This is a genomic window from Burkholderia sp. AU32262 (assembly GCF_020419985.1).
Taxonomy (GTDB): Bacteria; Pseudomonadota; Gammaproteobacteria; order Burkholderiales; family Burkholderiaceae; genus Burkholderia; species Burkholderia semiarida.
Genome location: NZ_JAIZRS010000002.1, coordinates 339,075 through 395,549, shown reverse-complemented (window position 1 = coordinate 395,549; position 56,475 = coordinate 339,075). Strand labels below are relative to the sequence as shown.

At 67.9% G+C, this 56,475-nt stretch carries 52 protein-coding genes and 2 pseudogenes (2 of these 54 running past the window's edge); 31 read left to right on the top strand and 23 right to left on the bottom strand.

Annotated features, from left to right (window positions below; translation table 11 throughout):
• Window positions 1-453, top strand: the 3' portion of a protein-coding gene (locus LGN10_RS03430; RefSeq protein WP_124864022.1) for a response regulator transcription factor. The gene continues 273 nt to the left of window position 1, outside the view; the window shows 453 of its 726 coding nt (coding positions 274-726); the start codon falls outside the window, past its left edge; the stop codon is at window positions 451-453.
• A gap of 90 nt (window positions 454-543) precedes the next feature.
• Here LGN10_RS03430 and LGN10_RS03425 read toward each other — a convergent pair whose 3' ends face one another.
• The 5 genes from LGN10_RS03425 to LGN10_RS03405 form a co-directional block, all read right to left on the bottom strand.
• On the bottom strand, window positions 544-1,239 hold the full coding sequence (locus LGN10_RS03425) for a response regulator transcription factor (RefSeq protein WP_099316988.1): 696 nt from the start codon (window positions 1,237-1,239) through the stop codon (window positions 544-546).
• Between the two features lie 217 nt (window positions 1,240-1,456).
• Entirely contained in the window at window positions 1,457-4,462 is a 3,006-nt protein-coding gene (locus tag LGN10_RS03420; RefSeq protein ID WP_226221774.1) for an ESPR-type extended signal peptide-containing protein, read from the bottom strand.
• Window positions 4,463-4,845: 383 nt separating this feature from the next.
• Window positions 4,846-7,980, bottom strand: a complete 3,135-nt coding sequence (locus LGN10_RS03415; RefSeq protein ID WP_226221772.1) for a YadA family autotransporter adhesin — start codon at window positions 7,978-7,980, stop codon at window positions 4,846-4,848.
• A gap of 192 nt (window positions 7,981-8,172) precedes the next feature.
• The gene (locus LGN10_RS03410; protein ID WP_226221771.1) at window positions 8,173-11,169 is read right to left on the bottom strand and encodes a sensor histidine kinase; all 2,997 of its coding nucleotides are present in this window, start codon (window positions 11,167-11,169) and stop codon (window positions 8,173-8,175) included.
• Window positions 11,170-11,236: 67 nt separating this feature from the next.
• Complete coding sequence (locus tag LGN10_RS03405) at window positions 11,237-12,049, bottom strand: response regulator transcription factor (RefSeq protein WP_226221769.1); 813 nt, start codon at window positions 12,047-12,049, stop codon at window positions 11,237-11,239.
• Window positions 12,050-12,494: 445 nt separating this feature from the next.
• On the opposite strand from LGN10_RS03405, the gene LGN10_RS03400 reads away from it, so the two are divergent.
• From LGN10_RS03400 to LGN10_RS03355, 10 genes are all read left to right on the top strand, one after another.
• Entirely contained in the window at window positions 12,495-13,937 is a 1,443-nt protein-coding gene (locus LGN10_RS03400) for a sensor histidine kinase (protein ID WP_124864028.1), read from the top strand.
• Window positions 13,934-14,593: a response regulator transcription factor gene (locus LGN10_RS03395; RefSeq protein ID WP_226221768.1), complete on the top strand. Its 660-nt coding sequence runs from the start codon at window positions 13,934-13,936 to the stop codon at window positions 14,591-14,593. The genes LGN10_RS03400 and LGN10_RS03395 overlap by 4 nt, the downstream gene beginning before the upstream one ends.
• Window positions 14,594-14,700: 107 nt before the next feature.
• Window positions 14,701-15,417, top strand: coding sequence for an outer membrane protein (locus LGN10_RS03390; protein ID WP_226221766.1), 717 nt, complete (start codon window positions 14,701-14,703; stop codon window positions 15,415-15,417).
• 181 nt (window positions 15,418-15,598) lie between these two features.
• Entirely contained in the window at window positions 15,599-16,606 is a 1,008-nt protein-coding gene (locus LGN10_RS03385; RefSeq protein WP_226221764.1) for a serine protease, read from the top strand.
• A gap of 114 nt (window positions 16,607-16,720) precedes the next feature.
• Complete coding sequence (locus LGN10_RS03380; protein WP_226221762.1) at window positions 16,721-17,068, top strand: ArsR/SmtB family transcription factor; 348 nt, start codon at window positions 16,721-16,723, stop codon at window positions 17,066-17,068.
• 22 nt (window positions 17,069-17,090) lie between these two features.
• A complete protein-coding gene (locus LGN10_RS03375) occupies window positions 17,091-17,585 on the top strand; it encodes an arsenate reductase ArsC (RefSeq protein ID WP_226221757.1) in 495 nt (164 codons plus the stop codon).
• Between the two features lie 63 nt (window positions 17,586-17,648).
• The gene (arsB, locus tag LGN10_RS03370; protein WP_059638845.1) at window positions 17,649-18,746 is read left to right on the top strand and encodes an ACR3 family arsenite efflux transporter; all 1,098 of its coding nucleotides are present in this window, start codon (window positions 17,649-17,651) and stop codon (window positions 18,744-18,746) included.
• Window positions 18,743-19,465, top strand: coding sequence for an arsenical resistance protein ArsH (arsH, locus tag LGN10_RS03365; protein WP_104013172.1), 723 nt, complete (start codon window positions 18,743-18,745; stop codon window positions 19,463-19,465). Before arsB ends, arsH begins: the two co-directional genes overlap by 4 nt.
• 220 nt (window positions 19,466-19,685) lie before the next feature.
• On the top strand, window positions 19,686-20,138 hold the full coding sequence (arsN2, locus tag LGN10_RS03360) for an arsenic resistance N-acetyltransferase ArsN2 (protein WP_226221755.1): 453 nt from the start codon (window positions 19,686-19,688) through the stop codon (window positions 20,136-20,138).
• A 148-nt stretch (window positions 20,139-20,286) separates the two neighbouring features.
• A complete protein-coding gene (locus LGN10_RS03355) occupies window positions 20,287-20,949 on the top strand; it encodes a MarC family protein (protein WP_059576287.1) in 663 nt (220 codons plus the stop codon).
• Between the two features lie 54 nt (window positions 20,950-21,003).
• Here the strand turns inward: LGN10_RS03355 and LGN10_RS03350 are convergent, their stop codons facing one another.
• The 5 genes from LGN10_RS03350 to LGN10_RS03330 all read right to left on the bottom strand — a co-directional run bounded on the left by LGN10_RS03350 (window position 21,004) and on the right by LGN10_RS03330 (window position 26,347).
• Window positions 21,004-21,855: an ion transporter gene (locus LGN10_RS03350; RefSeq protein ID WP_226221749.1), complete on the bottom strand. Its 852-nt coding sequence runs from the start codon at window positions 21,853-21,855 to the stop codon at window positions 21,004-21,006.
• A 65-nt stretch (window positions 21,856-21,920) separates the two neighbouring features.
• A complete protein-coding gene (locus LGN10_RS03345; protein WP_226221784.1) occupies window positions 21,921-22,730 on the bottom strand; it encodes a TlpA family protein disulfide reductase in 810 nt (269 codons plus the stop codon).
• A gap of 526 nt (window positions 22,731-23,256) precedes the next feature.
• Window positions 23,257-24,168 (bottom strand): LysR family transcriptional regulator, encoded by a 912-nt coding sequence (locus LGN10_RS03340; protein WP_226221747.1) that lies wholly within the window; start codon window positions 24,166-24,168, stop codon window positions 23,257-23,259.
• Window positions 24,169-24,243: 75 nt separating this feature from the next.
• Entirely contained in the window at window positions 24,244-24,948 is a 705-nt protein-coding gene (locus LGN10_RS03335) for a cysteine hydrolase family protein (protein ID WP_081059096.1), read from the bottom strand.
• Between the two features lie 388 nt (window positions 24,949-25,336).
• Window positions 25,337-26,347, bottom strand: coding sequence for a hypothetical protein (locus LGN10_RS03330; protein WP_226221745.1), 1,011 nt, complete (start codon window positions 26,345-26,347; stop codon window positions 25,337-25,339).
• A 178-nt stretch (window positions 26,348-26,525) separates the two neighbouring features.
• Here LGN10_RS03330 and LGN10_RS03325 point away from each other — a divergent pair, with 178 nt between their 5' ends.
• Entirely contained in the window at window positions 26,526-26,777 is a 252-nt protein-coding gene (locus LGN10_RS03325; protein ID WP_059638851.1) for a type II toxin-antitoxin system Phd/YefM family antitoxin, read from the top strand.
• Entirely contained in the window at window positions 26,777-27,196 is a 420-nt protein-coding gene (locus tag LGN10_RS03320) for a type II toxin-antitoxin system VapC family toxin (RefSeq protein WP_226221743.1), read from the top strand. Before LGN10_RS03325 ends, LGN10_RS03320 begins: the two co-directional genes overlap by 1 nt.
• Before the next feature lie 119 nt (window positions 27,197-27,315).
• On the opposite strand, the gene LGN10_RS03315 is transcribed toward LGN10_RS03320, so the two are convergent.
• Window positions 27,316-28,353, bottom strand: coding sequence for an aldo/keto reductase (locus tag LGN10_RS03315; protein ID WP_059576272.1), 1,038 nt, complete (start codon window positions 28,351-28,353; stop codon window positions 27,316-27,318).
• Window positions 28,354-28,480: 127 nt separating this feature from the next.
• Between LGN10_RS03315 and LGN10_RS03310 the strand changes: the two genes are divergently transcribed.
• From LGN10_RS03310 to LGN10_RS03290, 5 genes are all read left to right on the top strand, one after another.
• Window positions 28,481-29,362, top strand: a complete 882-nt coding sequence (locus LGN10_RS03310; RefSeq protein ID WP_226221741.1) for a LysR family transcriptional regulator — start codon at window positions 28,481-28,483, stop codon at window positions 29,360-29,362.
• Window positions 29,363-29,545: 183 nt separating this feature from the next.
• Window positions 29,546-29,845 (top strand): ArsR/SmtB family transcription factor, encoded by a 300-nt coding sequence (locus LGN10_RS03305; protein WP_059576266.1) that lies wholly within the window; start codon window positions 29,546-29,548, stop codon window positions 29,843-29,845.
• Window positions 29,846-29,865: 20 nt separating this feature from the next.
• Window positions 29,866-31,218, top strand: coding sequence for a pyridoxal phosphate-dependent decarboxylase family protein (locus tag LGN10_RS03300; RefSeq protein ID WP_226221739.1), 1,353 nt, complete (start codon window positions 29,866-29,868; stop codon window positions 31,216-31,218).
• 183 nt (window positions 31,219-31,401) lie between these two features.
• On the top strand, window positions 31,402-31,869 hold the full coding sequence (locus LGN10_RS03295) for a cupin domain-containing protein (RefSeq protein WP_059576260.1): 468 nt from the start codon (window positions 31,402-31,404) through the stop codon (window positions 31,867-31,869).
• A gap of 112 nt (window positions 31,870-31,981) precedes the next feature.
• Window positions 31,982-32,803 carry an SDR family NAD(P)-dependent oxidoreductase gene (locus LGN10_RS03290; protein WP_226221737.1) on the top strand — a complete coding sequence of 274 codons (822 nt, stop codon included), beginning with the start codon at window positions 31,982-31,984 and terminating at the stop codon, window positions 32,801-32,803.
• Between the two features lie 76 nt (window positions 32,804-32,879).
• Here the strand turns inward: LGN10_RS03290 and surE are convergent, their stop codons facing one another.
• On the bottom strand, window positions 32,880-33,659 hold the full coding sequence (gene surE, locus LGN10_RS03285) for a 5'/3'-nucleotidase SurE (RefSeq protein WP_099317003.1): 780 nt from the start codon (window positions 33,657-33,659) through the stop codon (window positions 32,880-32,882).
• Between the two features lie 526 nt (window positions 33,660-34,185).
• Between surE and LGN10_RS03280 the strand changes: the two genes are divergently transcribed.
• Both LGN10_RS03280 and LGN10_RS03275 read left to right on the top strand, forming a co-directional pair.
• A complete protein-coding gene (locus LGN10_RS03280; protein ID WP_059576254.1) occupies window positions 34,186-34,854 on the top strand; it encodes a response regulator in 669 nt (222 codons plus the stop codon).
• A gap of 173 nt (window positions 34,855-35,027) precedes the next feature.
• Window positions 35,028-38,045, top strand: a complete 3,018-nt coding sequence (locus LGN10_RS03275; protein WP_226221734.1) for a hybrid sensor histidine kinase/response regulator — start codon at window positions 35,028-35,030, stop codon at window positions 38,043-38,045.
• Between the two features lie 266 nt (window positions 38,046-38,311).
• Here LGN10_RS03275 and LGN10_RS03270 read toward each other — a convergent pair whose 3' ends face one another.
• Complete coding sequence (locus tag LGN10_RS03270; RefSeq protein ID WP_059237885.1) at window positions 38,312-38,620, bottom strand: AzlD family protein; 309 nt, start codon at window positions 38,618-38,620, stop codon at window positions 38,312-38,314.
• Window positions 38,613-39,347, bottom strand: a complete 735-nt coding sequence (locus LGN10_RS03265; RefSeq protein ID WP_226221732.1) for an AzlC family ABC transporter permease — start codon at window positions 39,345-39,347, stop codon at window positions 38,613-38,615. The genes LGN10_RS03270 and LGN10_RS03265 overlap by 8 nt, the downstream gene beginning before the upstream one ends.
• Before the next feature lie 125 nt (window positions 39,348-39,472).
• Between LGN10_RS03265 and LGN10_RS03260 the strand changes: the two genes are divergently transcribed.
• Window positions 39,473-39,931, top strand: a complete 459-nt coding sequence (locus tag LGN10_RS03260) for an Lrp/AsnC family transcriptional regulator (protein WP_006486309.1) — start codon at window positions 39,473-39,475, stop codon at window positions 39,929-39,931.
• Window positions 39,932-40,157: 226 nt separating this feature from the next.
• The gene (locus tag LGN10_RS03255; RefSeq protein WP_059576210.1) at window positions 40,158-40,727 is read left to right on the top strand and encodes a hypothetical protein; all 570 of its coding nucleotides are present in this window, start codon (window positions 40,158-40,160) and stop codon (window positions 40,725-40,727) included.
• A gap of 72 nt (window positions 40,728-40,799) precedes the next feature.
• On the opposite strand, the gene LGN10_RS03250 is transcribed toward LGN10_RS03255, so the two are convergent.
• The 6 genes and pseudogenes from LGN10_RS03250 to LGN10_RS03225 all read right to left on the bottom strand — a co-directional run bounded on the left by LGN10_RS03250 (window position 40,800) and on the right by LGN10_RS03225 (window position 44,012).
• On the bottom strand, window positions 40,800-41,087 hold the full coding sequence (locus LGN10_RS03250) for a helix-turn-helix domain-containing protein (protein ID WP_226221730.1): 288 nt from the start codon (window positions 41,085-41,087) through the stop codon (window positions 40,800-40,802).
• A gap of 60 nt (window positions 41,088-41,147) precedes the next feature.
• A pseudogene (locus LGN10_RS03245) lies at window positions 41,148-41,582 on the bottom strand (LysE family translocator); the annotation flags it as partial.
• A 134-nt stretch (window positions 41,583-41,716) separates the two neighbouring features.
• Window positions 41,717-42,586, bottom strand: a complete 870-nt coding sequence (locus LGN10_RS03240) for a PASTA domain-containing protein (protein WP_226221728.1) — start codon at window positions 42,584-42,586, stop codon at window positions 41,717-41,719.
• 106 nt (window positions 42,587-42,692) lie between these two features.
• Entirely contained in the window at window positions 42,693-43,025 is a 333-nt protein-coding gene (locus tag LGN10_RS03235) for a DUF2322 family protein (protein ID WP_124659207.1), read from the bottom strand.
• A 53-nt stretch (window positions 43,026-43,078) separates the two neighbouring features.
• Window positions 43,079-43,276: a hypothetical protein gene (locus LGN10_RS03230; RefSeq protein WP_406806545.1), complete on the bottom strand. Its 198-nt coding sequence runs from the start codon at window positions 43,274-43,276 to the stop codon at window positions 43,079-43,081.
• Between the two features lie 31 nt (window positions 43,277-43,307).
• The gene (locus LGN10_RS03225) at window positions 43,308-44,012 is read right to left on the bottom strand and encodes a flavin reductase family protein (RefSeq protein ID WP_124659206.1); all 705 of its coding nucleotides are present in this window, start codon (window positions 44,010-44,012) and stop codon (window positions 43,308-43,310) included.
• Window positions 44,013-44,241: 229 nt separating this feature from the next.
• On the opposite strand from LGN10_RS03225, the gene LGN10_RS03220 reads away from it, so the two are divergent.
• Window positions 44,242-44,568 carry a thioredoxin family protein gene (locus tag LGN10_RS03220; protein ID WP_059576186.1) on the top strand — a complete coding sequence of 109 codons (327 nt, stop codon included), beginning with the start codon at window positions 44,242-44,244 and terminating at the stop codon, window positions 44,566-44,568.
• Between the two features lie 10 nt (window positions 44,569-44,578).
• Window positions 44,579-44,998, top strand: a complete 420-nt coding sequence (locus LGN10_RS03215) for a secondary thiamine-phosphate synthase enzyme YjbQ (protein ID WP_059576183.1) — start codon at window positions 44,579-44,581, stop codon at window positions 44,996-44,998.
• 129 nt (window positions 44,999-45,127) lie between these two features.
• Here the strand turns inward: LGN10_RS03215 and atsR are convergent, their stop codons facing one another.
• Genes atsR through LGN10_RS03200 form a run of 3 tightly spaced genes read right to left on the bottom strand, consistent with a single transcriptional unit; the run spans window position 45,128 to window position 48,374 of the window.
• The gene (atsR, locus tag LGN10_RS03210) at window positions 45,128-46,948 is read right to left on the bottom strand and encodes a hybrid sensor histidine kinase/response regulator AtsR (RefSeq protein ID WP_124864058.1); all 1,821 of its coding nucleotides are present in this window, start codon (window positions 46,946-46,948) and stop codon (window positions 45,128-45,130) included.
• A gap of 1 nt (window position 46,949) precedes the next feature.
• Window positions 46,950-47,453 carry a molybdopterin-dependent oxidoreductase gene (locus tag LGN10_RS03205; protein WP_059576176.1) on the bottom strand — a complete coding sequence of 168 codons (504 nt, stop codon included), beginning with the start codon at window positions 47,451-47,453 and terminating at the stop codon, window positions 46,950-46,952.
• A 48-nt stretch (window positions 47,454-47,501) separates the two neighbouring features.
• Window positions 47,502-48,374, bottom strand: a complete 873-nt coding sequence (locus LGN10_RS03200; protein ID WP_226221726.1) for a response regulator — start codon at window positions 48,372-48,374, stop codon at window positions 47,502-47,504.
• 361 nt (window positions 48,375-48,735) lie between these two features.
• Between LGN10_RS03200 and LGN10_RS03195 the strand changes: the two genes are divergently transcribed.
• The 7 genes and pseudogenes from LGN10_RS03195 to LGN10_RS03165 all read left to right on the top strand — a co-directional run.
• Window positions 48,736-49,323, top strand: a complete 588-nt coding sequence (locus tag LGN10_RS03195; protein WP_059581221.1) for a tetratricopeptide repeat protein — start codon at window positions 48,736-48,738, stop codon at window positions 49,321-49,323.
• 121 nt (window positions 49,324-49,444) lie between these two features.
• A complete protein-coding gene (locus LGN10_RS03190; protein ID WP_059581218.1) occupies window positions 49,445-50,272 on the top strand; it encodes a hypothetical protein in 828 nt (275 codons plus the stop codon).
• Between the two features lie 138 nt (window positions 50,273-50,410).
• Window positions 50,411-51,436, top strand: coding sequence for a hypothetical protein (locus tag LGN10_RS03185; protein WP_226221724.1), 1,026 nt, complete (start codon window positions 50,411-50,413; stop codon window positions 51,434-51,436).
• 380 nt (window positions 51,437-51,816) lie between these two features.
• Window positions 51,817-54,891 carry an ATP-binding protein gene (locus LGN10_RS03180; RefSeq protein WP_226221783.1) on the top strand — a complete coding sequence of 1,025 codons (3,075 nt, stop codon included), beginning with the start codon at window positions 51,817-51,819 and terminating at the stop codon, window positions 54,889-54,891.
• Between the two features lie 120 nt (window positions 54,892-55,011).
• A complete protein-coding gene (locus tag LGN10_RS03175; RefSeq protein ID WP_081059181.1) occupies window positions 55,012-55,200 on the top strand; it encodes a hypothetical protein in 189 nt (62 codons plus the stop codon).
• Between the two features lie 350 nt (window positions 55,201-55,550).
• Window positions 55,551-56,210 carry a response regulator gene (locus LGN10_RS03170; protein WP_060316165.1) on the top strand — a complete coding sequence of 220 codons (660 nt, stop codon included), beginning with the start codon at window positions 55,551-55,553 and terminating at the stop codon, window positions 56,208-56,210.
• Window positions 56,211-56,320: 110 nt separating this feature from the next.
• A pseudogene (locus LGN10_RS03165) lies at window positions 56,321-56,475 on the top strand (transposase); its annotated part runs 64 nt beyond the window's last position; the annotation flags it as partial.

Here is a 56,475-nt window from a genome sequence, read left to right as displayed (position 1 = left end):
GACAACGCGGCGGTGGTCGGCGCGCTCGTGCGGCTCGGCATCGCGTGCATCGTCAGCAAATCGGACGCGATCGATCACCTGATTCCGGCCGTGCATGCGGCCGCCACGGGCGGCACCTATTATTCGCCGTCGGTCGAGAAAGTCGTGCGCACGCTGTCCGCGCATTCGAGCGCGCGGATCGTCGACCAGGCGCCGAGCCTGAGCAGCCGCGAGATCGAGGTCGTGCGGCTGTATGCGTCGGGGATGACCGTCAACGAGATCGCGGACAAGCTCAGCCGCAGCAAGAAGACGATCAGCACCCAGAAGGCGCGCGCGATGCAGAAGCTCGGCGTGGAAAAGGATATCGACCTGTTGCGCTACGCGATGGAGAACGGGATCGTCGCCGCGTCGGGCGGCGAGGGCAAGGCGGGGGAGCAGGCGGGAGAGGAGAAAGGGCGCGCCGAGCCCGACTGACCGGCGCGTCGCGCGCATCGGCGGAACCCGGTGCGCGATCATCCGCGCCATGGGCGTGGCCGGCCGTGCGCCGGAATGGTCGCCGTACCGTCAGCGCGGATGGTCGTCGAGGGCCGGCAGCGTCGTCGCGTAACCGTAATCGGACACGAGCCCGCATGAAATCGCGTAGCGGACCAGATCGACGTCGCGCTCGATCCCGAGTTTCTGCATCGCCGAACTCTTCTGCGTGCTGATCGTTTTCTTGCTGCGGCTCAACTGATCGGCGATCGCGTTGACCGACAGGCCCGACGCGAACAGGCGAATCACTTCCAGCTCACGCGCGGACAACGCCGGCGCCTTGCCGCCCGTGTTGCCGGCGGCGCGCAGGATCCGGTCCATCGAAGGCGACAGATAGCGGCCGTTCGTATAGGCCGCGTGAATCGCCATCGTCAGGTGGCTCGTCATATCGGATTTGCTGACCACGCACGCGATGCCGAGTTCGATCAGCGCGCGCAGCGCCACCGCGTTCTCCATCATCGTCATCACGACGATGCGCAGATTCGGGTGTCGCTTCAGGATCGCGGTGAACATCGCGAGGCCGTCGCCGAATTCGGTGCCCGGCATCGCGTAGTCGGAGACGAGCACGTCGCATGGATGGCTCGCGAGCGCTTCCATCAGTTCCGTCGAGTTGCCGGCGGTCGCGACCACCGCGAGCGTATTCGTCGCGGACAGTTCGTAACGTGCGCCGATGACGACCGCCGGATGGTCGTCGGCGATCACGATGCGGATGGGGAAATTTCCTGGCATGTCGGTGTACCTGCATGTTGCGGCGCGCAGTGGGCGCCGCGCGGTGGAGATCGGTGCGAACGGCTGCGCGTGCGGCGTGCAAGCCGGCCGCACGCGAAGCCGTTGCGCCGACGGCCGGTGGCGGCTCGTGCGGAACCGTCACCGGCCGTCGGCCGAACGAGCGGGGGATCGCTCCCCCGCTTCGGGTCGAGGCTCCGCGCGACGCGGAGCCGTCCGGTCAGAACTCGTAGCCGACCTGGGCGCGCACGCCTGCGTCGCCCGTCGACGTGACGGACACGGCGCCGTTCATCAGCCACTTGCCGTCGCGCGTCCGGTAGGTCGCGCCTGCCGCGATCGCCGAGCCGCTCTTGTAGTTCGCGGCGCCGGCCGCGACGACGGTCTTGCCCGGCTGCGACGGCGTCAGGTTCGGCATCGCCATCGCCGCCGCGACACCGGCGTACGCGTTCTTCGCGACGTCGTTGATCATCCGGTTCGTTTCGCCGAAACGCTGATCCAGCTGACGCACGTTCACGGCGTCGGTCGGTGCGGTGCCGTCCGCGACATTCGTGATCTGGCGTTCGTGACCGGCCGAGCCGACCGACACGCTGTTGTCGCGATCCGCCACCGAGCCCGCGCCGATCGCCACCGAACCGTTGCCGGTCGCTTTCGAACCCTGGCCGATGGCCGTGCTGTCCGAACCCGATGCGACCGAGCCTTGGCCGATGGCCGAGCTGTTCGAACCGCTGGCCGCCGAGCCCTGGCCGACCGCAGAGCCGTTGTTGCCCGACGCAACCGCGCCCTGGCCGACCGCCGTGCTGTTCTCGCCCGATGCAACCGAGCCGTCGCCGACCACGAGTGAGCCGTCGCCGCCCGTGCCGCGGCCGACGTTGCCGTCGCTGCCGCCACCACCGCCGCCGCCGCCCGAGCCGCCGCCGGATTCGAGGTTGCCGACGCGGCCGTCCAGTCGTGCGTATTCCTGCGCGAACCGCTCCTGAAGGTCGTGCAGCTGGCCGCCGTTCACGGCTTCCATGCTGCCGGCCGCGATCAGGCCCGGCGCAACGTTGAGCAGCTTCGTGCCGCCCGTGCCGCCGAAGGTCACGCTGCCGAGCGAGATGTCGTCATACGTGACGGCCGCGATTTCCTTGCCCGTGTAGTCGATGAGGCCGGTTGCCCTCAACTGCGCGATCGTTACCGCATCGTCGTCGTTCACGCCGTTCGCGACGCCCGACAGCTTGCGCGCGCCGGCCGTGCCGATGAAGCTCACCGCCGCGCCGTCGGTGTTCGCGCCGACCGTGATGTTCGCGCCAGGGCCCGCCTGCTGGACGAGGCCGACCGTGCCGTTGCCGATCTGGTCGGCCAGCGACGCGACCGCGCCTTCGTTGACGGTGACGCGACCATCGAGGTTCGTCACCGCGTCGCCGACCGAGTGAACCGTGGTCGTGCCGCCGCTGCCGTCACCGAGTGAGAAGCTCGGTGCGGAGATCGAGCCGTCGGCGTTCACGGTCGAGCCGGCGCCGATGGCCGATGCGACGCTGCTCGACACGCCGTGCAGTTGCGAGCCGTTCACCGCGTCCTTGCTCGTTGCCGTGACCGCGCCTGCTTCGACGCCGGTCAGCTTGCGCGCGCCGGCCGTGCCGGTGAAGTCGACCGCCGCGCCGTCGGTGCTCGCGCCGACCGTGATGTTCGCGCCCGCGCCGGTTTGCTGGACGAGGCCGACCGTGCCGTTCGACAGACCGTCGAGCCGGGTGTTGATCGTCGTGATGTCGCCCGTGTTGCGTGCGATGTTGCCGTTGGCGGTCGTGAGTGCGCCGTCGAGTGCGTCGAGTGCGCCACCGACCGTCGTTTGCGTGCCGCCGTTGGTCAGCGTGTACGTCGGGCCGGTCACGGCGCCCGTCGTCGGATCGATGGCGGCGCCGCCGCCGAGAGCGGCCACGACCGGCTGAAGCTGGCTGACGTTCACCGCGTCCGTCGTTTGCGTACCGGCTGCGACGTTCGTAATCTGGCGTTCAAGTCCCGACGAGCCGACGGACACGGAATTGTCGCGATCGGCAAGGGACCAAGTCCCGAGCGCAACCGAATTGTTCCCGCTTGCCAACGCACCGCGCCCCAGCGCGGAGGTGTTCGCTCCGGTAGCTCCGGCCCCTACGCCAACCGCTACCGCGTTGTTGCCGGTTGCGCGCGAGAGCGTACCGATGGCCACCGCATTCGTCGCACTGGCCGTCGTATTGCCGCCGAGCGCGACAGCCGACTGGCCGGCGGCGTTTGCGTTCGCGCCGATGGCGGTCGCACTGTCACCGGCGCTGGCGGCCACGTCGGCCGCATACGTTCCAGTGCGGATGTCCACATACTTGTCGGCCGCCGTGATCGCCGCGGTCATCTGCTCCACGTTGACCGCATCCGTATCCTCCGTGCCGGCCGCGACGTTCGTGATCTGGCGTCGCTGCGTGGCCGAGCCGACGGAGATGGTGTTGTCGCGATTCGCGACGGAATCCACGCCGAGCGCGACCGAGTTTGCCGCCTGCGCATTGGCCCGGAAGCCGATGCCGATTGCGGACTGGCCGCTTGCCTTCGTGCTCTGACCGATCGCAATTGCATTGTCGCCCGTTGCGGTTGCACTTCCGCCTAATACCGTGGCGTTGACAGCGCCAGCCGTAGCAAGGCGGCCGACGGCCGTGGCATTGGTGCCCGTGGTCTGGGCGCCGTTGCCGAGCGCGACCGAGCCCGTGTCGGTTGCCCTTGTCGACGTACCGATTGCCAAGGACTGCTCGCCGGACGCATTTGAGAGGGTGCCCACGGCAACTGCATATTCGCCAGAGGCGCTCGATGTCGAGCCGATCGCGATCGCCCTACCCGCCGTTGCGCTTGCGGCATAGCCGAGCGCCGTTGCGGATAATTGAGTAGCAGCTGAATTAACGCCGACGGCAACCGCGTTGTTCCCTGACGCATTTGCACCGGTGCCGGCTTCGTAAGACAGTGGACCTGCCATCGTACTCATCGAGCGCTTGCTCGACATACTTCCGATCTGGCACACGCCAGCCGCATCGAGCGAGCCGCCTTTCCCGTCCTCGGTCGTGCACGCATCGGCCGCGAACGCGCCGCCGATCGATGCGCTACCCAGCGCGAGCACTGCCACGGCCTGGCGCGCCGCGCGCGCCGAGCCCTTCGAGCGCGAGCGCGCCGTTTCCGCTACGGCCGTCCAGGTGCCCGTCGCCGTGTTCCAGATGTTGCGATACGTCTTGTTCATTGACCCACTCCTTTCAGTTCGTCAGGTTGATGAGTCCATGGTATGGATCGGCCTCGTCCGAATCTGTCGTCCAAAACCTATTCGCGAAGCGATGTTTGTAGGGCGTGTCCTACACGCGCGAACGCGCGAACGGGCCGCCGCGACGGGTGGCCGTGAAAGGAGCCGGGAGGGAACGAAAGACGGCCGCCGGACGACGGCCGATCAGGCTTGCGGCGCCTGCGCCGCGCGCCGCCGGAGCGTGTCGCGCGGCGGGTGCCGCGTGGGGAGGTCGCGGCGTCGCCGCCGGCGAAAAAAAGCGGGAGATCGCTCTCCCGCTTCGCGTCGATGCTCCGTATCGGGGGGCGTCGATCGATCAGCCCATGTCGCCGACGAGGGCGTGGGTTTTACCAGTAGAAGCCACCGCCGACGACACCGCCGAACTCGCCGCGGCTACTGGTGGTTGCCCCGGCCTTGATGGTCCACTTGCCGTCGCGGGTCATGTACGACACGCCGAGCGCCGAGCCGACCTCGCCACCGTAAGTGCTGCCCGCCATCGCGACAAACGTGCGGCCCGGCAGCGTCGATTGCGGCAAGCCCGCGACGGCCATTGCTGCGGCCACCCCGCCCATTGCATCCTTGCGGGCGCTGCTGACGGCGTTGTTCATCTGCTGCACGTTCACGGCGTCGGTCGGTGCGGTGCCTGCCGCGACATTCGTGATCTGGCGTTCATGGCCGGCCGAGCCGACCGACACGCTGTTGTCGCGATCCGCCACGGAGCCCGCGCCGATCGCCACCGAACCGTTGCCGGTCGCTTTCGAACCCTGGCCGAAGGCCGAGCCGTTGTCGCCCGACGCAACCGCGCCCTGGCCTACCGCCGCGCTGTTCTCGCCCGACGCGACCGTGCCGTCACCGACCACGAGCGAGCCGTCGCCGCCCGTGCCGCGGCCGACGTTGCCGTCGCTGCCGCCGCCGCCGCCGCCGCCACCCCCACCGCCGCCCGAACCGCCACCGGATTCGAGGTCGCCGACGCGCCCGTCGAGTCGTGCGTATTCCTGCGCGAACCGCTCCTGGAGGTCGTGCAACTGGCCGCCGTTCACGGCTTCCATGCTGCCGGCCGCGATCAGGCCCGGCGCGACGTTGAGCAGCTTCGTGCCGCCCGTCCCGCCGAAGGTCACGCTGCCAAGCGAGATGTCGTCATACGTGACGGCCGCGATCTCCTTGCCCGTGTAGTCGATGAGGCCGGTTGCCCTCAACTGCGCGATCGTCACCGCATCGTCGTCGTTCACGCCGTTCGCGACGCCCGACAGCTTGCGTGCGCCGGCCGTGCCGGCGAAGCTCACCGCCGCGCCGTCGGTGTTCGCGCCGACCGTGAGGTTCGCGCCCGGGCCGGCCTGCTGGACGAGGCCGACCGTGCCGTTGCCGAGCTGATCGGCCAGCGATGCGACCGCGCCTTCGGTCGTGGTCACGCGGCCGTCGAGGTTCGTCACCACGTCGCCGACCGAGTGAACCGTGGTCGTGCCGCCGCTGCCGTCACCGACCGTGAAGCTCGGCGCGGAGATCGAGCCGTCGGCGTTCACGGTCGAGCCGGCGCCGATGGCCGATGCGACGCTGCTCGACACGCCGTGCAGTTGCGAGCCGTTCACCGCTTCCGTGCTAGTGGCCGTGACCGCGCCTGCGTCGACGCCGGTCAGCTTGCGGGCGCCGGCCGTGCCGGTGAAGTCGACGGTCGCGCCGTCGGTGTTCGCGCCGACCGTGATGTTCGCGCCTGCGCCGGCTTGCTGGACGAGGCCGACCGTGCCGCTGCCGATCTGGCTGGCCAGCGTTGCGATGTCGCCTTCGTTGGTGGTGACGCGGCCATCGAGGTTCGTGACCGCACCGCCGACCGACGTGACCGTGGTCGTGCCGCCGCTGCCGTCGCCGACCGTGAAGCTTGGTGCGGAGATCGAGCCGTCGGCGTTCACGGTCGAGCCGGCGCCGATGGCCGATGCGACGCTGCTCGACACGCCGTGCAGTTGCGAGCCGTTCACGGCGTCCTTGCTGGTGGCCGCGACCGCGCCTGCGTCGACGCCGGTCAGCTTGCGCGCGCCAGCCGTGCCGGTGAAGTCGACGGCTGCGCCGTCGGTGCTCGCGCCGACCGTGATGTTCGCGCCCGCGCCGGCTTGCTGGACGAGGCCGACCGTGCCGTTCGACAGGCCGTCGAGCCGGGTGTTGATCGTCGTGATGTCGCCCGTGTTGCGTGCGATGTTGCCGTTGGCGGTCGTGAGTGCGCCGTCGAGTGCGCCGAGCGCGCCGCCGACCGTCGTTTGCGTGCCGCCGTTGGCGAGCGTATACGTCGGGCCCGTCACGGCGCCCGTGGTCGGGTTGATGGTGGCGCCGCCGCCGAGTGCGGTCACGACCGGCTGAAGCTGGCTCACGTTCACCGCGTCGGTCGCTTGCGTACCGGCTGCGACGTTGACGACCTGGCGCCGCAGCGTGGTCGAGCCGACGGAAACGGTGTTGTCGCGATCCGCGACGGAATCCATGCCGAGCGCGACCGAGCGGTCTCCCTGTGCATTGGCACGGAAACCGATGCCGACCGCCCCCAGGCCGCTCGCGGCACCGCTCTGGCCGAGCACGGTCGCGTTGTCGCCCGTTGCGCGGGCGTTGCTGCCGATCACGGTGGTATTGATGGCGCTGCCGGAGGCCGTATTGCCGATCGCCACGCTGTTGTTGTTCGTGGTCGCGGCCTGGCTGCCGATTGCAACCGAACCCGTACCGGTGGCCGTGGCGTTCGGGCCCGTCGCGACCGAACCCGCACCCGCCGCTGCACTGCTGTTCCCGATGGCCACGCCTGAACCGCCGCCCATTGCGCTCGCGTTGGCACCTACGACCGTGGCGCCGGAGCCCGAATGGCGCGTGCTTGTCCCGATCATGATCGAGCCGATGCCGCCGGCCGATGCGCTATTGCCGATCGCGATCGAACCCGTGGCGCCGGTTACGCCGGCGTCGGATACATTGGCGCCGGTGCCGATTGCAATGGCGTTCGTCGGCGGGGCGGTGAGCGTCGATACCGTTGCGCCGTCGCCCACGGCCAGGTTGCTGTTGCCCACGACGCGCGACGATGCGCCGAGCGCCATCGAATGAAGCCCGTCCGCCGAGGTGCCCGAACCGATCGCCACCGAACTGGAGCCGCTGGATGTCACCGACTGGCCCATCGCAACGGCGTTGGCGCCTGTAGCGATCGCCACGGGGCCCGTGCTATTGACCTTGATGTAGTCGTCGGTGAGCGTCGCCGTCGTGCCGATCGCATCCGTGCCGATCGTGCGCGAAGCCGTGACCTTGCACACGCCAGCCGCATCGAGTGCCCCGCCTTTCCCGTCCTCGGTCGTGCACGCATCGGCCGCGAACGCGCCGCCGATCGACGCGCTGCCCAGCGCGAGCGCCGCCACGGCCTGGCGCGCCGCGCGCGCCGAGCCCTTCGAGCGCGAGCGCGCGGTTTCGGCCACGGCCGTCCATGTGCCCGTCGCCGTGTTCCAGATGTTGCGATACGTCTTGTTCATTGACCCACTCCTTTTAGCTCGTCAGGTTGATGAGCCCATGGTATGAATCAGCCTCGTCCGAATCTGTCGTCCAAAACCTATTCGCGGAGCGATGTTTGTAGGGTGAGTCCTACACGCACGAACGGGCCGCCGCGACGGCGCGGCCGTGAAAGGACTCGGGAGGAGGAAAGACAGCCGCCGGAAGGCGGCCGGTCAGGCTTGCGGCGCTTGCGCCGCGCGCCGCCGGAGCGTGTCGCGCGCGAGGCGCTCGGTGCGGTCGACCAGCGGGTCGAGCGCGGCCGGATCGCCGGCCTGCACGGCATCCTGCATGTCGCGCACCGCGTCGGCCACCGCATGCTCGTGGATCGTCGCGAACGCGCCGCGCAGCGAATGCAGCTCCGCCCGCAGCGCGGGCACGTCGCCGCGCGCGAGTGCATCGCGAATCGCCGCGAGCGAATGCTCGAGCGTGTCGGCGAACAGTTCGTGCACGTCCGGCGGCAACGGGCCTTCGGCCAGATCGACCAGCGCGTTGCGCGCGGGCCGGCTTGCGGCCGCACCCTTCGCGAAGCGCCGCACGGTGCGGTCGATCATGTCGAGGAGCACCGGTTTCACCAGCACCGCGACGATCCCGGCTTCCGCGCAGCGCGCATGCTCGGCCGCGCTCGCATGCGCGGTGACCGCGACCACCGGCAGGCCCGGATACTGCGCGCGCAGCACGCGGGCCAGCGTATAGCCGTCCATGCCCGGCATGTTCAGGTCGGTCATCACGAGGTCGTAGCGCGTATCGGTACAGCACCGCAGCGCGGCCGCGCCTTCCTCGGCCGCGTCCGCCGCATAGCCGAGCGTGACGAGCTGCCCCTGCAGCAACTTGCGGTTCACCGGATGATCGTCGACCACCAGCACGCGCGCGGCGACGGCCGGCAACGCGGCATCGTCGGCGCGCGCCGCGTCCTGCGCGGCGATCTGCTCGCTCGTCGCCGCCCGCAGCGGCAGCGTGACGACGAACGTGCTGCCGTGGCCGGCTTCGCTCTTCACGTCGATCGCGCCGTGCATCATCTGCGCGAGCTGCTTCGTCAGCGCGAGCCCGAGGCCCGTGCCGCCGTAGCGCCGCGTGATCGACGTATCGGCCTGCGTGAACGGGCGGAACAGCGTCGCGCGCTGTTCGTCGGTCATCCCGATGCCCGTGTCGCTGACGCCGATCGCGATCGGCGACGCGGGATCGGCGTCGTCGCGCAGGTACACCTCCAGCGTGATCTCGCCGTGGTTCGTGAACTTGATCGCGTTGCCGACGAGGTTCGCGGCGATCTGCCGGATGCGCGTCGGATCGCCGAGATAGCGCGGCGCCAGCGCATCGTCGACGAACACGTCGAATTGCAGCCCCTTCGCGGCGGCCAGCGGCTCGAACATCGCGCCGGTCTGCCGGATGGTGTCGGCGAGATCGAACGGAATCGCCTCGATCGTCATCTGGCCGGCCTCGATCTTCGACAGGTCGAGGATGTCGTTGATCAGGTCGAGCAGCACCGACGACGCGCCCTCGACCGTATGCAGCCGCTCGCGCTGCGTGTCCGCCAGCGGCTCGCGCCCGATCAGTTCGAGATTGCCGAGGATCGCGTTCAGCGGCGTGCGGATCTCGTGGCTCATCGTCGCGAGGAACGCGGATTTCGCGTTGTTCGCCGCGTCGGCCGCCTGCCGCGCGTGGTCGAGCGCGCGTTCGACGTTCTTCTGCGACGTGATGTCGGAGAAGTTGCACAGCACGACGTCCGCGTCGCGATAGCGCGTGCGCACGAGGTTGACGAGCAGATCGACCGCGTTGCCGTCGGCGGTGGGCAGCGACACATGCAGGCCCGACTGCCACGCGCCGGTATCGGCCGAGCGGTCGAAGCGCTCGAGCAGCCGCGCCGGCAGCGACGGCCCGCCCGCGCGGCGCGCGTCGTAGTCGCGCATCGTGTCGTTCTGCAGCAGCACCGCGCCGTCCGCGAGCGACAGCAGCGCGATGCCGGACGGCGCGGCCTCGACGATCGTGCGGTTCAGGTTCTCGCTGTCGATCACGCGGCGGCGGCGCGCTTCGTCCGGCTTCAGCACGCGGCGGTCGAACCGCACCAGCAGCCACCAGACGAGCACGATCGCGGCGAGCATGATCGCCGCGTAGCCGCCCGCGCGCACGCCGATCGCCGCGAGCAGCGAGCGCAGCGAGAACGCCTGCACGAGCGTCCAGCCGGTGTCGGGGATCGGCTGGCTCAGCGCGAACAGGCCGTCGCCGTAAGCCGCGCGCGTGCCGTTGCCGTTCGCCGGGCGCGTGCGGGCCGCGAGACGCTGGAGTGCCGAGACCGTCGCCGCATCGTGCTCGGCGGCGCCCACGCGCAGCAGCGTGTCGCCGTGCGCATTCGCGATGATGGCCGCGTTGGTCGGGACGTCGGTCGTGAGCCGCGCGCGCAGCACGTCCACAGGCAGCGTCGAGACGAGCACTTCGAGCGGCACCCCTTTGTCGTACGCGGCGCCGACGATCCGGAACACGTCGCGGCGCTGCACGGGGTCGTAGGCCGGCGCATGCCAGACGAACCGGCGCGGCGCGGGCGTATCGAGATCGGCGGCCACCTGGGCCAGCAGCGCCGACGCGGGGGCGGGCGCCGGTTCGGCCGGGGCCGTGCCCGGTTCCGGGCTCGGGATCACCATCGCGAAGCGGCGGTCGGGGCTGTACGCGTACCCGGCCACGGGCCGGCCGGCGTCCTGCTTCGCGACGTACGCGCCGACCCGGTAGCTCATGTCGCTCGCCATCGCGAGATAGCGCGCATAGGACGCGGCCGGCCGCTCGGGCGACAGGTCGGCGAGCACGAGCATCGACGGGAATCGCGGGTTGTCGCGCAGTTCGAGCCGCCCGTTTCCGGCGGCCAGCGCGGCGACGGTGGCCGGATCGGCCGCGCGCGTGTGCCACACGCTTTCGTCGTGGGTGGTGAGCATGTCCATGCCCGTCGTGCGCAGCTTGAATTCGAACTGGACGAGAAAATGCCGCACGCCGAACCCCGTATAGCGCTCCTGGATCGCTTCCCTCGCCATCGTGTACAGCATCAGCCCGCTGGCGAGCAGGATCGCGACGGTCACGGCGGCGCCGCCGGCATACAGCAGCGCGCGCTGGCGGCGGCCGGCCGGCGTGGGATCGGCGGACGGGCCGGCGGCGAGGCGGGATCGATCGGGTGCGGCGCGGTGGTCCATCGGGGCGGGGCGGTCGGCCAAGGTGCCCCCATGATAATGGAGTCCGATCGGTACGCAACGCTGCCCGTCAGGGTTGCGCGGCGCGCGTGCCGTCGGCCCGGCGCGGGTCCGGCCCGGGCGGTTCGTCCGGCTCGCACGTGACGAGCCGGTACCCGAACCCGTACATCGTCATCATTCGCACGCCGTGCCGCCCGTCGAGTTCGAGCCGGTCGCGCAGATACGCGACGTGCGTGTCGAGCCGCCGGCTTTGCGACGCGACGAGCGAGCCCCACACGAGCTGGCTCACGTGCGCGCGATCGAGCGCACGGCCCATGTTCAGGAAGAACGCGGTCGCGATCTGGAAGTGCTTCTCGGTCAGCACGTGCTCGCGGCCGGCGACGGTCACGCTGCGCGCGGCCGTATCGAACTCGAACTGTCCGATCCGCCAGTGGCGATGATGGATCGCACGGTGATGGGACCAGCGCAGCCACGTCGCGATGCTGCCGATCAGCGCGTCGGGCGACGCGGCGTAAGGCAGATGCTCGTTCGCACCGGCCACGAAACACGCCGATTGCGCGAGATCCGCATCGCGCTGGCTGATCGACATGATCGCCACGGTGTCGGCGAAACGCGCGCGCAGCGCGCGGATCGCGTCCGTCGTGCGGCGGCAGGCCGTTTCGCATTGCACGATGAAGAGATCGAACGCGCGCGTGTCGCAGGCCGCGAGCAGATCGGTCAGATATTCGAAGCGCAACGGCCGGTAGCCGGCGCGGCGCAGGATGTCGTCGATGCGCAGCCGATCGTAGCCATGGCCCGCGCGGCGCAGCCGGTCGTCGAACATGCCGCGGCTCGGATGGTCGATCGTCAGGATCGCGATCGCGGTCGAAGGGGCGTCGGTCACGGTGCGAGCGGGCGAAGCCGGTGCGGCGCGGTGGTGGCGTGCGTTCGCGACCGGAGGGAAAGAAGCGGGATCATGGCCGGAAGGCTCCGGGCAGGGAGTGGTGTGATGCCGTCCAAAAAAAGTCCCGCCGGAGAGGGCGGGAAAAGTATCGACTATGGAGCCTGATCTCCTGGAGACGGAGAACAAGCAGGCCGATTGTGGTCGTTTCGGAGTCTGAAGAGAATCAGTCCAGTCCGAAACTGCACGGCGCTGCCACGGAAAGCGCATGTTTGGGACCGGTCTGACAGGAAACATAACGGCATTCGGACCACAGGCCATGCGGAGTTGCCGACAATGGAGCGCATCGCATGCGGCGTCGCGACGGCTCCTCCGCGTTCGCCGCATCGCGCGGGCCGTGTACCGCGCTGCGTGCCATCCGTCATCCGTTGCCGAATCCTCGTTGCCCATGAAACCTTCCGTCCGACTCGTCGCGCTGCTGGCGTGGCTCGCGCTCAGCCTGGCCGGCACCGCGTTCGTCGTGTCGCGCGCCGTCGCCGACGCGTACAACCGCTTCTTCCAGGATTCGAGCATTACGATCCGTCTGCTCGCGCAGAAGGCCGCGCAGCACGAGGCGATCCTCGCGACGCTCGGCGCGTCGTCGCTGGCCGCGCCGCCCGCGCACATGCTCGACAGCCTGCGCGAGCGGATGCCGCAGGTCGACGGGCTCGCGTACTGGCGGGCCGGCGCGGGCTGGCAAACCGACGGCGGACCGGCGCCGGCCGAGCCGCCGCGGCCGACGCCCGGCAAACCGTTCGCGATGGTGTTCGACGGCGCCGCCGCGTACTGGCTCGTGGCGAATTCCGGCTGGGCCGTGCGTGTCGATCCGCGCCAGATGATTCCGGCGGGCGACTGGTCGTCGGCGATTTCGTCGGCGGCGCTGGCGGTGCGCGATCGCCGTATCGACTTGCTGTCGCGTGCTTCCGGCAGCCCACTGCCCGGTTGGACGATGCATCTGGAGAAGCGCCTGCCCGCGCAGCCCCAGGCATTCGTGCTGCACACCACGCGCACGCTGACGGCCGCCGATCTGCCGTGGTTGCCGATCGCGTTGTGGAACGCGGTGGCCGCGCTGCTCGTCGCGGGTGCGCTCGTCGCGTGGCGGCTGCGCGAGGCGCGGCGCCGCGAGGATGCCCGCGCGCGGCTCGACCGCTTCGGCCGGCTCGATACCTTCGGCGAAATGGCCGCCGGCCTCGCGCACGAGCTGAACCAGCCGCTCGCGGCGATCGTCAGCCACGTGCGTGCGGCCGAACGCCTGCTCGATCAACCCGACGAGCGCGACAGCGTGCGGCGGGCGCTGCAGACGAGCGTCGCGCAGGCGAAGCGCGCGGCCGCGATCCTGGAGCGCATGCGCGAAGCGGTCGCCACCGCGCATGGCGGCGAGCGCCGCGCGCTCGATCCCGATGCGATCATGCACACGCTGCTGTTCCTGTACCGCGACGAATGCGCGCGCGAGCACGTCGCGCTCGGCTGGCACAACGCGGCGCCGCGCGAGCGGCCGTTCGCCGAGCCGATCGCGGTCGAGCAGATCCTGCACAACCTGATCCGGAACGCGCGCGATGCGCTGGCCGGTACCGGGGCCGGCACGTCGCGCGGCGAGATCCGCGTGAGCGGCGCGCGTGTCGGCCGGCATTACCGCTTCAGCGTCGTCGACAACGGCCCCGGCGTGCCGGAAGACGCGCTGCCGCGCCTGTTCGAACCGTTCTTCACGACGCGGGCGCGCGGGCTCGGCCTCGGGCTGCCGCTGTGCGACACGCTCGCGCAGCGCCAGGACGGCGCGCTGACGGTGCGCAACCTGCCGTCGGGCGGTGTCGAGGCCGTGCTGTCGTTGCCGCTGGCAGAGGAGGCCGCATGAATGGCTCGCCTTATTCGGCGCCCGCCGCAGCGGTCGTCGCGATCGTCGACGACGACGAAGCCGTGCGCGACGGGCTTGCATTGCTGCTGCGCACGGTGGGCGTGCCGACGCGCTGCTATCCGGACGCGCCGGCGTTTCTTGCCGATGCCGACGACCCGGCGCTCGGCTGCGTGCTGCTCGACATCCGGATGCCGGGGATGAGCGGCCTCGACGCGCTCGACGCACTGCGTGCGCGACGTGACCTGCCGGTGATCGTGATGACGGGCCACGGCAACGTCGATGCGTGCCGGCGCGCGTTCAAGCGCGGCGCGCTCGATTTCCTGCGCAAGCCGGCGGACGACGACGAGCTGATCGATACGGTTCAGCAGGCGCTGCGCCGGCAGGCGGCACAACGCGGGCAGGACGATGCGGGCCAGACGCGCGCGGCCCGTATCGCGACGCTGAGCGCGCGCGAACGGGAAGTGCTCGACGGCATCGTGCGCGGCTGGAGCAACAAGGAGATCGCGCGCGTGCTCGGGCTGTCGCCGCGCACCGTCGAGACCTATCGCGCGAACGTGTTCGACAAGCTGCGGGCCGCGTCGCTCGTCGAACTCGTGCGCGATTACGCGGCGCTCGCGGGCTCGGCGCTTCCATCGCATCGCATGGCGCCTCCGTAGCGCTACGGAGGCGCAACCCGTAGCCGAACGGGTTCAACGATCGCGGCGCGATTCCTACGATGGGGGCTTCTCCGACCAGTCATCCATCGTCAAGGATTCGATTCATCATGATCAAGCGCTTTGCCGTGCCGTCCACGCTGGCCCTGCTGTTCTCGGGCGCCGCTTTTGCCGATACCGTCGCCGCGCCGGAAACGAAGAAGACCGCCGAACTCGCCGACGCCGGCTACTACGCGACGGGCCGCGTCATCGGCGCGTTCGACAACGCGGTGAACATGGAGCTGACGAGCCCGCGCGTCACGAGCCGCGTCGGCGGCCCGGAGCCGGGCTCGAACGTCACCGGCTCGCTCGGCCTCGGCTACCAGTTCGGCAACGGCTGGCGCGCGGAAGGCGAATACGTGTTCAAGCGCACCAACAACTTCACCAGCTACTGGGCGCCGTTCGACGCGAACGCGAACGAATTCCACGTGTCGGCGCAGCGCCTGATGCTGAACGGCTACAAGGACTTCGATCTCGGCCGCGGCTTCTCCGTGTACGGCACGCTCGGCATCGGCGTCGCGATCGTGTCGGCCGACGGCTGGCAGACCAACGACACGCGCCGCTTCGCGTCGAAGACGCAGACCAATCTCGCGTATTCGGCCGGCGCGGGCGTGAGCTATGCGATCAACAAGCGCTTCTCGATCGACCTCGGGTATCGCTATGTCGACATGGGCAACGTCGAGACCGGCTTCAACACGTTCGCGAACCGCGTCAACGCGCGCGACGAACAACTGAAGTCGAAGCTGTCGTCGAACGAGGTGTTCATCGGCTTGCGCGGCCGGTTCTAAGCGCCGTCCGCCGGGCCGGCCGCGCATCGGTAGGACCAGGCCGACTACCGTCCGGATCGAAGGTAACGCAGTCCGATTTACCGAAACCGGCGCGACGGCGATACTCGGGGTCATTCGTTTAACTACGGGAGCACGGATTGCCGCGGCGGATGTCGCGCAATGCGTCGTCGACATCATGAGCATGCAGGACATCACCGGCCATTACGCGATTCCGCTCGCGCATCCGTTCTCGGATGTGCCGCCGCCGTACGGCCGGCGGCGCCGGCCGTTCGTGGCGAGCCGGCGGCCGAGACCGAACGTGTTCGACCTGAAGGGCACGCGCCGCGCGGCGATGCCCGCGGCCGGGCAAGCCGACATGGTTGTTCGCGCAACGAAGTCGCGCAAGGCCGAGAAGGCGGTGCGTGCGGAGGATTTCGGTTCGGATAACCGGGCATGGGTCCGGCCGCACCCGCTGCGCCGCCACTGGCGGCTCACGCTGATGGCGTGCGCGCTGTTCGGCGCGACGTGCGTTTTCGCGACGCATTTCGTCGATGAACGTCAGCATGCGGCGGAGCATGGCGCCGTCTATTCGGCGGCAATCCTGGCGGCGCCGACGGCGGCCGTTGCCGCGACGCAGGTGGCGCAGGCGACCGGCAGGGCGGCCGAAGTGGCGATCGTGCCGGCCGATCGTGCGACGGCCGCGGACGGCCAGGTTGCCCGTCCGGCGGCTGTTGCGGTGGAAGCGGCGGAAGCGGCATCCGCGGCATCGCGTGCGCTGCATGCCGGCCGCGCGCCGTCGGGCGATGCGCCGGTGGCCGTGGCGATGGCGATCGCATCGGATGCCGTCGTGGCGCAAGCTGCGGCGCCGGATGCCGAACCCGCATCACCGGTCACCGCGAAGCCGGCTGCTGCCGCCGCACGTTCGGCGGCGAAGCCTGCCGCCATGTCGCGCGGCAAAAAGGCGCCGGACGCGGCGTCGAACGGGCAGGCGGCCCCGCCATCTCGTGGTGCGGCAACGCATGCGCAACGGGCCGCACACGCAGGCGAGCCGGCGGGCACGCCCGCATCGAGTTCGGCCGAGGCCGTCGGCATGACCGCCGCCGAGTTCGCGCAATGGCTTGCCACGACGCGCGACGCGTCGCGGCCGGCAGCGGGCGACACCGATCTCACGGTCGCGTTGCCGAGTCACACGCGGTTGATCGGGCGCTGACGGCGCACGTCGCGCGCGGCGCACGTCGCGCGTCGTCTTGGGGGCAGACCATTCCGGCGACGCCATGGTTCGGCGTCGCTTTCCTGGTTTCCATATTTCGATTATTATCAAACAATGGAAACGAACCAGACCATTGCCGCCCTTGCGGCGCTCGCGCATGAATCCCGGCTTGCCGTCTTTCGCGCGCTCGTGCAGGCGGGGCCGCAAGGCATGCCGGCCGGCCGGATCGCGACGCTGCTCGACGTGCCGCCATCGTCGCTGTCCTTTCACCTGAAGGAACTCGCGCATGCGCAGCTCGTCACCAGCCGCCAGGAAGGCCGCTTCGTCTTCTACGGCGCGAACTTCGACACGATGAACGGGCTGCTGGGCTATCTCACGGAGAACTGTTGCGGCGGGAATCCATGTTCGCCGGTTTCCGTCTGTTCGCCGTCGGCAAAGAGCAACCGCAACCGGCAATCCTGACGCGCATTCGCGCGCCCCGCCCATGACCGCCAACATCCTGATCCTCTGCACCCACAACTCGGCACGCAGCGTGCTGGCCGAGGGCATGCTCAATCACTGGGCCGCGAAGCTCGGCAAGGATGTGCGTGCCTACAGCGCCGGCAGCGCGCCGAGCGGTCGCCTCAATCCGTTCGCACTGGAAGCGCTGACGAACGCCGGTGTCGACGTGGCCGGATACCGCAGCAAGAGCTGGGACGAGTTCGTTGGCGACGGCGTGCCGGAAATGCGCGTCGTCATCACCGTGTGCGACGGCGCGGCGGCGGAAACCTGTCCGTACTGGCCCGGCAGCCCGGTCAAAATCCATTGGGGCTACGCCGATCCGTCGAATGCGACGGGCGGTGACGAAGGCAAGCGCCGCGCGTTCGAACTCACGCGTCAGGCGATCGGCTATCGCATGCTGCAGTTGCTGGCGCTGCCGCTGGACCGCATGAGCCATGCCGAACTCCAGACGGCGTTGACCGCGATCTCGCAAACCTGATCATTTGCGCGGCGGTCTGCCGAAACGCGCGAGCGCCAACGACTTCGAGGCTGAACCTGTCCGATGAACACATCCAACGTCGCCCCGCCGGGCAAGGCTGTCGCAAAGCCTTCCATCAACTTCTTCGAACGCTACCTGACGATCTGGGTCGCGCTGTGCATCGTCGCCGGCATCGCGCTCGGCCAGGTGCTGCCCGACCTGTTCCAGCGGATCGGCCGGATGGCGTACGCGCAGGTCAATCTCCCGGTCGGGCTGCTGATCTGGGTGATGATCGTCCCGATGCTGGTCAAGGTCGACTTCGGCGCGCTGCACGAGGTGCGTCGGCATGTGAGAGGCATCGGCGTTACGCTCGTCGTGAACTGGCTCGTCAAGCCGTTCTCGATGGCGTTTCTCGGCTGGCTGTTCATCCGCCATCTGTTCGCGCCGATGCTGCCGGCCGACCAGCTCGACAGCTACATCGCGGGCCTGATCCTGCTGGCCGCGGCGCCGTGCACGGCGATGGTGTTCGTATGGAGCCGGCTGACGGGCGGCGACCCGCTGTTCACGCTGTCGCAAGTCGCGCTGAACGACAGCATCATGGTGATCGCGTTCGCGCCGCTGGTCGGCCTGCTGCTGGGGATGTCGGCCATCACGGTGCCGTGGGCGACGCTGCTCACGTCGGTCGTGCTCTACATCGTGATTCCGGTGATCTTCGCGCAGCTGTGGCGCAAGATGCTGCTCGCGAAGGGGCAGGCGGCGTTCGACGCCGCCATGGCGAAGGCCGGCCCGTGGTCGATCGCCGCGCTGCTGGCCACGCTCGTGCTGCTGTTCGCGTTTCAGGGCGAAGCGATCCTGCGGCAGCCGCTCGTGATCGCGCTGCTCGCGGTGCCGATCCTGCTTCAGGTGTTCTTCAATTCGGCGCTCGCGTACTGGCTCAATCGCGCGGTGGGCGAGAAGCACAGCGTGGCCTGCCCGTCGGCGCTGATCGGCGCATCCAACTTTTTCGAGCTGGCGGTCGCGGCCGCGATCAGCCTGTTCGGTTTTCATTCCGGCGCGGCGCTGGCTACCGTCGTCGGCGTGCTGATCGAGGTGCCGACGATGCTGCTGGTCGTGCGTATCGTCAACCGGTCGAAGGGCTGGTACGAGTGCCGGCCCCGAGATCACGAGAGAACCGCCCCATGACCGACTCCCTGAAAGACCTGCCGCAACTCGACGCCACGCTGTTTCACGTGCCGGACGTCGCGCACCTGCGGCCCGCGGCGCCGTCGACCCATTCGCCGAGGTTCCTGCTTCTGTACGGGTCGCTGCGCGAGCGTTCGTTCAGCCGCTTGCTGGTCGAGGAAGCTGCGCGCCTGCTCACCGCGATGGGCGCCGAGGTGCGCATGTTCAATCCGAGCGGATTGCCGCTGCCGGACGATGCGCCGGAGAGCCACCCGAAAGTGGTCGAGCTGCGCGAGCACGTGATGTGGTCCGAAGGCATGGTGTGGTGCTCGCCGGAACGGCACGGCGCGATGACCGGCATCATGAAAGCGCAGATCGACTGGATTCCGCTGTCGACGGGCGCCGTGCGGCCGACGCAGGGCAAGACGCTCGCGGTGATGCAGGTGAGCGGCGGCTCGCAGTCGTTCAACGCGGTGAACCAGATGCGCGTGCTCGGGCGCTGGATGCGCATGCTGACCATCCCGAACCAGTCGTCGGTGGCCAAGGCGTTCATGGAATTCGACGAAGCGGGGCGGATGAAGCCGTCCGCGTATTTCGATCGCGTGGTGGACGTGATGGAGGAACTGGTGAAGTTCACGCTGCTCACGCGCGACGTCGGCCCCTATCTGGTCGACCGGTACAGCGAGCGCAAGGAAAGCGCGGAGGAACTGTCGAAGCGCGTCAATCAAGCGCGTATCTAGGGTCTGTTGACATACGGAACGCGACGCCCCGAATACTCGACGTATCGCCAAGGCGCACAACGCGGCGAGCGGGCATTCGCATGTGCATTCCGCATGTAAATGTAAACAGATTGCCATTGAATGGACACCCGGGCGCATCGCGCGCATTCCGGCGCGGCGCGTCGGATTTGCGCGAGTGTGCTGGATTCGGGGAATGTCACGGCAAACCGGGAGTGGAACCATGGTGTTTCTTCGTCAAGCGACCGAATCCGATCTGACCGCGATCGACGCGCTGCTTCGTGCCAGCGGTTTGCCGACTGCGGGCGTTGCCGTACATCTGCCGCATTTCATCGTTGCCGACGCGGCATCCGGCATCGTGGGGTGTGGTGGAATCGAGCTCCACGGACGCCATGCGCTCATTCGTTCGATCGCTGTCGTCGAACACGCGCGTCGCGCCGGCGTCGGGCGGATGCTGGTGGCTCGCCTGCTCGCGGAATGCCGCGCGCGTGCCGTCCAGTCGGTCGCGCTGCTGACCACGACGGCGGAAGACTACTTCGTCACGCAAGGCTTCGTCCGTATCGCCCGCGAGGCGGTGCCCGCGCCGTTGCTGGCGTCCAGCCAGTTTCAGGGCGTCTGTCCGGGGTCGGCCGTCGCGATGCTGATGATCTGCGACGCAAAAATCGGACGTGGCTGATTTCCTTCCCGGTTCATATTCCCGACAATTCAGGTTCTGCGGCCCGGCACACCCCCGTGTGCCGGATCATGGAGATATCTCCTCTTCGCGGCTGGTCTTCCCGACTGGCCGCTTTTTTATTCCTGTTCGTTACCGGAGAGTACGATCGATGCAGCTCGACCGTCTGATCCCTGAAATCCTGTTCGGCTTCACCGGCCTGATCGGCATCATCAATCCGGTCGGTATGGCATTCGTGTTTCTCGAGCGCACGCAATCGCTGACCGAAGCCGAGCGCGCGATTCTGTCGAAACGGCTCGCGACGAACGTCTTCGCCACGCTGCTCGTGATTTTCTTCGCCGGCGCGCCGGTGCTGAATTTCTTCGGAATATCGATGGAGGCGCTGCGGATCGGTGGCGGCTTCGCGGTGGCCGTGGCCGGCTGGTCGATGCTCAACGCGCCGGACGTACCGGCCGGCGGCGACGCCGCCGCGCACGGCGACGACCTGCACAAGCTGATGTCGCGCGCGTTCTTTCCGCTGACCGTGCCGCTGACGATCGGCCCGGGCTCGATCGCGGCCGGCATCGCACTGCATGCGAACCGCGCGCATACGGCGAGCGACTATCTGTTGTCGGGGGTCGTATCGGCAGCGGTGGCGGCGCTCGTCGCGTTCGCGATCTGGCAGATCTACAGCCGCGCGACGACGCTCGCGCGCTATCTCGGCAGCGAAGGGACGAAGGTCGCGATGCGCGTCTCCGCATTCCTGCTGCTGTGCGTGGGCGTGCAGATCATGCTGACGGGAGTGGCCGCGTTCGTGCAGACGCTGGGCGGGTAGGCGCGATGAAGGGGCGTCGTCGTGGCCGGCTTTCGAGGCCGGCGGCAATGTCGGCTACGTGTCGTTTCGATGCGCATCCGCGCGCCCGCGCGGTGCCGCATCGGTTTCCCCATGCGACGGGAGCGTGGCGCCGCAATGCGGGCAACAGGATATGTCGCCCTTGCCGGCCCGCTTGTGCTCCAGCGCCGACGCGACCAGCTCCGCGCCCATGATCCCGGTCGGGAACGCGATGATCCCGTAGCCGAGCAGAATCGCGCACGACGTGATCAACCGGCCGAGCGGCGTGACGGGCGTCAGGTCGCCGTATCCGGTCGTGCTCATCGTCACGGCCGCCCAGTAGACGCCCACCGGAATGCTCGTGATCCCGTGCTCCGGCCCTTCCACGAGAAAGATCACGGTGCCGAGAATCACGACGAGCACGAACATCCCGCCGATGAACACGAAGATCTTGCGCCGCGCGCGCGTGAGCGCGCGGATCAACATCTGCCCTTCCTCGAGATAGATCGATAGCCCGAGGATGCGGAACACGCGCAGCAGCCGCAGCAGCCGCACGTCGATCAGCGCGTGCAGGCCCGGGAAGAAGAACGCGAGGTAGGTCGGCAGCACCGATACGAGATCGACGATGCCGAAGAAGCTGCGCGCATACGCGGCCGGCTTCTTCGCGGTGCAGAGGCGCAGCAGGTACTCGGCGGAAAACAGCAGCGTGAACGCCCATTCGGCCGCGTAGAGCGCGTGGCCGTATTGCTGGTGCAGCTCCTGCACGCTGTCGGCCATCACGACGAGCACGCTCGCGACGATCAGCGCGAGCACGGCGATGTCGAGCTTGCGCAGGAACGAAGGGCGGCGCGCGACGTGCGCGACCGCATCGCGCGCCATATCGAAGGCGGACTGGATCAGCGAAATCATGGGCCCGAGTGTACGGGCCGTGTATCGCCCGGCCTATCGGACAGGTCTGATTCCTGCGTTGCGGGCTACTGCCCGAAGCGTTGCGTAACGGTGTCCTTCAACCGCGCGGCGGTCAGCTCGCCCATGTGCGATTCCACGAGTTGGCCTTTCGCGTCGAAGAACAACGTGGTCGGCAGCCCGCGCGAGCCATACGCATGCATTGCGTGCAGCGAAGGGTCGAGCAGCACGTGATCGAAGCGCAGGTGCTGCTGTTCGAGGAACGCGCGCACCGCTTGCGCGCTTTCTCCCTGGTTGAGCATCAGCACCGTGATGCCCGGATGGTCGCGCTGCGCCTGTTCGAGGATCGGCATCTCGCGGCGGCACGGCGCGCACCACGTCGCCCACAGGTTCACGACGACCGGCTTGCCGACGAAGCCCGCCGGCAACACGGGCGTCGAATCGAGCGCCTGGAGCGGCATCGCGGCAAGCGGCGGCGCGCCGCGCTGCAACGTCGCGAGCGTGCCTTGCGCGATACCCCACGCACCGAGGCCCGCGACGATGCCGGCGAGCACCGGCCGACGCAGCGCGGGCAGACGGCGCAGGCGCCAGCCGGCGAACACCAGCGCGGCCGCGATACCGATGCGCGCGTCGAAGCCGCCGTCGCCGAGCGCGACGATCGCGCGCGGCGTCGCCGCATAGTCCGGCCACCATTGCGCCACATAACCGACCCGAGCGGCAATCAGCCCGAGCAGCAGCACGTCGAGGATCAGGCTCGACGCGCTCTTGTGATGCCCGTTCGGCGGACGGCGCTGGATGAAGCGCGCGACGAGCCACGCCAGCAGCGCGGCGACGGCTACCGCGACGACGCGGATCGAGAAGGGACCGATGCTCAGCATGAGGCAGGAAGAATGATGGACGTGATCGAGCGGGGCTGAAAGGCGGAGGGCCGCCGCGGCGATCGAGCCGTCGGCGGTCATGCGGCGTTTCGACCGGTTGCCGCGGATGGGGTTCCTTTCCCGAACGTAACGGCGTGTTGCGGATCGCGACAGGCGCCGGGCGCGGTAGCCCGGGATTGCACGCCGTTCACGCTGGCGTGCAGCGAATCAGACGGGTCCGATGGTCATCGGCATGTCGTTCATCAACAATATGCAGGCCGGTCTGGTGTGGTGTCCGCCGGTATCCCGCACAGGGATCTCTCCTTGACGGCCGCTCCGCTCGCGAGCGGCCGCTTTTTTTAGCGTCGTGCGTGCACGCGTGAATGCCTTGTGGCGGTCGGTGGGCGCGGCCGCACTCCGGTGTATATCGGCTGGTTTAACGGAATAGGAACGCTGCCAGATGCGAGCACAGGGCATTCACGCGTTCGCGACATGACGCCCGTCTCGGCTGCCCCGGCGCATCCGCGGGCGGCTGTCGATCGCTTGCTCACTGGCCGTCGCCGCCGACATGCGTGCCGTAAAGCGCGGCGACGAAGTCGACAAACGCACGCACCTTCGGCGGCACGTGCCGGGATTTCGGATACAGCGCGTAGTAGCGGCGCTTCGCCAGCGTATGGCCGGGCAGGATCGGGACGAGCCGCCCGTGCGCGATGTCGTTGCTTACCGTGTGGTGCGTGAAGGCGCCGATGCCGAGGCCGCCGAGCGCGGCCGCATGCAACGCGGTGATCGCATCGATGCGCAGCGGGCCGTCGAGCCGCACCGTGACCGGTGCGCCGCTCGGCGGTGTGACGCGCCAACTGATCCGGTCGTCGCCGCCGCTGTAGGCGAGCAGATCGTGTTTCGCCAGTTCAGCGGGTGTGCGCGGCAGGCCGCGGCGCGCGACATAGTCCGGCGCCGCGACGAGAATTTCGTCGGAGATCGCCAGGGTTTTCGCGACGAGATCGGAGTCCGGCAGTTCGCCGCTGATGCGCAGCGCGACGTCGAACCCTTCGCCGATCAGATTGACGAAGCGGTCGCTGCACGACACGTCGAGGCGAATGTCGGGGTAGGCGGTGCGGAACGCGGGCAGCCATGCCGGCATTTCCAGCGTGCCGACCGACAGCGGCATGCTGACGCGCAATACGCCCGACGGCTGGCCCGGCGTATCGGTCACGTCTTCCGCCGCCGCCGCGACGCGCTCGAGAATCTCGACGCACGCGTCGTAATAGCGCTCGCCGGCGGGTGTCAGCGAGAAATGGCGCGTGTTGCGGTTGACGAGCTGCACGCCCAGGCCGGCTTCGAGCAGTTTCAACTGGCGCGATACGGTCGAATGGGTCGTGTCGAGGCGATCGGCCGCGGCCGAGAATCCTTTTGCTTCGACGAGGCTCCGATAGACGCGCATCGCGAGCAGTTGATCCATGTCGGGCTCCGGTTCGCGGAAGAAACGGTGATCGGGCCGCCGCACCCGCTTCGACGGGTGCGGTGCGGCGAACGATCAGCGCAGCGGCAGGGCGAGGATGTCGGCCGTCGTCTTCACGTCGCCGAACGTATCCTCGATCTCGGCGAGCGCGGCGCGGTGCAGCGTGTCCTTGTCGATCGACTGGCCGTTCGCGCGTGCGATGGCGCGCGTCGCAGAGGCGTCCGATGCTACCACGACGCCGTATCCGAGCGGCGCGGCATCCCGGGCGGCGCCGGCGACGCATGCGTGCGTCATCAGGCCCGCGATCACCAGCGTCTTGATACCGTCCGCCTTCAGGCGCTTGTCGATATCGGTGCTCGCGAACACGCTGACCGTTTCCTTCCGCACGACGGTGTCCTGCGCGCGCGGCTTCATTTCCGGAATGAACTCGACGGTCTTGCCGCCGAGTGCGAACAACGCCGAGCCCGCTGGCGCGACGTGCTGGACCTGGTAGACGCGCATGCCGTTGCGGTCCGCGAAGTCGATCAGGCGCTTCGCGTTGGCCATCGCCTGTTGGACGTCGGCGATCGGCATCCTGCCGTTCAGGTATTCGTTCTGGAAATCGATGACGACGAGCGCGGTCGTCTTCGGGTCGAGATGGTCGATCGGTTGCGCGCCGGCCATCGCGCGAATCGTCGGCGTGGCGGGCAGGCTGGATGCGGCCTCGGCGGTCGGCAGCATGGTGGCGGCCGACGCGAGGACGGCGTAGCGGGCGAGGTTGCGGATCGAGAATGCAAACATGACGGGACTCCTGTGGAAATGTCGAGTGCCTCGAACTATAGGGACGTCGCCGCGAATACGCGCCACCGCCGGGAAAACATCACCTGTGCGGACGGCGAACGAATCGCGCGGGACCGCGGCCTGGCGATGCGTTGTGCGAATGACAGGCCCTTGGTCTGTCCGTCGGTGCGTCATGCAAGGATAAAAAACGGGCGCGCATCGATCACTCGGTCCCGGCTGATTCAGGCGGGAATTCCCGTGAGGCGGGTCTTATCGAACGCAGGAGACACGCGCAAGCGAAAGGCGGCGTAAGCGCCGGGCGTCGTTGCGGCCGCAAGCAGCGGCGGCTTTTTGATAGACAGGCAGGCTTGCGGGAAGCGGGAAGCGGGAAGTGCGAAGCGTGATGCCGTCAGCGTCGGGAGCCGTTGCCCGATTCCGCCTCACCGAGCCGATACGCGGTAAAGAACGCGTACCACGGCGACCCTTGCGCGACCGGTATGCCGAGCGCCGCCGTCCGCTGTTTCAGCGCACCGAACACATCGTTGACGAACGTATTCAGCGCTTTGTCGCCGAATGGAACCGGTTGCGTTCGTCCTGCGGCGAACGCGCCGTACGCGATCGCCAGCAGGCGCGCGCCGTCGTCGGTTCCCGCGATCGTCGCGTTGATCGTGTCGACGAAGCGTGGCCGGTCTTCATCGCGCGCGGCGGACAGGCACAGGAACACGATCGCCGATAGTTCACGCCGGTCTTCCACCGTCAGCAGCGCAGGCAGCCGGGCAACGATCCGCTCCGCGGGTTCCTCGCGCAGCGCATCGCCGAAGTCGAGTACGGCGGTCATCGGATTCGTGTCCGCTTTCAGGCGCTCGAGCGCCGGTTGCGACGCCGACGACACACCGTCTTGCGTCGCGGCCGGTGCGGACCGCAACGCGTCGGCCACCTGCCGCGCCCACTCCGGAAAGATCATCCGCACGTTGCCGAACTGCTCGCCGCCTTCGGCGGCCGGATTCCACCGATAGACGATCGTGCCGCCGCGAATGAACGGCGAATACAGGTGCTCGGGTGTTTGCGGCAGCGGCCGCCGGTTGATCGGCAGCCACGCGAGCGTGAGCCAGTCGTAGCGGCCCGTCGCGGGCACGGCGGGGCTCGCGCTCGCGACGACCTGCCACGTGCCGCGATTCGCATAGCGGCGGCGCGCGTCGGGTACCGGGACGGTGCGGCCTTTCGCGGTGTCGAAATACGTGTTGCCCGTGACGTTCGCGCCGCTGTCGGCGGCCGGCGTGATGGCCGAGATGACCCACGACGCGCCGTCCGCCGAGCGGTAGTCGGACGGCTTCAGCGTCGCCACGTCGTGCACCATGCGCGTTTCCGCCGCGACGGGGCCTGGCGGCGCATTGGCGGGTGCGGCGAAGAGACTCGGCATGGGCAGTCCTCGGATTCGGGTGCGCATCGTCGAGCGGGGGATGCGGTGCGGTTGTTTTCTCGTAACTGTAGGACGTTGCTACAGATATCGCGAGGAATCCCGGCGCACAGGGCGAGGAGTGACACGGATTCACATTTTGTAGTAACATACCTACATATATGGCTTCCAGGAGTCCATCGTGACCATCACCACCCTCTCGAGTCGCGAGCTCAACCAGGACGTGACCAAGGCAAAGAAGGCGACGAAGGATGGCCCCGTGTTCATCACCGACCGCGGCAGGCCGGCCCATGTGCTGCTGAGTTTCGAGGAATACCAGCGTCTCACCCGGCAGCGGCGCAACATTGCCGACTCGCTCGCTATGCCGGGTGTCGAGGACATTGAGTTCGACCCGCCGCGCGCAAACGTCAAAATCAAGGAGGTCGGCTTCTGATGATGTTCGTTCTTGATACCAATGTGGTTTCGGAACTCCGGAAAGTGCGGGCGGGCAAGGCGGACAGGAACGTGGCGGCCTGGTGTTCGACCGTCGATGCGTCGGTGCTGTTTGTCTCGGCCATCACGATCATGGAACTGGAGACGGGTGTCTTGCAGGCAGAGCGCGGAGACACGGAACAGGGGGCGCTTCTCAGGGCATGGCTTGACGGGCACGTGCTGCCCGAGTTCGCTGGGCGCGTGTTACCGGTCGATACCGCCGTCGCCCAACGATGCGCACGGCTCCATGTGCCGGACCGGCGATCCGAGCGGGACGCGCTCATTGCTGCGACGGCGATCGTGCATGGCATGACGGTCGTGACGCGCAACGTTGCCGGTTTTGTTGAAACCGGTGTCGCGATTCTGAATCCGTGGGATTGAGCGAATAGATCAACTTGCTCCCGAGGCGAAATCGAATTCTGCCGCTGGTCGCAGTCGTCTTCGCGGGCATCGAACATCGGCGCGACCGACGCGTCGCGCCGCCGCGTCAGCGTTGCCCTTTACCCGCGCATCGGCGGATCGAGCCGCGCGAACGCCGCCTGCCGGCGATACGGGAAATGCGGATACGGCGCTTCCACCGCGCTCGCCGCATCGAGCGTCGCCATCTGCGCATCGGTCAGCGCCCAGCCGACCGCGCCGAGGTTCTGCCGCAACTGCTCCTCGTCGCGCGCGCCGACGATCACCGACGACACGGTCGGCCGCTGCAGCAGCCAGTTCAGCGCGATCTGCGGCACCGTCTTGCCGGTTTCCTCCGCGATCGCGTCGAGCGCGTCGACCACGTCGTACAGGCGCGCGTCGTCGACCGGCGGCCCGTAGCTGGCCGTTTCATGCAGGCGGCTGCGTTCGGGCAGCGGCGCGTTGCGCCGGATCTTGCCTGTGAGCCGGCCCCAGCCGAGCGGGCTCCACACCAGCGCGCCGAGGCCCTGATCGGCGCCGAGCGGCATCAGGTCCCACTCGTAGTCGCGGCCGACGAGCGAGTAGTACACCTGGTTCGCGACGTAGCGCGACCAGCCGTGCCGGTCGGCCGCCGCGAGCGACTTCATGATCTGCCAGCCGGCGAAGTTCGACACGCCGATATAACGGAGCTTGCCCGCGCGCACGAGATCGTCGAGCGTCGACATCACTTCCTCGACCGGCGTGCTCGCATCGAACGCGTGCAGTTGCAGCAGGTCGATGTAGTCGGTGTCGAGGCGGCGCAGCGCGTCGTCGACGGCGCGCACCAGCCGTGCGCGCGACGTGCCCGCGTCGTTCGGGCCGTCGCCGGTCGGCAGGCCCGTCTTGGTCGAGATCAGCGCCTGGTCGCGGCGCCCCTTGAGCGCGGCGCCGAGCACGCGTTCGGACGCGCCGTCGGAATACACGTCGGCCGTGTCGAACAGGTTGACGCCGGCTTCGAGGCAGATGTCGACCAGGCGGCGCGCTTCGTCGACGCCGGTATTGCCCCATGCGCTGAACAGCGGGCCGGTGCCGCCGAAGGTGCCGGCGCCGAAGCTCAGGGCGGGGACCTTGAGGCCGGAGCGGCCGAGCGTACGGTATTCCATGTGCATTTCCTTTCGTCGTGTGAGCGCGGCGCGGCCGCGCGTCGATCGTCACGCGATCACTGTACCGTTTGCGGCTTTTCCAGATAATCCGGAAGATGGCGAAAATATCCTTCGGATGGAGCGAACAATGCTGCTCGACAACCTCGCGCTGTTCCTGCGCATCGTGGAGAAGGGCGGGCTGGCCGCGGCCGGCCGCGAGGTCGGCCTGTCGCCGGCCACGGTGTCCGAACGGCTGACGGGGCTCGAGCGCCACTACGGCGCCGCGCTGCTCACGCGCACGACGCGCGCGATCAGCCTGACCGACGAGGGGCGCACGCTGGTGGACGGCGCGCGACGCCTGCTGGCCGAGGCCGACGAACTGGAAAGCCGTGTGCGGCTGGGCATGCAGACGCTGTCGGGGCCCGTGCGGCTCAGCGCGCCGGCCGATCTCGGCCGCGAGCGGGTCGTGCCGGTCGTCGACGCGTTCCTGGCCGAGCATCCGGGCGTGACGGTCGACCTGCATCTCGGCGACGGATATGTCGATCTCGTCGGGCTCGGGCTCGATTTCGCGATCCGCCGCGGCACGCTGGCCGACAGCTCGTTGCGCAGCCGCTCGCTCGGCCGGGCGCGGCGCGCGGTGTGCGCGTCGCCCGCGTATCTCGCCGCGCATGGCACGCCACGGCATCCGGACGAACTCGCCGAGCACGACTGCATCGTGATGCGCTTCGGCCAGGATCTGTATGCCGAATGGCCGTTCAGCATCGACGGCACATTGAAGCGCGTGGTGGTGCGCGGCCGGCGCGTCGCCAACGACGGCGCGCTCGTACGTGCGTGGTGCGTCGCGGGGCACGGTATCGCGCTGAAGTCGCTGGTCGATATCGAGCGGGATCTCGCGTCGGGCGCGCTCGTCGAGGTGCTCGCCGCGTTCTCGCCGGGCGACGTGGATCTGCAGATCGTCTATCCGGGCGGCGTCGCGCAGCCGCAGCGCGTGCGGGCGTTGATCGACAGGCTCGCGCAGGCGCTGGCGTAGCGGCACGTTGCTTGCGCCGCGTACGAGCGGCGAGCGGTTGCGGCGGCGATATTGCTGCGATTGCATCGGTGCCCGATGTCGGCGCGTGGCGACCCACATCACGTGCCGAAAGCGCGCCCCGGATTCATTGCCCACATTTCGTCATTTAGCTAATATTCAAAACGACAAACGAAGCCGAACCCCATGGACGACGTCACCCGCCTCAGCGCCCTGGCCAACGAAAGCCGTCTGGCCGTGATGCGCTGGCTCAAGCAGCCGCGCAAGCATTTCCCGCCGCAGCCGCACGGCGATGTCGACGCGCTCGGCGTGTGCTGCACGTACATCACCGAGAAGCTGGGCATCGCGCCGGCCACGACCACGCGCCACATGCGCATCCTCGCGGATGCCGGGCTCGTGCAGGCGACCCGCGTCGGCAAGTTCACGTACTACAAGCGGATCGACGGCGCGCTGCGGCAGCTCGGCCGCGATCTCTCGCAACTCTGACTCCGACCGAGGCAACCGACATGGATGAACTTGCACTGCTGGCCGATGCCGACCGGCGCGCGCACGCGTATCTGGCCGCGACGAACGAACGGCGCGCGTTTCCCGATGCGGGGGCGCTCGCCGGCCTTGCGGCGTTCGACGAGCCGCTGCCCGATACGGGCCGCCCGGCCGACGACGTGCTGCGCCTGCTCGACGAGCGCGGCACGCCCGCGACGGTCGCATCGAATGGCCCGAACTACTTCGGCTTCGTGATCGGCGCGACGCTGCCGGCCGCGGCGGCGGCCGAGCGGCTGATGCTCGCGTGGGACCAGTGCGCGTCGTCGTATGCGAATTCGCCGGTGGCCGCGACGCTCGAGCGCCAGGCCGCGCGCTGGGTCGTCGAGGCGCTCGGGTTGCCCGAAGGCAGCGCGGTCGGTTTCGGCACGAGCGCGACGGCCTGCACGCTCGTCGCGCTGGTGGCCGCGCGGCGCGCGCTGCTCGCGCGCAAGGGCTGGGATATCGACGAAGATGGCCTGATCGGCGCCCCCGAGGTGAAAGTCGTGATCTCCGCGCTCGCGCACATCACGGTGAAGAAGGCGCTGCGCGTGCTCGGCTTCGGGATGAAGCGCATCGTCGTCGCGCCGGTCGATACGCACGGCCGGATCGACCCGGCGCAGTTGCCGCCGCTCGACGACATGACGATCTTCTGCGTGCAGGCCGGCGAAGTGAACACCGGCGAATTCGATCCGTTCGCGGCGCTGATTCCGCCCGCGAAGGCGGCCGGCGCGTGGGTCCACGTGGACGGCGCGTTCGGCCTGTGGGCGCGGGCCTCGTCGAAGCGCACATTGACGGACGGCGTCGACGGCGCGGACAGCTGGACGACCGATGGTCACAAGTGGCTCAACACGCCGTACGACGGCGCGATGGTGATCTGCCGCGACGCGGCCGCGCTCGCCACCGCGATGAACAGCGACGCCGTGTACCTGAGCGGCGCGCAGGATGCGCAGAAGAATCTGAACCTCGAATTCTCGCGGCGTGCGCGCGGCATTCCCGTGTGGGCCGCGCTGCGCTCGCTCGGCCGCGCGGGCGTCGCGACGATGGTCGAGCGGCATTGCGCGCAGGCGGCGCGCGTCGCGGACGGCTTGCGCGCGGCCGGCTACGACGTGATCAACCGCGTCGTGCTGAACCAGGTGCTCGTGCGCGCCGGCACCGACGAGGAAACGGCGGCGATTCTCGAAGCCGCGCAGGCGTCGGGCGACGTGTGGTTCGGCGCGACCGTATGGCAGGGGCGGCCGGCGTTCCGGATCAGCGTGTCGTCGTGGCGCACGGAGGATGCGCACATCGATCGGCTCGTCGCATTGCTGACGAGGTTGCGCGGCGTGCACGCGGGTTGAGCGTCACGCGTCGTCCGGCGTCCTAACGGTTGCGTACGCAACTTTCTGGCGTTCGATGAAGTGCCGCGCGGCATGCGGGGCGCGCGACACATCCGCAAGCGTGAAAATGTCGGACAATAGTCATCGCGCGGGCCGCTCCGGCACCGCGCGTTCAACCGAAGCATTCACGCTTGCGAGATCCCCATGTCGACTTCCTTTCCCCGGGAACTGCTGAAGGCCGCCGATATCGCGAAGATGGAACCGACGCGCGAGGTGCATTCGCTCAACCCCAATGCCGTTCGTCTGAAGCGGCAACTCGGCGACCTGACCGGGCTGACGCAATTCGGCGTTCATCTGCTCACACTGATGCCCGGTCACGAATCGGCCGAATATCACCGCCATCTGTACGAAGAGGAATTCGTGTACGTGCTGTCCGGCACCGGCACGGTGACGATCGGCGGGCACGCCAGCGAAATAGGGCCCGGCGATTTTCTGGGTTTTCCGCGCGGCGGCGACGCGCATACGGTGCAGAACACCGGCGAGGCGCCGCTGGAGCTGCTCGTTGGCGGGCAGCGGCTCGAACACGACGTGTGCGAATACCCGCGTATCGGCAAGCGGCTGTATATCGCCGGCCAGCTCGAGGAGTATGTCGAGCTGCCGAAGGCGCCGTGACGGCGGATTGAACGTCATCGCCGGAGCGGCCGTTCGGCCAATCAGGATGAATTCGCTTCTCGCGACCCTGTCGCGCTTATGATGCGGGAACGCCACTGAAAGGTTCCACGCCATGGACGCGCCGCTCCCGCCGATGTCTGCCCCGATTTCCGAAACGGCTCCTGAAACCGAAGCCGCCGGCGAGCCGCGCGCGTCGCGCGTGCACCGGCCGGTCGCGCTCGTGACCGGCTCGACGTCGGGGATCGGGGCGGCCGTCGCGCGGCGCCTCGCGGCCGACGGCTACGCGGTGATCCTGCATTCGCGCACCTCGGCCGACGCCGGGCGTGCGATGGCGCACGAACTCGGCGGCGCCTATGTGCAGGCCGATCTCGCCGACGACGCCGAGCGCGTGAGATTGATCCGCGACGCACTCGCCGTGCACGGGCGGCTCGACGTGCTCGTCAACAACGCGGGCGTTAGCCGCGTGATTGCGCACGACGACCTCGCGGCGGCCACGCCCGACGTGTGGCGCGAAATGCACGAGATCAACGTGATCGCGCCGTTCCGGCTCGTCGCCGAAGCGGAGGCCGCGCTGCGCGACGCGGCGTCGCACGGGCGTGCCGGATGCGTCGTGAACGTCAGTTCGCATGCGGGCGTGCGGCCGAAGGGCGCGTCGATTCCGTATGCGGCCGCGAAGGCCGCGCTCAATCACACGACGCGGCTGCTCGCGCGCACGCTTGCGCCGGCGATTCGCGTCAATGCGGTCGCGCCGGGGCTCGTCGATACGCCGCTGACCGCCGACTGGACGCAAGCGCAGCAGCTGTGGCGCGAGCATGCGCCGATGCGTCGCGCGGCGACGCCGGACGATATCGCGCAGACGGTCGCGATGCTCGTCGCGTCCGATTACGTGACGGGCGAGATCGTGATGCTCGATGGCGGGTTGAACCTGACGTGACGGGGTGACGCGGAGAACCGGCGGCGGTGCGCGCATCGTGTACGCAACCGCCGGGTTCGTTCGCAGGGGGGATCGATCAGCCGAGGTTCGACCGCAGCCGCGCGAGCGCCTGGTCGTGCGTGCGTTCGAACTTCAGCGGCGTGACCGCGATATACCCTTCGCCGAGCGCGACCGTTTCCGAATCCGCATCGTCATCGCGCGGCGCACGCGCGAGCTTCAGCCAGTGATAGTCGATCTCGCGCGGATCGCGTCCCGACACGATTTCGACGCCCTGCAGCGTGCCGGCGCCCTGGTTCGTCACCTTCAGGCCGCGCACGTCGTCGGCCGGCCGCGGCGGGAAATTCACGTTGAGGCACGCATCGCTGTCCCAGCCGGCGGCGGCGAGCCGGCGAATGACGTCCGGCGCGTGCGCGAGCGCGGTGCCCCACGGCACCGCGTTGCGATCGGTGAACGCCTGGCTCAGCGCGATGGCCGGCACGCCGACCAGCATGCTCGTCATCGCGGCGCCGACCGTGCCGGAAAACACCGTTTCGGTGCCGAGGTTCGCGCCGCGATTCACGCCCGACAGCACGACGTCCGGCCGCGCGCCCTTCATCAGGTGGCTCACCGCGATCGCGACGCAGTCGCCGGGCGTGCCGCGCACCGCGAAGCGGCGCTCGCCCTTGCGATGCACGCGCAGCGGTTCGTGCAGGCTCAGCGAATGCGACGTGCCGCTCTGGTCTTCGGCGGGCGCGACGATCCACACTTCGCGGGCGAGTTGCGTGGCGACCTGTTCGAGTATTTCAAGGCCGGGAGCGTCGAATCCGTCGTCGTTGGTGAGCAGGACACGGTCGAACGGCGGGCGGGTTTCTTGCATCGGGACGATCCTCGCGAAGGGTAATGAGAGGGGAAGTGCGGCGTGGCGCAAGCCACGAGGCTGATATGACTCCCGGCGTCGACCGGGATCGGTTTCTCGAGTCATGTTGCCAGAATTTCAGCGATTCGCCTTCAGGTAATGCCGTTATGCGGTGCCTCACCGACATCCCGGCAATTCGCAACTGCCCGGCGAGCCGAGCTGTCCAAAGCGGGCCACGTAGCGTGGCGACCATGCCTCGCGGGCGCGTGGCCGGCTCCGGTATCGTGTAAAAACGGCGAGTCGTCGATAACTTCGAAAAATCCGCACGACGGGGACGTGCGGCCATATCCTGTGCACTGCCGGCGCAGTGCGCGTACCGTCCGCTGCTCGGCCGCACGCCGATTTCCGGACGAACCGGAAATTATTCTAAAATCGAGCCGCTATTGCCCGGTATGCCGAGTACGGCCTGCAACACGATGGTGGGAGCATGCTTCCCATCGCGGCGGGGAAGCGGCGCATCACCGAAAGCCTCGGCGGAAACAGGAACATGGAAGAATTTTTTGTGCGCGTGATGGTAGCCGACGATCATCCCGCGTCCGCGCTGGGCATGTCGCAGGCGCTGCAAGGCAACAGCACGATCGGGCTCGTGGGCACCGTTTCGAATTCGACGGACCTGGTTGCAGCGCTCGACGTGCAGCAGAGCGACGTGCTCGTGCTCGACTATGTGATGCCGGGCGGCAAGTACGGCGACGGGCTCGTGCTGCTGTCGTTCCTGCAGCGGCGCTATCCGGCGCTGCGCATCGTGACGATCACGATGATCGACAATCCGAGCGTGCTGCGCGCGATCCACAAGCGGGGCGTGAGCTGCATTCTCAGCAAGTCCGATGCGATCTCGCACCTGATCGGCGCCGTGCATGCCGCGTACGTCGGTGCGAGCTACACGTCGCCATACATCAAGCAACTCCTGCACGACGCCAAACCCGAGCCCACCGCGCGCGCATTGACCACGCGCGAAATCGAGGTGGTGCGATTGTTCGGTGCGGGCTACACGGTGGGCGAGATCGCCACGCAGCTTCATCGGAGCAAGCAGACCGTCAGTTCCCAAAAGTCGAGCGCGATGAAGAAACTCGGTATCGTTCGCGACGCGGATCTGATCCGCTACAACGGCGAGCAGGATCTCGACGGCGCGCCCGACGACGAGGCGTCGCGGACGTGACGCGCCCGCGGGCCGGCTGTGCTCCGACTCCGCTGCGGGCCAGTGCCGCTGAAACGATGCATGTGCGTGTCGGCGGTGCGCGCCGCGCGACAACGCTGTTTTCGGGGCGCCGACGCGTGGAAGTCGGTGAACGATGCGGCATCCGCGGCCGCGTGTGACGAGATCGACAGGACATGCCTGCAAAACTGAAAAGACTTCTTTCGTCCGCCACGCCGACGGGGCGCAAGTCATTCGAACCGGCTCGCGTGAGGCGACAGCAGCAGTTCCTGCTGTATGCAAGCGGCGCCGCGATCTCGGTGTTCATTCTGGTGTGTGCGGCGCTCGTCGTGCTGCTCGATGTGAAGGAATCCCTCGAGCGCGCCCGCGTTGACTTCACCGAGCGCAAGGCGGAGTTCTTTGCCGAGCTGGAGGTGATGAAGGCGCTGCAGAATCGCTATGTCGACAACATGGAGCAGCGTTGGGCGCACGGCCCCGTCATTGCGCCGGGCTCGCCCGGGCTGTTCGACGGCAAGCGCGGGAAACAAACCCTGGTCGGCCGGATCGGGCCGGTGGCGGTCGCGGCCTTCGTCGATATCCCGTCAGCCGATCCGGCGAATACGCGCCTGCCCTATCTCGAAAACTTTCTCGGGCAGGTGGAGACGACCGGCGTGCTGCCGCCGAAACCGGCGATTTCGGTATTCGCGTCCTATCTGATCGATTCGAACGGCGATTATCTTGTCGCGATGGGGTATCCGGTGGTCAAGCGAGCGCTCTCGTGGCCGGCCGGTTTCGACGTGCGGGCACTCGTTCGGCAACTGCGGCCGCTGAACGACGGCGCGTCCGCCCCGGCGGCTTCCGCGGCGAACGCGATCACGCTTGACCGTCGATTCGACCCGGTGCTCGGGCGCGCCGTGTTGCGGCTGGTGCAACCGGTGCGCGGCGCGAACGGCAAGCCGGTCGCCTGGTTCATCACCAACAGCCGGCCGCAGATGGACGAGATCGTGCGTCCGTCGAGCATCGGCGCGGACTACGCGCTCGTCGACGTCGGCGGCAATCTGCTGGTCGGCCGTCAACCCGATGATGTGACAGCCGCCCTGGCGCTCGCCGACGCGCGCCGCACGCAAACGGTCGTTCGTCGTGTCGGCACGCACTTCGTCATCGGCAGCCAGATACGGGAATCGGATGCGGTGCTGATGGCGACGCTCTCGTGGCGCAGCGTTCTGTACGACATTGCCGCCGCCCTCGGCGTGACGCTCGGGGCCGCCGTGTTCGCCATTGGGCTGCTGTGGGGCGCCATCGTGTCTTTCGACCGGCGCGCGCTGCGTCCGGCGAATCGCCGTGCAATCCGCCTGATCGAAAGCGAGGCGCTCAACCGTACGCTGATCCGGACCGCGCCGGCCGGGCTCGTGCTGTTGTCCTTTGCCGATGGCGAAGCGATCATGCGCAACGAAGCGATGATCGCGTACGAGCGGGAGGTGGCGGGCGAGCCGCTCGGCACACTGCTGTGGCGCGCGTACCGGGACGGCGCCCCGGCCGGCAACGCGCGCAAGCGCGTGACGCGAGAGCTGGCCGTCGAGCGCGCGGGGGCCGGCATCGTCTATTTCGACGCGCACATCGCGCGCACCAAGTACCGCGGCATCGACGTGCTGCTGTGCACGCTGCTCGACATCACGGTGCGCAAGCAGGCGGAGGAAAAGCTGCGCGAGGCGCGCGAAGCCGCCGAACTCGCGAACAAGGCGAAGTCGACGTTCCTCGCGACGATGAGCCACGAGATCCGCACGCCGCTCAACGCGATCATCGGCAACCTGGAGTTGATGGCGCACGCGCAGATGGCGCCGCCGCTGCGGCGCCGGCTCGGCACGATCGTGTCGTCGTCCGATGCGCTGCTGCGCGTGATCAACGACGTGCTGGACCTGTCGAAGGCGGAATCGAATCAGATGACGCTGGAAGTCATGCCGTTCGACCCCCGCCGTCTGCTGCTCGACATCGCGGCGTTTTTCCGTCCGCTCGCCGATGCAAAGGGACTGGCGCTCGAGTGCGCCGTGTCGGCGGAGTTGGCTGATGGTTATGTCGGCGACCCGACCCGCCTGCGGCAACTCGTGTCGAACCTCGTCAGCAACGCGATCAAGTTCACCGAACGCGGCAGCGTGACGCTCTCGGCAGGGCCGGCGCGCATCGGCGCCGACAGGCGCGGCCTCGAAATACGCGTCGCGGACACCGGCATCGGCATACCGGCCGACCGCATGCCGGCTTTGTTCGACGTCTACATCCAGGCCGATGCATCGACCTATCGCCGCTTTGGCGGCACCGGCCTCGGGCTGCCGCTATGCCGCCATATCGCCACGCTGATGCACGGCGAACTGACCGTCGACAGCCGCGTCGACGAAGGCACGACGTTCACCGCGACACTGCCGCTGCCGGCCGCCCCGGCCGGATGGCGTGCGGATACGTTCGAGCAGGACGTGGCGGCCGACGCCAGGCCGGAACCGGATGACCAACCCCGCGCGCCGTTGCGAGTGCTGGTTGCCGAGGACCATCCCGCGAGCCGCGCGTTGCTGCGCGACCAGCTCGATGCGCTGGGGTACGACGCGATAATCGTCAGCAACGGCGTGGAGGCGATGCGGGCGTTCTTCGAGCATCCGTTCGATGTCGTGTTGACCGATCTGGGCATGCCGGAGCTCGACGGCTACGCGCTGACGAATTTCCTGCGGGAACAGGGGGCAACGGTGCCCGTGATCGCGATGACCGCGCATGCGACGGAGGAAGACTACCGACGCTGCGCACGGGTGGGTGCCGCGGAAGTCGTACTCAAGCCGCTGTCGATGTCGGCGCTCGATGCCGCGCTGAGGCGGCATGCGGCTTCCGGCTCGCCCGCCGTGGAGCATGGTGATCACGGCAAGCAGCCGGCGATGACCGACGAGATCCGGCTGAAACTGTGCGAGGCGACGCTGCGCTCGCTCGCGGCAATCGACGCGGCGCTGGCGAGCGGCGATATCGGCACGCTGAAGACCGAATTGCACTCGCTGCGAGGCGGTTTCGCGCTAGCCGGCGACACGCGGACACGGGACGCATGCGCCCGCGCGGAACGTATCGCGATGGATGAAGGCGTGGAAGGGCTCGAGCCGGCGTGGCCGGCCTGCCGCGCGACGATCGCGGCCGCGCTGGAGCGGTTGTCCGGCGCCGAAACGCGAGCGCCGCGCGCGTCGATCTGACCGATAACGGCGCATGGCCGGCGTAGAGGTCGACACTATATTCGCCGGGCAGCGCGACGTTGCGACCACGCCGAGCAATACGTCGACGACGCTATCGTTGACGCCGCAGTCGCGGGGCGCAAGCCACAAGACTGATATGACTCCCGGCGCGGGGATCGTCGTGTCGCGCCGGTAGCGCCGGCCGGCGCACACGTGAAAACGGGCGCATCGTGCGCCCGTTCGTCGTGTCGTGGAATGTGCCGGCCGGCGCGGCCGGCCGGCCCCGCTCAGCCAAGCAGATAGCGCAGCAGGCCGGCCGACACGACGCCGACGATGACGGTCGGCAGGATCGACAGGCGCGTCGCCGCGAGCAGCGTGATCGCGAGCGCGAGCAGGTCGGCGGGGCGCGTCGACACGAAGGCCGGCGCTATCACCGAAATCAGCACGCAGCCGGGCACGTTCTCCATCACCGAAGCCATCCGCGGGCTCAGCGTGCGGTTGCGCAGCAGCACATAGCCGAGAATGCGCGACAGGTAAGTGGTCGACGCCATCAGCACGATCGTCGCGACCGTGCTGAAATCCGGAAGCTCAGGCATTGCGCGGCTCCCAGAGCAGCGCGGCGATCAGCCCCGCGCAGGCGCCGGCCGCGACATACCACGCACCGGGCAGCGCGAGATGGGTGGCTGCCGCGACGACGAGGCTCACGAACCACGGGCGGCTCGCGCGCACGCCTTTCCACATCCCGCGCAGCAGCACCAGAAACACAGCCGTGAACGCCATGTCGAAGCCGTACTGTTCGACGTTGCCGATGGTCGGGCCGACCGCCGCGCCGAGCGTCGTCATCGAGATCCACGTCAGATAGAGCCCCATGCAGATGCCCGCGTAATAGGGCACGCTGATGTGGGTGGCCGAGCGCTCGCGCGCGTCGGCGAGCGACATCGCCCAGCTCTCGTCGCACATGAAGAACAGCGCGACGAACGCGCGGCGGCGCGGCAGGCGCCGGATGTAAGGCTCGAACGCGGCGCCCATCAGGATGTGGCGCGAATTCACGAGAAACGACATCGCGACGATCAGCGCGATATGCGGCGGCGACGTCCACAGATGGATCGCCGCGAATTCGGAGCCGCCGCCGAAGTTCAGGCCCGTCATCATCGGCACCTCGAACAGGCTCAGCCCTTTCTGCGCGGCCTGCGCGCCCAGCACCAGCGCGAACGGCACGAAACCCAGCATGACGGGCAGCGCGGCGCGCAAACCGCGACCCATCTCGGCGACATGGGCGGGCCTGTCGCGAAGCCCGGACGACGTTGAAACGCTACTGCTCATTACTCCTCCTTCGGGGGAGGGATTGTCTGCTTTTTTGACTCGAATCGGGTTGCGTTGTGGCCAGATTTTTCCCAGAATTTGGCATTGAACGCGCAATGCGAGAATTTTTTGGAATTGGATGCCAAATGAAGCTTGACGCTATCGACCGCCGGATCCTGAGCGCGCTGCAGCGCGACGGCCGCATGCAGAACGTGGAACTCGCGCACGAGGTCGGGCTGTCGCCGTCGCCATGCCTGCGGCGCGTGCGGCTCCTCGAGGAAGCCGGCGTGATCGAGAAATACGTGGCCGTGCTGAATCCCGCGAAGGTCGGCAAGGGGCTGACGATCTTCACGCGCGTATGGCTGAAGGGCCAGGACGCGGAATCGGTGAACCGTTTCGCCGAGGCCGTCCAGCAAATGCCGGAAGTCGTCGAATGTCACCTGATGGCCGGCGACTGCGATTTCCTGCTGCGCGTCGTCGCGGCCGACATCGACGATTACCGGCGCTTCCAGATGGAATACCTGACGCGCATTCCCGGCGTGCTGAGCGTGAAGACCGACATTCCGATGCAGAAGGTCAAGCTCACGTCGGCGCTGCCGACCTAGCAAGGAGTGGGCGCGTGGCGGCGCATCGATGCGCGGTCATCGCGCGGTGACAATCGCTCGATAAACTGATGGGCTGGGTCGCGTCGCACAGGATGAGCCGTGCGATCGCGCACTGTTCGATGTGCAAGCAACTAACGGTCAATGCCGATGCAGTCGGCCCAGCGGCGCGGCGTGGCGCGCCGGGTCGTGCGTCGGTGCGGATGCGTTTTTTCCTGTCGAGTCCTGCATGCAGCCATTCAATACGCCGTGGAATTCACTGGAAATCGTCAAGCTCGTGCTCGGCGTGCTGACGCCGTTGTCGGTCGCGTGCCTCGGCTGGCTCGTCGCGCGCCGGCTGAAGCGGCTCGAACTCGTGCAGTGGACCAACCAGCGGCTGATCGAGAAGCGGCTGGCGCTGTACGACACGGTCGCGCCGCAGCTCAATGCGCTGCTGTGCTTCTACACGTGGATCGGCTACTGGAAGGACATCTCGCCGGACGACGTGATCCGCGCGAAGCGCGACCTCGACCGCACGTTCCACATCTATCGCTACCTGTTCGACGACGACGTGTACGACGCATATCACACGTTCATCCACGCGCTGTTCGAGATGCATACGGGGCCGGGCCGCGACGCGCGGATCCGCTCGCTGATCCAGGCGCCCGACGGCGACCGCAGCGTGCACGGTTCGTATGAGTGGAAGCCGGCGTGGTCGGAGCGTTTCGCGACCGCGAACGTCGTGCCGAAGGACGACGTGCTGAAGCATTACACGCAGTTGATGGAGCGGCTGCGCGTGGCGCTGGGCGCGACGCGCTGACGGGGTCGGCGCTCGCGCGCCATGCCGGTATTGAAATCCGTCATGTAGCCGGCCGTTTCGAGCGTGCGTGATTCAGGCGAACGAGATCACGAGCCTCTTGCCGCAAGCCGCCGCATACTTGCGCAGCGTATCGACGGACGGGGAATGCTGCCCCGTTGCGAGCGCACGCTCGAGTCGCGTAATGGCGGGCGCCTTCGTGCCCATCCGTTCCGCCACGTCGGCTTGCGACAAGCCAGCCTCTCGCCGTGCAGCCAGCATCGCGTCGAGCAGCGCGAATTCCTCGCGATTCAATCGTTCGTATTCCGTGCGCACCGCGGGGTCGGCCAATGCCCGCTCACGTAGTTCCTTATACGTTGCCATCTGGAACCTCCTTCAATCGACGACGCGCGATTTCCAGTTCCTTCAGAGGTGCCCTTGGCGCGAGCCATGTTCGGGCCGCACGAACTGCGGGAACAGCGCGACCACGAACAGCGCCATCTTCGGGTTCAGCAGGTTCGTCGTCAGCCCTTGGCGGAAGATCGTCGCGGTCGAGTGGCGACGTTGCGACGCGACGGGCGACAGCGCGGTCGCATCCGAACGGAAGGTTTTCCACGCGAGATACAGCAGATACGCGGCGCCAGCGAAGCGCACGACGTCATACGCGAGCGGCACTGCAACGAAGAGTTGCGACAAGCCGAGCGCCGCGGCGAGCGCATGGCAGTAGGTGCCGGCCTGAATGCCCGCGAGCGTCGCGAAGCCGGCGCGCCGGCCCTGGCTCACGCTGCGGGACGCGATCAGCAACATGTCCGGGCCGGGCGTGGCGGTGAGCGCGAGACACGCGCCGGAGAACAGCGCGAGCGTGGAGAGATCGATCATGGCGGCCCCTTTTGCCGGTGCGGCGTTGAAGGGAAGTCAGTTTAGGAGGGTGCCCGAGGCCGGTCAATCGAGCGAACGGACGATGGCCCGATGGCCAGACGGCACGCATCGCGCGTGCGCGGCCTGCACGCCACTCACTGTTTGCGGCAGGCAACCTGATAGTCGATCACGGTGTTCTCGGAAGGCTTGTCCGGCGCGCCACCCACCGTGGTTACGCCGAGCACGCCGGCCGCGTTCCGGTAGCGCAGCGCGCAATACCCGACGCCGGTACCCGAGCACGCTTCGGCTTCGACGATGCCGTGCTTCGCGAGCGTTGCCGCGCCATCCGCCGCATCCGGCTTTTCGCGCGGACGCAGCGGCTGCCAGCCATGCGCGATCAGCATCTTGCGTGCCGCGTCGAGCGGCTTGCCATACACGTTCGGCACGACCGCGCGGCCGTTGCAGTGCGTACTTTCGGCGGCGACGCGGGTCAGCCGCAGGCCGCCGCTTTCCGCGTGCAACTCGCCGACGGGCGCGCCGGGGCCGTCGCCGCCCCAGACGAGCAGCGCGCCGTTTTCCAGATGATCGACCGGGCCGAGCTGCCAGCCGGCCTTGCGCGCGGTGTAGCCGAGCGCGACGAGCGTCGTGCCGTCGAAGACGCCGATATTGCCGTTGCGCGCGAAGCAGATCGCGCTCGTGCCGGCGTTGAATCCGCTTGCGAAGGTCACGACCGTATAGCGCCCGAGCGGTGCCTCGGACGTCACGATCCAGTCACGCTGCGCGACTTCGCGGCCGGCGGCCGTGGTCGTTTTCGCGCGATATTGCGTGCAGAACGGATCGAGCGCACCGCTTTCAGGCGAGTGCGGCAGCGTGCCGAGCGGCACGAGCGACGCGCCGGCGATATCGGAGCCCGTGCGCAGCGGCTCGGCCGATGCCGCGCCGCCGAACGTGGCGCCGGCTAATACCGCGATCGAAACGATCGAAGCAAGACGGCGGGTGAGCGATGAGGCAACGGAAAGGAACACGCGGGCTGTCTCCGGGGAAAGTGTGACGGGCGCGGCAATCGCGTTTTTCCGCCCGTCCATCACGGTTGCGCGCACCGCCAGGCGGCACGCGCGTGTCGTCATCGACTCAGCCCTTCGCGACCACGTCGATGCGCAGCGCATCGCCGCCCGCGATGATCGCCAGCAGGCGATCGACGTTCGGATGCGCGCCCGGACGATTGCGCGCGTCGGCCGTATGCTCGGCGAACACCGCGAGGCCGTGCTCGGCCGCTTTCGCGTCGAGCGTGCCGAACGCCTGCTTCAGATAGTGGTACACCGCGAGCGAGCCCTGCTTGCCGGGCTGATTCTCGATGGTCGCGACCACGTCGCCGTTCGCGCCGACGAGATCGATGCGCGCGATGCCGTCGATGGCCGGCAGTTGCGCGAGGTTGTCCTTGAATACTGCGGTCGGTTGAATCACTGAAAACACTCCGTCGGTTCGGTCATGGGCCCAGATGCGTGGCCGGCCGTATCTTATCCGATCGGCGCCGGCGCGCCGGCTCGCGCGCCGGTGCCGGCCGTGCGCCACGCGAGCGCCGCGCCCGCGAGCTGTAGCGTGCCGCCCGTCAGCATCGCGACTCGCAGCCCGGTCGCACCACCGCCGCACGCGTCGTACAGCGCGCCCGGCATCGCCCGGCCGAATACCGCGCCGGTCATCCGCGTCACGTTCATCAGCGATGCCGCTGTGCCGGCGCGTGCGGCGTCATGACCGCACGGTATCGGTCAGTACGCCCGCCTCGCGCGCTCGCTCGATATCGGGGCTGCGATACGCATGCTCGGGAATCTCGGCGAGCCGCGACGCATGCACCTGCCGGGGCGCGAGCCCGTAGAAGTTCTGGAAGCTCATGATCAGCGGCGACCACTTGTCCGGATCGATGCGGTCCGGATGACCGTCCATCAGCAGCTCGGGATGCACGTGCACACGCTGGATGCGCACCTCGAACACACGAATGCGGCCGCGCAGGTCGGGCATGTCGTCGCCGATCCCGTGCGTGGCCGCGACGACCGCTTCCAGATGCACCGGGCATTCGAGCGCGCGTGGCGGCGCGACGGTCTGCGACGCGGTCTCGGTGAGCCCGGCCGTGCCGAACTTGTCGGGTTCGAATACGTAGCCCTTCGCGCGCTTGCCGTCGGGCACCGGATACGTGCCCGTCGTGCGCGCGATCCGGTCCACGGCGTCCGCCTGCGCCGACGACGGCAAGTTCAGCACGCATTCGCCGGTGCGCAGCAGGTTGCGCGTGGTCTGCGAACTGGCGGCGATGCCGAGCACGCCGCGCCAGCCGAGCCAGAACGCGGACGAGATCGGCGCGAGATTGGCCGTGCCGTTTTCGTTGAGTGTGCTGACCAGCACGACGGGCGTGCCGAAGTAGAGGATGTTCGGTTCGGTGACGCAATGGGGCGCGTTCATGGTCGAGTCCTTCGATGATGGTCAGTCCGCATGCTGATCCTGTCGCGGCGGCGCGGCGCTCCGATTCTTGTCGTGTCATTCCGAAAGGCGCGCAAAGGGGCACGGGTACCGCGCCGGGCCGAGCCGGCAGCGGCCGGGCTTTTCCGCTACAGTAGGAAATCGAAGGCCGCGCGCGCCTGCCTCACGCCGGCGCGCGCGGTCACGTTTCGCCAACGTACACGAGGGCCCGATGGACACCGAGCAACGCTACACCGCCAACGCGCCGACCCGCGCGGAAGTCGACGCACTGGGCGGCGCAACCGTCATCGAATTCGGCGCGAACTGGTGCGGGATCTGCGCAGGCGCGCAGCCCGCGATCACGGCGTCGTTCGCCGCGCATCCTGCCGTGCGGCACCTGAAGATCGAGGACGGCCCCGGCCGTCCGCTCGGCCGTTCGTTCGGCGTGAAGCTGTGGCCGACGCTGGTATTCCTGCGCGACGGGGTCGAAGTCGCGCGCGTCGTGCGCCCCACCGACGCGAAGCAGATCGAGGCCGACGGCTTCGCCGCGCTGGCCTGAGGTCACGGCGATGCAACAGGCCATCACGCACATCGGCGTCGATACGCGCGGCAGCGGCCTCGTCGAAGTCACGCCGCAGGTACGCGCGTTCGTCGATCAGCAGGCGATCCGCACCGGCCTGCTCACCGTGTTCTGCCGCCATACGTCGGCGTCGCTGCTGATCCAGGAGAACGCGGATCCGTCGGTGCGGCGCGATATCGAACGCTATTTCGCGACGCTCGCGCCCGAGGACGACACGCGTTACGAGCACGATACCGAAGGCGCCGACGACATGCCCGCGCATCTGCGCACGGCGCTCACGCAGGTGCAGTTGTCGATTCCGGTCGAGCATGGGCGCATGGTGCTCGGCACGTGGCAGGGGATCTATGTGTTCGAGCATCGCCGCGCGGCGCACCGGCGCGACATCGTGCTGCATCTGATCGGCGAGTAGCGAGTAGGCGAGCAGGCGAGTAGGCGAGTAGGCGAGTAGGCGAGTAGGCGAGCAGGCGAGCAGGCGAGCAGGCGAGCAGGCGAGTGGCCGGGCAAGCGCGAAGCGCGCGATGCCGCGCCGGCGTGCGGCTCAGGCGAGCAGCTTCTCGACGAGCGCGCCGAGTTCGCGCAGGTGGACGGGCTTCGGCAGGAACGCGTCGAACACCCGCTTGTTCTCGCGCAACGCGGCCGATTCATACGCGCTGACGCCGAGGATCGCCGGATGCCGGCCGTCGCCGTCGGGTTGCGCCACCGCGCGAATGCGCCGCGCCACGTCGAATCCGCTCAGGTCCGGCAGTTCGAGATCGAGCACGACGAGGTCGTAGCGCCCCGTACCGAAGCGCGCGACGCCCTCCTGCCCGGTGCCGCACAGGTCGGCCTCGATGCCGAGCGCGGACAGCATCGCGCCGAGCGTTTCGCGCGCGTTGTCGTTGTCGTCGACCACCAGCGCGCGCCGGTCGCGTGGCGGAAGCGCGGGCGGTAGCGCGGGCGCGTCCCCTGCTGCGTTGCCGGCCGATTCGACGCCGGGTGCTTCGACCGGCAGCGTGACGACGAACTCGCTGCCTTCGCCGACCACGCTGCGCACGTCCACATGCCCGCGCAGCGTCGTCACGATTTCGCGCACGACCGCGAGCCCCATGCCGATCCCGTCCACGTGCAGCCCGACCGCGTCGTTCGCGCGATAGAACGGCTCGAAGATCTTCGGCAGATGCTGCTTCGCGATGCCGGCGCCGGTGTCGCGCACGGCGATCCGCACCTGCTCGCCGGCCGGCGCGTCCGCGAGCGTGATCGCCACCGTGATCGAGCCGCCGACCGTGTACTTGACCGAGTTCTCGATCAGGTTCGACAGCACCTGCCGCAGCAGCTTGCGATCGGAGCGGATCGCGAGGCCGGGCGGCTCGACGAGCTGCGTGACCGCGATCCGCTTGGCCGCGATCTTCCCGCGCAGCGGTTCGAGCACTTCGGCGAGCAGCGGCGCGATGCCGACGGTATCCAGTTCGGCGACGCGTTTCGTCGAGCGCAGCTTGATGTAGTCGGTGAGGTCCTTGACGAGCGCTTCCAGCGACAGTGCGGAATTCTGCAGCCGCCGGATCGTCTTCAGGTTCGCGTCGGACTGCGGGCGTGCCAGCAGGATCTCGATCGATCCGCAGATCGCCTGCAGCGGCGTGCGCAGTTCGTGGCTGACCATCCCGAGGAACGCGTTCTTCGCCTCGATCATCTCGAACGCGCGGTCGGACGCCTTGCGTTCCGCATCGAGCGCCGCGTTTTGTCGCGCCAGCAGGTCGTCGCGCGTACGCATCGTATAGAACAGCAGCAGGAACAGCGCGCACAGGATCACGCCGAGCACGATGCCGAGGATCAGGATCGCGCGCTGCTTTTCCTTCAATTGATGGAACGTGAAGTCGCGCTGCGCCATTTCGATCGCGCGGAAGTAGTTCGCGAGGCCGTTGACCTTCGGCCAGTACGCATTGACTTCGTCGATCACCTGATGCGCCTGCTTCGGCGCGTCGCGCAGCAGCGGCACCTCGCGCTTCAGGCGCGTCATGAATTCGCCGAGCGCGTCGATCTCGTTGCGCGCGCGCGGGATGCGCAGCCAGTATCGTGACACTTCCGACGGCCGCTGCAGGAACCCGAACGACACCGACAGGCTGTCGAGCTGCATCTGCACGTGATCGAAATCGTCGTCCTCGCGCGTCGCGTAGAGAATCAGCTGCCGGTCGAAGCGCGTATAGACGTTGCGGTATTGCGCGGCGGTCCAGAACACGCCTTCGCGCGGCCCCTCGAGCACGCCCTCGTTGACCGAGGTGGCGAGGAGATCCCACAGCAGGAACGCCCATGCGGTGAACCCCGCGATCCACAGCGAGCCGAGGATCAGGATGATCTTTCTGTTTCTCCAGCGCCGCCGCGTCATGTCACTTCACGGTCAGGCCGATGATCTGCCACGCGAATTTGGCTTCGCCGAGCGGCGTCTTCAACTCGTCGGGATACTGATCGCGCGGATACATGATCCACAGCGGGCCGTAGTTGTCGTTGCCGAGCACCTTGCCGTTCATCGTCCGCGCGAGGATCACGCCGTACTTGTCGGCATCGGAAACGGGAATCGTGAACGTGTATTCGTCGATGCAGTGGAATTCGATCTGCGTACCCTGCGCGCCGACCGTCTTCAGCACGTCGGACAGGCGCGGGCCGGTGAAGGTCGCCTTCGGCGTCCAGCTCGTCGACGTGACGATCGTATGCTGCGGCAGCGCCATCAGCGCCGGCTCGGAAAAGACGTAGGCCGTTTTCCCCTGCTGATTGCTCTTGCTGATCTTGCCGTCGACGGTGAACGTGAACGACGACGCGGCCCACGCCGCGGCGGCCATTCCGAGCAGGCAGGCCGCGAGCACGGTCTTGATCCAGATGGTTGAAACGCGCATGTCTTTCCCTCGGTCTGGTGGTTCGTGTGGTGGTGTGTCGCTCCGGCTTCAGTTCGCGGCGGCCGTGCCCGGCAGCGTGAGCTTCAGTTCGCGCGCGACTTCCGCGAACAGGATCGGCAGGCGCACCGGCTTTTCCTCGCAGCGCGCGTTGTAGTGCGACACGATGTGCGCGATCTCGTCCTCGCTCGCTTCGCCGGTCGAGATCTTGCCGGTCAGCAGGAAGATCGGCGCGCCGCTGTTCTCGCTCGAGCGGATGCCGCGCACGAGCTCGGCGGCCGTCTGGTCGCCGAGCATCCAGTCGAGGATGTAGCCGTCGAAATCCTCGACTTCCAGCGCCTTGCGGAAGCTCGCGCCGTCGAAGTACGGGATCGCGTTCACGCCTTTCTCGATGAAATATTCACAGACCGTTTCGGCGACGTCGTGCGAATCGTCGACCACGGCGATCCGCGCGGCATACGCGTTCGGCTGCGCCGAGCGCAGCTCGATCACGTCGACCGGATACGTGCGCCCCTCGCGCGCGTGCGCACGCTCGGTGACGATCCATTCGCCCTGCCACTGCAGCGCGACGAAATCCGTTTCGATCTGGCTGGTGGCCTTCGTCGAGATCGCGGCGCGGCAGCGCAAGCGCTTCGATTCGATCACGAACGTCGCGTCGATCATCTCGGGCGCGGCCGGCTGCATGCCCTTGTCGTCGAGCAGGATCGCGGGCGGCACGCCGAAGTGCGTCGCGATGTCCTGCAACTGCGACAGGTTCCACGGGATCAGGCCTTTCATCTTGCGCGTGACGACCGAGAAGCTCAGGCCGAGCACGTTCGCGATCGTCGTGTTGTGACTTCGTGGCGGAATGCCGTTCCGGTTCAGGAGATCGCGCACCTTGTTGGCGGTGATGAGATCGACGTTGGCCTGCTCGGTGGTGGACATCTCGAGGGGGTCTCCAAGGGTTTTGGCGAGGAAGAGCATATCAAAGCTGACGCACCACGCAAACTTTAAACGCGCGATGGAACTTGACATGCCATTTTTCTCCATTATTATTGCTCACCACGTCACTATTGTTTGTCGCGTCATGTTTGGAGGTCGATGCCGGCCATGGGCGGGCGGCGAAAAGCGGCGGCAATAAACAGTGACGGAACGATTCGAAGAGAGAACCTGAGAGAGCCTTGGGATGCGTGTCGGCGTTGGCGGATGGAATTGTATCCGGTGCGCCGCACGCAACCGGGTACGAGCTCACGGGGTGGATAGCTCGAAGCATTGCGGTGCCAATAAGAACCTGAGGATAGTACCCATGTATCGCCGTTTACTCGCACCGGGGCTGCTGTTGCTGTTGGCCGCCTGCGCGCAGGATCCGTCCATCACCAGCAGCACGGTACGGATCTGCGACGACACGGGGTGTTCCGATCGCCCTAAAGATCAGGTCTCCTATCAAAAAAGGGACGATGCGGACGACCGCGAAGATCCGCGCATCGCCGCGCTCAAGCAAACCGCGAAGACCCAGCCGAAGGCCGCCTACGACCTCGGCCTGCGCTACTTCCGCGGCGACGGCGTGCGCCAGGACAGCTACCAGGCGCTCAAGTGGATGCGCGAGGCCGCCGAACGCGGCGACCTGAACGCGCAGAAGGCGCTCGGCAGTTTCTACCTGTTCGGCCTCGAGGAAATGGGCGCCGATGCGCGCGAAGCGGAGAAGTGGCTGTCGATCGCGGCCGGCCGCGGCGACAAGGAATCGAAAAAGCTGCTCGATCTCGCGCGCAAGGCGAAGAAGGAAGACGAAGAAGACTGGAAATGGCGCACGCAGTGGCGTGACGTCTATTACGGCTACTGGTACTCGGGCTATCCGTACTACGGCGTCTGGCAGCAGACGTACTGGTACTACTGACCGGGCCTGAAGCAACGGGGGCAGCCGCGGGGAGACCACCATCGCGCGCCACGCCGGGGGGCTTATCGAAGTTCGCACGGACCCATAAGCCGAACAACGACTCTAATCGATCGACAACGACATGAAGACCAACCTTTCCCAACGTCTGATTCAAGGTGCGCTGGTTGCAGCGCTTGGCGCGTCCGTCGCGGGGTGCGGCGGCATGGTGACGCCCGGCGGGCAAAACGCCGGGGTGACGGGCGCGGCGGCCGGCGGCGCGAGCGCCGGCGCCGATTCGCAGTTGCAGCGCTGCGCGTCGCCGCTGGGCACGATCGCGGTCGACGACGGCCGCAACGCCGACTGGTGGGGCCCGTTCGGCAGCGCGACGAAGGTGACGAGCATCGACCCGCTGCTGCGGCTGGCCGTGCAGCAGTCGAACTGCTTCGTGATCACGTCGATCGGCAACCAGAAGAGCGACGCGCGCCTGTCGCGCATCACGCAGCTGCAACGCAACTCGGGCGAATATCGCGCGGGCTCGAAGCAGCAGAAGGGCCAGCGTGTGGCGGCCGACTACTACATGGAGCCGCAGATCGTGATCAACGATTCGCCGATCGGCGGGATCGGCAGCATGATCGGCGGGCTGATCGGCAACAGCGCGGTGGCGGCGGTGGCGGGGCACCTGCAGACGAAGGCGTCGGTGGTGACGCTGACGCTGTTCGACGTGCGCTCGGCGGTGCAGATCGCGGCGTCGGAGGGCAGCTCGACGGCGACGAACTACGGCGCGGCGCTGGGCGGCCTCGGCGGCGGGGTGGGCGGCGGGCTCGCCGGTTTCTCGACGACGCCGGAAGGCAAGGCGACGGTCGTCGCGTTCATCGACGCGTGGAACAAGATGGTCGTCGCGCTGCGCAGCTACAAGGCGCAGGACGTGAAGGGCGGGCTGGGCCGCGGTGGCCAGCTTCAGGTCAACTGACGCCGACGGGGCCGGCGGGATGCCGCCGGCCGCTTGTCGAGCCCCGATTCCTGATTCCTGATTCGTGATGGTCGGTGCGTGCGGTGTGAGCCGCGCGTACGGGCGTCGTTCGTCCTGCTCGTTGGAAAGGTGATTCCGATGAAAGCCGTTGCACTGATCGCATTGACTTGCCTCGCGCTGACCGCTTGCGGCGGCGACGACAATTCATCTCCCGCGTCGTCCGGCGGTTCGGGGACGACCAACAACGGCGGCAGCGGCGGCAGCGGCGGGACGGGCGGCGCGGGTTCCGGCGGCAACGGCGGCTCGGGCGGCTCGGGCGGCTCGGGCGGCGGCACGCTGACCTGGCGCTACGAGGCGCAGCCTGTCGCGGCCGATCGGGCCAGTTTCCTGACGCTGGTCAACAACGAAGGCGCGAAGGGCTATCGTTATCTGGGCGACTACTTCTACGCTGCGGGCAATGGCGGCACGCAGTCGATCTTCGTGAATGACGGCACCGCGCAGACCTACACGTATCAGTTGCAGACGGCGCCGGCCGACATGACGTCCTTCGTCAATACGGCCAACGCGCAAGGGGCGAGCGGCTACCGCTACGAAGGGCCGCTCACGTACGGCGATCTCTATCGCAAGGACGGTGGCTCGTCGGCCACCTACACGTACACGACGACCGGGCTGCCGGCCGATGCGAACGCGTTCCTCACACAGGCGAACGGCCAGGGCCAGTCGGGGTACTGGTTCGTCGGCCCGCTGATGGTCGGGGCCGTGCAGGCGAACGTCTACATGAAGAACAACGCGTCGAACGCAACCTATACGTACGACGCGCTGGCGCCGACGTCGACGGTCGGCGACTTCATCGCGCAGGCCAACAGCGAAGGCGCGAAAGGCTACCGCGCGAAGGGCGCGATGGCGTTCGGCACGGCGATCTCGTGGGTCTACGTGAAGGACCAGACGCAGTCGCCGACCTTCACGTACCAGTCGGCCGCGATCCAGTCGACCGGCGCGAACTTCGTGCAGCAGGCGAACACGTTCGGCGCGCAGGGCTCGGCGTATCTGAGCGACATCGCGCTCGGCACCACCGTGCCGCCCGTGATGGCGTCGTTCTATTTCGCGCCGAAGAACTGCACGGGCTTCCTGTGCACGACGCTGAATCCGCTCACGCAGAACTGAGCGGGCGCGCCGCGCGGGGCGTTCATTCGAGAATGATCCGCGCGCGCCTCATCGAGTGCCTCAGGTGCGACACGCGATGCGTGGGCGCATCTTTTGCCGCCGGCTTGCCGGCGGTATTTCGTTTCTGCATACGCCGCGCTTTGCCGTTCTCCGCGTGACGCCGCGGCCCGGATCGGTCGAAATGTCGCGCCAAAGACTCGGTCAAGTCCAAAACAATTATTCAAATTATTCAGACGAGTACTAAATCGGCCTGACTCGACTGATTTCCCCCGAGTCGTTTGGCATGATCGGGACAACTCCATCCCTTTCATTCCATCGTGACGTCCGTCCGGGCCGAGCATCCGCTCACCGCCGAACCCGACGTGCCGTCGCGCCAGGCCATGCCGTACAGCACGCTTCAGTCCATTCGCCGCTATCAGAGCATTTCGATGTTCGGCGGCGCCATCGTCGTGACGATCCTGATTCTCGTCGCCTGCGGGCTCGGGATCGTGTCGATCGTATACGGCTATCTGGACGGCGAGCGGCGCAATTTCCTGAACGGCGTCGAGGAAACCGTCGACGAGATTCAGGTGAGCGAGACGTCGTTCCGCAACGGCGTCGCGAATACGCAGCTGATCTGGCGAGAGCTCGATGCGGCGCCGGCGTCCGTCGTCGACGCATTCTTCGCCGACGGCGAGAAACTCGCGATCAAGCCGTATCCGTCGCTGGTGGTCGGCGTGCCGGGCCAGACGACGCGGCGCGACGAGGTGGCGCGCTACCTCGCGCTGTCGTTCATGCTGTCGCGTATCTGCGCGGCGAGTTCGCTCAATCGCGGACGCACCTTGGAGGGTTACCACTACAGCACGCGCACGGGGCTGTTCGGCCTGGTGCCGCACCTGTCGGGCGACAACCCGGCGCTGGCCACGGCCGAAGCGCGCGCGCATGTGCTCGACGCGTTGCGCATCGATTTCACACCCACGCCCGAACTCGGCGCGGATGGTCGGCCGCACGTGCATTGGTTGCCGCCCTACGTCAACCCGGTGACGGGGCAGGCCCGCATCCGGATCGCCGCGCAGGCGCGCGCCGACGGCCAGCCGTTCGCGGTGCTCGTGACGGAGTACGCGCCCGAATATCTGCTGTCGTGGCTGCAGGATCGCCACGCGGCGGGCGTGTTCTTCATCACGACCGCGGACAACCGGCTCATCACGATCGATCCCGGGGTCGAGCGCACGCCGGCGCTCGACGCGCGTCTGCTCGCGCTGGACGTCGCGCACGAGCACGCGGCGCCGGCCGAGGCGATGTTTCGCGACGGCACGATCGTGTTCCGCGGCCCGCTCGCCGCAACCGGCTGGACGATCGCCTATGCGCTGTCGCTGGCCGATGTCGCGGCCGCGATCGGCGTGCAGGCCGGGGCGCTCGTCGCGACGTCGCTGCTGGCGATCGCGGTGATGTGGCTGCTGCTGGTGCGTTTCTACCGGCGCATGCTCGTGCCCGTCTACGCGCGCTCGGCACGCGTGTTCGACAGCGAGGATCTGTGCCGCAGCGTGATCGGAATGGCGCCCGTCGGCATCGGGCTCGTGTCACGATCCGATCGCCGCGTGATACTGGCGAGCGACGTGCTGGCGCAGATGCTCGTGCCGTACGGCGGCGATCCGCAGGCGCTGGCGGCGCAGGTCCTCGCGCAATACGAGGGGTTCGTCGCGGACGAAGGCGCTGGCCGAACGATGACGACCGAACTCGTGCTCGACGCATCCGGCGCCGCGCCGCTGCATCTGGAGGTCATCGCGCACGGCGCGCGCTATCAGGGCGAGGACGTGATGATCGCGTCCTTCGCCGACACGAGTGCCCAGCGCCGGCTCGTGCATCAGCTCGAGGAAGCCGTGCGCGCGGCCGATTCGGCGAATGCCGCCAAGTCGTCGTTTCTCGCCGCGACGAGCCATGAGATCCGGACCCCGCTCAACGTGATCCTCGGCAACCTCGAATTGCTCGAGCGCACGGCGCTCGATGCATCGCAGCAGAGCCGCGTGCAGACGTTGCGCGCATCGGCGGAGGGCCTCCTCGCGATCGTCAGCGATATCCTCGATTTCTCGAAGATCGAGGCCGGCGCGATGTCGGTCGAGTCGATCGAGTTCGACGTGATCGCGGTGATCGAGCGCGAACTGGCGGCATTTTCCTCCGTCGCGAAGGCGAAGGGATTGCCGCTGTTCGCCGACATCGACGCGAGCGGCGCGCAGCGCATGCGTGGCGATCCGACGCGGCTCGCGCAGGTGGTCGGCAACCTGCTGGGCAACGCGATCAAGTTCACCCGCGAAGGCCGCGTCGTCGTCCGTGTGGTGGCGGGGCGAGGCACGGGCGGCGTACCGGAACTCGCGATCGGCATCGAGGACACGGGCATCGGCATCGATCCCGCGCAGCGGGCCCGGCTGTTCAAGCCGTTTTCCCAGGTCGACGCGTCGATCACGCGGCGCTATGGCGGCACGGGGCTCGGCCTCGCGCTGTGCGATCGGCTCGTCGCGGCGATGGGCGGGACGATTTCGGTCGACAGCGCGCCGGGCGTCGGCAGCCGGTTTACCGTTCGATTGCCGCTGCGCATGGAGATTGCGCCGAAATCCCGGGCGGTGACGGGCGAGCGACGGACACTGATCGTCGTGTCGCCCGACGACGCGTGGCGCGCGTTCGCCTTTCCGCATCTGCGTGCATGGGGTTTCGATGTCGCGATGCATCCGAGTCCGATCGGGATTGCCGCCGGGTGCCTCGAGCGTGCTCACGCGATCGTACTCTTCGGCGATTCGGAGCAGTGGCGGCGCGACGAGCTCGACAGTCTCGGCGGCGGTACGCCGGTCGTACTCGCGACACCGGACGGCCCGCTGCAGCCGAACGTCGCGGGCCGCACGATCCGCGTGTCGAGCTATTCGTTGAACGGGTTGTACACGGCGATCGAGCAGGCGCGCGTCGCGACGGCCGAGCAGCGGCGGCCGCCGGCGCGGGAGGGGAGTGACGATCGGCCAGCGGGAACTTCCGGCGCGCGTGTGCCTCGCGTGCTGGTTGCCGACGACGCGTCGGTCAACGGGTCGATTTTCCGCGAGCAGCTCGAGGTGCTCGGTTGCGCGGTCCGGTGCGTGTCGTCCGGCGGCGCCGCGCTCGATACGCTCGCCAGCGGTGCGTGGGACGTGCTGCTGCTCGGCGCCGACCTGCCCGACATGTCGGCATGCGAACTCGCGGAAGCCGTCCATGCGCGCGCGTTGCCTTGCGACATGGTCGCGGTCGCATCGCATTTGACGCCCGAGGACGCGCGTCGTTACGCGGCGTCGAACATCGACTGCGTATTGACCAAGCCGGTGACGCTGGCCGACCTGCGTCGCAGCCTGGCCCGTATCGCACGACAGCGCGAGATACGGTTTCCCGCCGCCGCCGCGGACGAACGGCCGACGTCGAGAGCAGCCGTGGCTGCGGCGGCGCACTGGCCAGGACGATAAAAATGAACGATGCGACTGCGGCGTAGATCGCCCGTATCCAGACTGGGAAGGCAGACACGCGGCATCGCCTGGATGCCGCGTGATTTCGATTGAACAAGGAGGGCGAAGGCCGTGCGCTATATGGGGAAGGTGTTCGGGCTGTTGCTTGGATTCGCGACGCTACCGGAGAAATCCAGACGGGATTTTCTCACGAGGCTGAACGAGTTCATGATGATGTCGCCGTCGCAGAAGCGGCGGGCGATCACTGAGTGGCAGCATGCTGCGGACGACAGGATGGATGAACCGGACAAGACCGTGGCCAGGCGTTAGGCAACGGGCCAAGGCGCTTTGCGGGACGGGATGGATCGACGGTGTGGGGGCCGTCGATCGGGTGTGCGTGGGCGTCCGATTGCCGAACGTGCGTGCCGTCGCGGCGCCGTGTTCCAGCCGGCGGCCGGCGCGTCGGCGGTGGCGTCGAAGCTCGACGGGCGCGGACCGGCGGAAGCGCCGCCCGTCCCGATTCTCGGTGGCGACGCCGAACCCGTCTATTATCCTAAAATTACGCTGCGCACCGCCCGGTTCGCTGAACGTCGCAATCCAACCGTTGCGAGATCGATTCGAATCCCGGCGCGTCGCGCAACATGGCACGTCGGGCCGCGTGTATCGGGAGAAGAATAAAGATGGATGAATTTTTTGTGCGAGTGATGGTGGCGGACGATCATCCGTCGTCCGCACTCGGGATGTCGCAGGCACTCGCAGGCAGCAGCACGATCAAGCTGCTCGGCACTGTCTCGAATTCGACCGATCTGGTGGCGATGCTCGACGAGCAGCAGAGCGACGTGCTCGTCGTCGATTACGTGATGCCGGGCGGCAAGTATGGCGACGGCCTCACGTTGTTGTCGTTTCTGCAGCGCCGCTATCCCGCGCTTCATCTCGTCACGATCACGATGATCGACAATCCCAGTGTGCTGCATGCGATCCAGCGGCAGGGCGTGGGGTGCATCCTCAGCAAGTCCGATGCGATTTCGCATCTGGTCGGCGCGGTTCACGCGGCCTATGTCGGCGCGAACTATCTGTCGCCATTCGTCAAGCAGTTGCTCGAGGGCACCGAGAAATCGACGGGCACGCGTGCGCTGACGGCCCGCGAAATCGAGGTCGTCCGGCTTTACGGGGCCGGCATGACGGTCGGCGAGATCGCCATTCAGCTTCACCGGAGCAAGCAGACGATCAGCTCGCAGAAGTCGAGCGCGATGAAGAAGCTCGGCATCGTCCGCGACGCGGACCTGATCCGCTATGCAAGCGAGGGCCATCTGCCCGACATGCCTGGGACCGATGCGTAGACGGGCAACCGGCGGGCGGTAACCGTGACCCGGGCGGCGCAGGCGGCTGCACCGGCGCCGAGGCGACTTCCACGACACCTGGAAAATCCAACGAGAATATTGCTATGCAGATCGCCCGTCGAGGTGAGCCGCACGGTAGTGGCCTCGGACAAACCCGCTGGGGCGTCGAGCGCCCCTTCGCATGGCTGCGCAACTTCAGGCGCTTGCGTATCCGGTTCGAACGCCTCGCTGCCATACGCGAGGCGTTCATGAAAATCGCCGCTTG

What these genes read in the sequence shown, in the direction of transcription:
- LGN10_RS03230 (WP_406806545.1), bottom strand. Translation starts at nt 43,276, where the DNA reads ATGAACGTGACGCGGATGACCGGCGCGGTATTCGGCCGGGCGATGCCG.
- LGN10_RS03175 (WP_081059181.1), top strand. Translation starts at nt 55,012, where the DNA reads ATGGGGAAGGTGTTCGGGCTGTTGCTTGGATTCGCGACGCTACCGGAG.
- LGN10_RS03340 (WP_226221747.1), bottom strand. Translation starts at nt 24,168, where the DNA reads ATGGATCAACTGCTCGCGATGCGCGTCTATCGGAGCCTCGTCGAAGCA.
- LGN10_RS03300 (WP_226221739.1), top strand. Translation starts at nt 29,866, where the DNA reads ATGGATGAACTTGCACTGCTGGCCGATGCCGACCGGCGCGCGCACGCG.
- arsN2 (WP_226221755.1), top strand. Translation starts at nt 19,686, where the DNA reads ATGGTGTTTCTTCGTCAAGCGACCGAATCCGATCTGACCGCGATCGAC.
- LGN10_RS03410 (WP_226221771.1), bottom strand. Translation starts at nt 11,169, where the DNA reads ATGGACCACCGCGCCGCACCCGATCGATCCCGCCTCGCCGCCGGCCCG.
- LGN10_RS03255 (WP_059576210.1), top strand. Translation starts at nt 40,158, where the DNA reads ATGCAGCCATTCAATACGCCGTGGAATTCACTGGAAATCGTCAAGCTC.
- LGN10_RS03350 (WP_226221749.1), bottom strand. Translation starts at nt 21,855, where the DNA reads ATGATTTCGCTGATCCAGTCCGCCTTCGATATGGCGCGCGATGCGGTC.
- LGN10_RS03170 (WP_060316165.1), top strand. Translation starts at nt 55,551, where the DNA reads ATGGATGAATTTTTTGTGCGAGTGATGGTGGCGGACGATCATCCGTCG.
- LGN10_RS03225 (WP_124659206.1), bottom strand. Translation starts at nt 44,012, where the DNA reads ATGAACGCGCCCCATTGCGTCACCGAACCGAACATCCTCTACTTCGGC.
- LGN10_RS03420 (WP_226221774.1), bottom strand. Translation starts at nt 4,462, where the DNA reads ATGAACAAGACGTATCGCAACATCTGGAACACGGCGACGGGCACCTGG.
- LGN10_RS03345 (WP_226221784.1), bottom strand. Translation starts at nt 22,730, where the DNA reads ATGCTGAGCATCGGTCCCTTCTCGATCCGCGTCGTCGCGGTAGCCGTC.
- LGN10_RS03275 (WP_226221734.1), top strand. Translation starts at nt 35,028, where the DNA reads ATGCCTGCAAAACTGAAAAGACTTCTTTCGTCCGCCACGCCGACGGGG.
- LGN10_RS03400 (WP_124864028.1), top strand. Translation starts at nt 12,495, where the DNA reads ATGAAACCTTCCGTCCGACTCGTCGCGCTGCTGGCGTGGCTCGCGCTC.
- LGN10_RS03260 (WP_006486309.1), top strand. Translation starts at nt 39,473, where the DNA reads ATGAAGCTTGACGCTATCGACCGCCGGATCCTGAGCGCGCTGCAGCGC.
- atsR (WP_124864058.1), bottom strand. Translation starts at nt 46,948, where the DNA reads ATGACGCGGCGGCGCTGGAGAAACAGAAAGATCATCCTGATCCTCGGC.
- LGN10_RS03270 (WP_059237885.1), bottom strand. Translation starts at nt 38,620, where the DNA reads ATGCCTGAGCTTCCGGATTTCAGCACGGTCGCGACGATCGTGCTGATG.
- LGN10_RS03320 (WP_226221743.1), top strand. Translation starts at nt 26,777, where the DNA reads ATGATGTTCGTTCTTGATACCAATGTGGTTTCGGAACTCCGGAAAGTG.
- LGN10_RS03185 (WP_226221724.1), top strand. Translation starts at nt 50,411, where the DNA reads ATGAAAGCCGTTGCACTGATCGCATTGACTTGCCTCGCGCTGACCGCT.
- LGN10_RS03250 (WP_226221730.1), bottom strand. Translation starts at nt 41,087, where the DNA reads ATGGCAACGTATAAGGAACTACGTGAGCGGGCATTGGCCGACCCCGCG.
- LGN10_RS03190 (WP_059581218.1), top strand. Translation starts at nt 49,445, where the DNA reads ATGAAGACCAACCTTTCCCAACGTCTGATTCAAGGTGCGCTGGTTGCA.
- LGN10_RS03215 (WP_059576183.1), top strand. Translation starts at nt 44,579, where the DNA reads ATGCAACAGGCCATCACGCACATCGGCGTCGATACGCGCGGCAGCGGC.
- LGN10_RS03195 (WP_059581221.1), top strand. Translation starts at nt 48,736, where the DNA reads ATGTATCGCCGTTTACTCGCACCGGGGCTGCTGTTGCTGTTGGCCGCC.
- LGN10_RS03200 (WP_226221726.1), bottom strand. Translation starts at nt 48,374, where the DNA reads ATGTCCACCACCGAGCAGGCCAACGTCGATCTCATCACCGCCAACAAG.
- LGN10_RS03220 (WP_059576186.1), top strand. Translation starts at nt 44,242, where the DNA reads ATGGACACCGAGCAACGCTACACCGCCAACGCGCCGACCCGCGCGGAA.
- LGN10_RS03310 (WP_226221741.1), top strand. Translation starts at nt 28,481, where the DNA reads ATGCTGCTCGACAACCTCGCGCTGTTCCTGCGCATCGTGGAGAAGGGC.
- LGN10_RS03335 (WP_081059096.1), bottom strand. Translation starts at nt 24,948, where the DNA reads ATGTTTGCATTCTCGATCCGCAACCTCGCCCGCTACGCCGTCCTCGCG.
- LGN10_RS03375 (WP_226221757.1), top strand. Translation starts at nt 17,091, where the DNA reads ATGACCGCCAACATCCTGATCCTCTGCACCCACAACTCGGCACGCAGC.
- LGN10_RS03415 (WP_226221772.1), bottom strand. Translation starts at nt 7,980, where the DNA reads ATGAACAAGACGTATCGCAACATCTGGAACACGGCGACGGGCACATGG.
- LGN10_RS03355 (WP_059576287.1), top strand. Translation starts at nt 20,287, where the DNA reads ATGCAGCTCGACCGTCTGATCCCTGAAATCCTGTTCGGCTTCACCGGC.
- LGN10_RS03395 (WP_226221768.1), top strand. Translation starts at nt 13,934, where the DNA reads ATGAATGGCTCGCCTTATTCGGCGCCCGCCGCAGCGGTCGTCGCGATC.
- LGN10_RS03390 (WP_226221766.1), top strand. Translation starts at nt 14,701, where the DNA reads ATGATCAAGCGCTTTGCCGTGCCGTCCACGCTGGCCCTGCTGTTCTCG.
- LGN10_RS03305 (WP_059576266.1), top strand. Translation starts at nt 29,546, where the DNA reads ATGGACGACGTCACCCGCCTCAGCGCCCTGGCCAACGAAAGCCGTCTG.
- LGN10_RS03205 (WP_059576176.1), bottom strand. Translation starts at nt 47,453, where the DNA reads ATGCGCGTTTCAACCATCTGGATCAAGACCGTGCTCGCGGCCTGCCTG.
- LGN10_RS03280 (WP_059576254.1), top strand. Translation starts at nt 34,186, where the DNA reads ATGGAAGAATTTTTTGTGCGCGTGATGGTAGCCGACGATCATCCCGCG.
- arsH (WP_104013172.1), top strand. Translation starts at nt 18,743, where the DNA reads ATGACCGACTCCCTGAAAGACCTGCCGCAACTCGACGCCACGCTGTTT.
- LGN10_RS03295 (WP_059576260.1), top strand. Translation starts at nt 31,402, where the DNA reads ATGTCGACTTCCTTTCCCCGGGAACTGCTGAAGGCCGCCGATATCGCG.
- LGN10_RS03180 (WP_226221783.1), top strand. Translation starts at nt 51,817, where the DNA reads ATGCCGTACAGCACGCTTCAGTCCATTCGCCGCTATCAGAGCATTTCG.
- surE (WP_099317003.1), bottom strand. Translation starts at nt 33,659, where the DNA reads ATGCAAGAAACCCGCCCGCCGTTCGACCGTGTCCTGCTCACCAACGAC.
- LGN10_RS03265 (WP_226221732.1), bottom strand. Translation starts at nt 39,347, where the DNA reads ATGAGCAGTAGCGTTTCAACGTCGTCCGGGCTTCGCGACAGGCCCGCC.
- LGN10_RS03380 (WP_226221762.1), top strand. Translation starts at nt 16,721, where the DNA reads ATGGAAACGAACCAGACCATTGCCGCCCTTGCGGCGCTCGCGCATGAA.
- LGN10_RS03290 (WP_226221737.1), top strand. Translation starts at nt 31,982, where the DNA reads ATGGACGCGCCGCTCCCGCCGATGTCTGCCCCGATTTCCGAAACGGCT.
- LGN10_RS03315 (WP_059576272.1), bottom strand. Translation starts at nt 28,353, where the DNA reads ATGGAATACCGTACGCTCGGCCGCTCCGGCCTCAAGGTCCCCGCCCTG.
- arsB (WP_059638845.1), top strand. Translation starts at nt 17,649, where the DNA reads ATGAACACATCCAACGTCGCCCCGCCGGGCAAGGCTGTCGCAAAGCCT.
- LGN10_RS03330 (WP_226221745.1), bottom strand. Translation starts at nt 26,347, where the DNA reads ATGCCGAGTCTCTTCGCCGCACCCGCCAATGCGCCGCCAGGCCCCGTC.
- LGN10_RS03425 (WP_099316988.1), bottom strand. Translation starts at nt 1,239, where the DNA reads ATGCCAGGAAATTTCCCCATCCGCATCGTGATCGCCGACGACCATCCG.
- LGN10_RS03385 (WP_226221764.1), top strand. Translation starts at nt 15,599, where the DNA reads ATGCAGGACATCACCGGCCATTACGCGATTCCGCTCGCGCATCCGTTC.